Origin of the sequence: Alkalibacterium kapii (genome assembly GCF_007988865.1) — a bacterium.
Classification (GTDB): domain Bacteria; phylum Bacillota; class Bacilli; order Lactobacillales; family Carnobacteriaceae_A; genus Alkalibacterium; species Alkalibacterium kapii.
In genome coordinates this window covers 1-49987 of the sequence record NZ_BJUY01000012.1, presented here as the reverse complement: position 1 = coordinate 49987, position 49987 = coordinate 1, and the positions used below count along the sequence as shown (strand labels likewise).

Annotated in this window: 42 protein-coding genes, 1 tRNA gene and 1 other RNA gene; 7 read left to right on the top strand and 37 right to left on the bottom strand. The window is 37.9% G+C overall.

The features are described 5' to 3' along the window. Window positions 1-36: 36 nt before the first annotated feature. The 17 genes from pnp to pdhA form a co-directional block, all read right to left on the bottom strand. Window positions 37-2148: a polyribonucleotide nucleotidyltransferase gene (gene pnp, locus AKA01nite_RS05650; protein WP_146924346.1), complete on the bottom strand. Its 2112-nt coding sequence runs from the start codon at window positions 2146-2148 to the stop codon at window positions 37-39. Between the two features lie 211 nt (window positions 2149-2359). After that, entirely contained in the window at window positions 2360-2629 is a 270-nt protein-coding gene (gene rpsO / locus AKA01nite_RS05645; RefSeq protein WP_146924345.1) for a 30S ribosomal protein S15, read from the bottom strand. Window positions 2630-2793: 164 nt separating this feature from the next. Further along, entirely contained in the window at window positions 2794-4779 is a 1986-nt protein-coding gene (gene uvrB, locus AKA01nite_RS05640; protein ID WP_186805113.1) for an excinuclease ABC subunit UvrB, read from the bottom strand. 104 nt (window positions 4780-4883) lie between these two features. Further along, a complete protein-coding gene (gene rpsT, locus AKA01nite_RS05635; RefSeq protein WP_146924344.1) occupies window positions 4884-5138 on the bottom strand; it encodes a 30S ribosomal protein S20 in 255 nt (84 codons plus the stop codon). Window positions 5139-5297: 159 nt separating this feature from the next. Then, complete coding sequence (holA, locus tag AKA01nite_RS05630; protein WP_146924343.1) at window positions 5298-6329, bottom strand: DNA polymerase III subunit delta; 1032 nt, start codon at window positions 6327-6329, stop codon at window positions 5298-5300. Between the two features lies 1 nt (window position 6330). Further along, complete coding sequence (locus tag AKA01nite_RS05625; protein WP_146924342.1) at window positions 6331-8688, bottom strand: DNA internalization-related competence protein ComEC/Rec2; 2358 nt, start codon at window positions 8686-8688, stop codon at window positions 6331-6333. 115 nt (window positions 8689-8803) lie between these two features. Next, the gene (locus AKA01nite_RS05620; protein WP_146924341.1) at window positions 8804-9460 is read right to left on the bottom strand and encodes a helix-hairpin-helix domain-containing protein; all 657 of its coding nucleotides are present in this window, start codon (window positions 9458-9460) and stop codon (window positions 8804-8806) included. Between the two features lie 135 nt (window positions 9461-9595). Then, complete coding sequence (locus AKA01nite_RS05615; RefSeq protein ID WP_146924340.1) at window positions 9596-10633, bottom strand: SepM family pheromone-processing serine protease; 1038 nt, start codon at window positions 10631-10633, stop codon at window positions 9596-9598. Beyond that, window positions 10626-11129 carry a pantetheine-phosphate adenylyltransferase gene (coaD, locus tag AKA01nite_RS05610; protein ID WP_146924339.1) on the bottom strand — a complete coding sequence of 168 codons (504 nt, stop codon included), beginning with the start codon at window positions 11127-11129 and terminating at the stop codon, window positions 10626-10628. The genes AKA01nite_RS05615 and coaD overlap by 8 nt, the downstream gene beginning before the upstream one ends. Beyond that, entirely contained in the window at window positions 11126-11686 is a 561-nt protein-coding gene (gene rsmD / locus AKA01nite_RS05605; protein ID WP_146924338.1) for a 16S rRNA (guanine(966)-N(2))-methyltransferase RsmD, read from the bottom strand. The genes coaD and rsmD overlap by 4 nt, the downstream gene beginning before the upstream one ends. 19 nt (window positions 11687-11705) lie before the next feature. Continuing rightward, entirely contained in the window at window positions 11706-12017 is a 312-nt protein-coding gene (locus tag AKA01nite_RS05600; protein WP_186805112.1) for a YlbG family protein, read from the bottom strand. Between the two features lie 130 nt (window positions 12018-12147). After that, window positions 12148-13983 carry a translational GTPase TypA gene (typA, locus tag AKA01nite_RS05595; RefSeq protein WP_146924336.1) on the bottom strand — a complete coding sequence of 612 codons (1836 nt, stop codon included), beginning with the start codon at window positions 13981-13983 and terminating at the stop codon, window positions 12148-12150. Window positions 13984-14178: 195 nt separating this feature from the next. Then, on the bottom strand, window positions 14179-14961 hold the full coding sequence (locus tag AKA01nite_RS05590) for an inositol monophosphatase family protein (protein ID WP_186805111.1): 783 nt from the start codon (window positions 14959-14961) through the stop codon (window positions 14179-14181). A gap of 110 nt (window positions 14962-15071) precedes the next feature. Continuing rightward, window positions 15072-16478: a dihydrolipoyl dehydrogenase gene (gene lpdA, locus AKA01nite_RS05585; RefSeq protein ID WP_146924334.1), complete on the bottom strand. Its 1407-nt coding sequence runs from the start codon at window positions 16476-16478 to the stop codon at window positions 15072-15074. A 12-nt stretch (window positions 16479-16490) separates the two neighbouring features. Then, window positions 16491-18152 carry a 2-oxo acid dehydrogenase subunit E2 gene (locus AKA01nite_RS05580; protein WP_146924333.1) on the bottom strand — a complete coding sequence of 554 codons (1662 nt, stop codon included), beginning with the start codon at window positions 18150-18152 and terminating at the stop codon, window positions 16491-16493. A gap of 125 nt (window positions 18153-18277) precedes the next feature. After that, the gene (locus tag AKA01nite_RS05575; RefSeq protein ID WP_146924332.1) at window positions 18278-19255 is read right to left on the bottom strand and encodes an alpha-ketoacid dehydrogenase subunit beta; all 978 of its coding nucleotides are present in this window, start codon (window positions 19253-19255) and stop codon (window positions 18278-18280) included. 2 nt (window positions 19256-19257) lie between these two features. Further along, the gene (pdhA, locus tag AKA01nite_RS05570) at window positions 19258-20364 is read right to left on the bottom strand and encodes a pyruvate dehydrogenase (acetyl-transferring) E1 component subunit alpha (protein WP_146924331.1); all 1107 of its coding nucleotides are present in this window, start codon (window positions 20362-20364) and stop codon (window positions 19258-19260) included. A 448-nt stretch (window positions 20365-20812) separates the two neighbouring features. Between pdhA and def the strand changes: the two genes are divergently transcribed. Next, entirely contained in the window at window positions 20813-21388 is a 576-nt protein-coding gene (def, locus tag AKA01nite_RS05565) for a peptide deformylase (RefSeq protein WP_146924330.1), read from the top strand. A 167-nt stretch (window positions 21389-21555) separates the two neighbouring features. Here def and AKA01nite_RS05560 read toward each other — a convergent pair whose 3' ends face one another. The 4 genes from AKA01nite_RS05560 to AKA01nite_RS05550 all read right to left on the bottom strand — a co-directional run bounded on the left by AKA01nite_RS05560 (window position 21556) and on the right by AKA01nite_RS05550 (window position 24482). Continuing rightward, window positions 21556-22890, bottom strand: a complete 1335-nt coding sequence (locus AKA01nite_RS05560; RefSeq protein ID WP_146924329.1) for a DUF1576 domain-containing protein — start codon at window positions 22888-22890, stop codon at window positions 21556-21558. Between the two features lie 107 nt (window positions 22891-22997). After that, window positions 22998-23144: a hypothetical protein gene (locus AKA01nite_RS09300; protein WP_186805110.1), complete on the bottom strand. Its 147-nt coding sequence runs from the start codon at window positions 23142-23144 to the stop codon at window positions 22998-23000. 362 nt (window positions 23145-23506) lie between these two features. Next, window positions 23507-23579: transfer RNA gene (locus AKA01nite_RS05555), tRNA-Ala, on the bottom strand. Window positions 23580-23702: 123 nt separating this feature from the next. Next, complete coding sequence (locus AKA01nite_RS05550) at window positions 23703-24482, bottom strand: Cof-type HAD-IIB family hydrolase (protein ID WP_146924328.1); 780 nt, start codon at window positions 24480-24482, stop codon at window positions 23703-23705. 284 nt (window positions 24483-24766) lie between these two features. Here AKA01nite_RS05550 and rnjA point away from each other — a divergent pair, with 284 nt between their 5' ends. Further along, the gene (rnjA, locus tag AKA01nite_RS05545; RefSeq protein WP_146924327.1) at window positions 24767-26437 is read left to right on the top strand and encodes a ribonuclease J1; all 1671 of its coding nucleotides are present in this window, start codon (window positions 24767-24769) and stop codon (window positions 26435-26437) included. Window positions 26438-26500: 63 nt separating this feature from the next. Here rnjA and AKA01nite_RS05540 read toward each other — a convergent pair whose 3' ends face one another. From AKA01nite_RS05540 to AKA01nite_RS05490, 11 genes are all read right to left on the bottom strand, one after another. Beyond that, a complete protein-coding gene (locus tag AKA01nite_RS05540) occupies window positions 26501-27139 on the bottom strand; it encodes a response regulator transcription factor (protein WP_146924326.1) in 639 nt (212 codons plus the stop codon). A 4-nt stretch (window positions 27140-27143) separates the two neighbouring features. Then, window positions 27144-28196, bottom strand: coding sequence for a sensor histidine kinase (locus AKA01nite_RS05535; RefSeq protein ID WP_186805109.1), 1053 nt, complete (start codon window positions 28194-28196; stop codon window positions 27144-27146). Continuing rightward, window positions 28193-28927, bottom strand: a complete 735-nt coding sequence (gene liaF, locus AKA01nite_RS05530; RefSeq protein WP_146924325.1) for a cell wall-active antibiotics response protein LiaF — start codon at window positions 28925-28927, stop codon at window positions 28193-28195. The genes AKA01nite_RS05535 and liaF overlap by 4 nt, the downstream gene beginning before the upstream one ends. Before the next feature lie 237 nt (window positions 28928-29164). Then, complete coding sequence (gene greA / locus AKA01nite_RS05525) at window positions 29165-29638, bottom strand: transcription elongation factor GreA (RefSeq protein ID WP_146924348.1); 474 nt, start codon at window positions 29636-29638, stop codon at window positions 29165-29167. 142 nt (window positions 29639-29780) lie between these two features. Next, entirely contained in the window at window positions 29781-30425 is a 645-nt protein-coding gene (udk, locus tag AKA01nite_RS05520; protein WP_146924324.1) for a uridine kinase, read from the bottom strand. An 84-nt stretch (window positions 30426-30509) separates the two neighbouring features. Next, window positions 30510-31595 (bottom strand): endolytic transglycosylase MltG, encoded by a 1086-nt coding sequence (mltG, locus tag AKA01nite_RS05515; protein WP_146924323.1) that lies wholly within the window; start codon window positions 31593-31595, stop codon window positions 30510-30512. A gap of 235 nt (window positions 31596-31830) precedes the next feature. Continuing rightward, the gene (locus AKA01nite_RS05510) at window positions 31831-32133 is read right to left on the bottom strand and encodes a DUF1292 domain-containing protein (RefSeq protein ID WP_146924322.1); all 303 of its coding nucleotides are present in this window, start codon (window positions 32131-32133) and stop codon (window positions 31831-31833) included. Further along, window positions 32123-32572, bottom strand: a complete 450-nt coding sequence (ruvX, locus tag AKA01nite_RS05505; RefSeq protein WP_146924321.1) for a Holliday junction resolvase RuvX — start codon at window positions 32570-32572, stop codon at window positions 32123-32125. The genes AKA01nite_RS05510 and ruvX overlap by 11 nt, the downstream gene beginning before the upstream one ends. Before the next feature lies 1 nt (window position 32573). Continuing rightward, window positions 32574-32831 (bottom strand): IreB family regulatory phosphoprotein, encoded by a 258-nt coding sequence (locus AKA01nite_RS05500; protein ID WP_146924320.1) that lies wholly within the window; start codon window positions 32829-32831, stop codon window positions 32574-32576. 154 nt (window positions 32832-32985) lie between these two features. Next, complete coding sequence (gene alaS, locus AKA01nite_RS05495) at window positions 32986-35628, bottom strand: alanine--tRNA ligase (protein ID WP_146924319.1); 2643 nt, start codon at window positions 35626-35628, stop codon at window positions 32986-32988. Between the two features lie 349 nt (window positions 35629-35977). Continuing rightward, window positions 35978-36871: a YitT family protein gene (locus AKA01nite_RS05490; RefSeq protein ID WP_146924318.1), complete on the bottom strand. Its 894-nt coding sequence runs from the start codon at window positions 36869-36871 to the stop codon at window positions 35978-35980. 154 nt (window positions 36872-37025) lie between these two features. Between AKA01nite_RS05490 and AKA01nite_RS05485 the strand changes: the two genes are divergently transcribed. Then, window positions 37026-37940: a diacylglycerol/lipid kinase family protein gene (locus tag AKA01nite_RS05485; protein ID WP_146924317.1), complete on the top strand. Its 915-nt coding sequence runs from the start codon at window positions 37026-37028 to the stop codon at window positions 37938-37940. Window positions 37941-37974: 34 nt separating this feature from the next. Here the strand turns inward: AKA01nite_RS05485 and recD2 are convergent, their stop codons facing one another. The 3 genes from recD2 to AKA01nite_RS05470 all read right to left on the bottom strand — a co-directional run bounded on the left by recD2 (window position 37975) and on the right by AKA01nite_RS05470 (window position 42386). Next, the gene (recD2, locus tag AKA01nite_RS05480) at window positions 37975-40329 is read right to left on the bottom strand and encodes an SF1B family DNA helicase RecD2 (protein WP_146924347.1); all 2355 of its coding nucleotides are present in this window, start codon (window positions 40327-40329) and stop codon (window positions 37975-37977) included. Window positions 40330-40582: 253 nt separating this feature from the next. After that, window positions 40583-41704 (bottom strand): tRNA 2-thiouridine(34) synthase MnmA, encoded by a 1122-nt coding sequence (mnmA, locus tag AKA01nite_RS05475; RefSeq protein ID WP_146924316.1) that lies wholly within the window; start codon window positions 41702-41704, stop codon window positions 40583-40585. Window positions 41705-42044: 340 nt separating this feature from the next. Continuing rightward, a complete protein-coding gene (locus AKA01nite_RS05470) occupies window positions 42045-42386 on the bottom strand; it encodes a hypothetical protein (RefSeq protein ID WP_146924315.1) in 342 nt (113 codons plus the stop codon). A gap of 305 nt (window positions 42387-42691) precedes the next feature. Here AKA01nite_RS05470 and AKA01nite_RS05465 point away from each other — a divergent pair, with 305 nt between their 5' ends. Beyond that, on the top strand, window positions 42692-43900 hold the full coding sequence (locus AKA01nite_RS05465; RefSeq protein ID WP_146924314.1) for an IS110 family RNA-guided transposase: 1209 nt from the start codon (window positions 42692-42694) through the stop codon (window positions 43898-43900). Between the two features lie 155 nt (window positions 43901-44055). On the opposite strand, the gene AKA01nite_RS05460 is transcribed toward AKA01nite_RS05465, so the two are convergent. Both AKA01nite_RS05460 and gshAB read right to left on the bottom strand, forming a co-directional pair. Beyond that, window positions 44056-45210 carry a cysteine desulfurase family protein gene (locus tag AKA01nite_RS05460; RefSeq protein WP_146924313.1) on the bottom strand — a complete coding sequence of 385 codons (1155 nt, stop codon included), beginning with the start codon at window positions 45208-45210 and terminating at the stop codon, window positions 44056-44058. Between the two features lie 17 nt (window positions 45211-45227). Further along, the gene (gene gshAB / locus AKA01nite_RS05455; protein WP_146924312.1) at window positions 45228-47495 is read right to left on the bottom strand and encodes a bifunctional glutamate--cysteine ligase GshA/glutathione synthetase GshB; all 2268 of its coding nucleotides are present in this window, start codon (window positions 47493-47495) and stop codon (window positions 45228-45230) included. A gap of 182 nt (window positions 47496-47677) precedes the next feature. Here gshAB and AKA01nite_RS05450 point away from each other — a divergent pair, with 182 nt between their 5' ends. From AKA01nite_RS05450 to AKA01nite_RS05440, 3 genes are all read left to right on the top strand, one after another. Then, window positions 47678-48943 carry a replication-associated recombination protein A gene (locus AKA01nite_RS05450; protein WP_146924311.1) on the top strand — a complete coding sequence of 422 codons (1266 nt, stop codon included), beginning with the start codon at window positions 47678-47680 and terminating at the stop codon, window positions 48941-48943. Window positions 48944-49007: 64 nt separating this feature from the next. Continuing rightward, window positions 49008-49196: non-coding RNA, 6S RNA (ssrS, locus tag AKA01nite_RS05445), on the top strand. 115 nt (window positions 49197-49311) lie between these two features. Further along, entirely contained in the window at window positions 49312-49779 is a 468-nt protein-coding gene (locus AKA01nite_RS05440; protein ID WP_146924310.1) for a universal stress protein, read from the top strand. Window positions 49780-49987: the final 208 nt, after the last annotated feature.

Below are 49987 nucleotides of genomic sequence, written 5' to 3'. Positions count from 1 at the left end.
TTCAATAAGTGAGACATGCTTTTTTATATCTTTATTTTACTGCTCTTCTTTTTCTTTCAAAACAGCTTTACGTGACAAGTTAACTCGTCCACGGTTGTCGATCTCAGTTACTTTGACATCGATTTTATCACCGAGAGAGATAACATCTGAAACATTTTTGATGTATTTATCAGATAATTCAGATACATGTACTAACCCATCCGTACCCTTGATGATTTCAACAAAAGCACCAAAGTTTTCAATACGTTTAACGGTTCCTGTATAGACTTTTCCTACTTCGACCTCTTCTGTTAATTCTTCGATTATTTCAATTGCCCGTTTGATACCATCAGCATCCTGACCATAGATAGAAACATTGCCTTCTTCATCGATATCGATTTTAACACCTGTTTCATCGATAATGTTATTGATGGTCTCTCCACCTTTACCGATAACGACTTTGATTTGAGCCGGCTTGATTTTGATCGATTCTATTTTAGGTGCGTATTGGCTTAATTCAGCACGCGGCTGATCGATCGTCGCTTCCAGATTATCGAGAATTTCATGTCTGGCTTTTTTAGCTTGAACAAGAGCTTCTTCAAGAATTTCTTTTGTGATTCCTTCGATCTTGATGTCCATTTGCAAAGCAGTGATCCCTTGACGGGTACCCGCTACTTTAAAGTCCATGTCTCCCAAGTGATCTTCCAGTCCTTGAATGTCTGTTAGAACAGTATAGTTGTCATCTTCCATAACCAGACCCATAGCGATTCCACCGACCGGCGCTTTGATCGGCACCCCTGCATCCATTAAAGCGAGGGTCCCAGCACAAATACTTGCCTGAGATGAAGAACCATTTGATTCCAATACTTCTGCTACCAGACGTATGGTATATGGGAAGTCTTCCTCATTAGGAATGATTGGCAGCAAGGCACGTTCCCCCAGTGCTCCGTGACCGATCTCACGACGCCCCGGACCTCTTACCGGTCCAGTTTCACCGACCGAGTAATTAGGGAAATTATAGTGATGCATGAATCGTTTACTGTCTTCGCTGCTTAATCCGTCGATGTGCTGATGTTCATTAAGCGGACCAAGTGTTGCCACAGACAGTGCCTGAGTCTGTCCTCTCGTAAACAATCCTGACCCGTGAACTCGAGGCAGAAGCGTCACTTCTGAATCGAGTGATCTGATTTCATCCACTTTACGTCCGTCTGGCCGAGTATTCTCTTCAGTGATCAAACGACGTACTTCGTCTTTTTCCATTCCGTCAATGATCGTTTTTACATCTTTGATGATCGATTCATAATCTGGTGCATCGATATATTCACTTTCATAGTATTCTACGATTTCATTTTTAACTTCTTCTGTTCTTTCAGCACGTTCCTGCTTATCAAATGTTTGAATTGCTTTTTTCATCTTATCATTATGCTGACTGACGATTTCGTTTTTCAATTCTTGATCTGGTAAAAGTAACGTAACATCCATTTTCTCTTTTCCAGCAGCTTTCATAACTTCTTCCTGGAATGCAACGAGATCTTTGATTGCTTCATGACCAAACAGTAAAGCTTCAAGCATGTCTTCTTCAGCAACTTGATCTGCTCCACTTTCAACCATGTTGATAGCTTCTTTAGTTCCGGCAACAGTCAGCTCTATATCTGATTCTTTCATTTCTTCCTCAGTTGGATTTATAATAAATTTACCATCTATACGTCCAACATTCACTCCTGCAATTGGCCCGTTGAAAGGTATATCAGATACACATAGAGCCAGGGAAGATCCAAACATTGCTGTCATTTCAGGAGAATTGTCAGGATCAACAGACAATACCGTGTTCATAACCTGCACTTCATTTCGAAATCCTTCAGCAAACATCGGGCGGATCGGTCTATCGATAAGACGAGCCGTCAATGTCGCATTTTCAGAAGGTCTCCCTTCACGTTTAATGAACCCTCCAGGGATTTTCCCTACAGAATACATTTTTTCTTCATAATTGACCATCAACGGGAAGAATGGCAGGGTACTTGCTTTTTTACTTGCAACAGCAGCAGTCAGAACTGCTGTATCTTCATAGCGGACCAGTACAGCGCCGTTTGCCTGTTTTGCCATCTTGCCAATTTCAACTGTCAATTTACGTCCACCAATTTCAGTTGTGAAAACTTTTTTTTCAGTCATTCGTTTCTCTCCTTATGTCACAGGAAGCCATACCTACTAAACAAACGTCATTCTTCTGACTTATCAGACTCATCACGTTTGGTTAGTAAAAAAGGCATCCTGTTCTTTTTTATAAATAAAGCGAGATTCCAGGGAATCCCGCTTTTGTATTTATCGTGATCAATAAATATGTCTAGAATAATCAAGCATACAGACACATTTAAACTAATAATTAACGACGTAAACCTAATTTCTGGATCAATTCACGGTAACGTGTGATATCTTTGTTACGTAAATAAGCCAGCAAGTTACGACGGTGACCAATTTTCTTCATCAATCCACGCATTGAATGAAAATCTTTTTTATGTGTTTTAGCATGCTCATTCAATTCGTTGATTTCAGCAGTTAAAACTGCGATTTGTACTTCAGGAGAACCAGTATCACCTTCATGACGGGCATATTCATTGATGATTTCAGTTTTTCTTTCTTTTGAAACTGCCATTTTTTCCACCTCTTTCCTTGTTATGAATCCTGTTACTGAGTAAGCGCTGGTGATGCGGCAAACCAAGTAACGGTCTGTGCGGTTTGCACACTCTAAAGACTACACTATAATTGATTGAAAATCAAGAGGGATCACTACCAAGTTACAGACACTCTGGTTCGTTTTTATTTTTTATATTTTGTTTTCAGCTCCATTACTACATCCCGTAAATCTGCTGCTTTTTCAAAGTTCAAATCTTTAGCAGCTTCTTTCATTTCAAGTTCAATTGTTTCAATAAGCTCCATTCGTTCTCTTTGAGATAATTTTTTGATCGTTTCTTCAGATAAGTTCTTTTCCTCTTCGTCAACAGCTGTTGATATTTTGATCAGATCTCTTACTTCTTTCTTGATCGTTGTCGGTGTGATCCCATGCGCCTCATTGTATGCTTCTTGTATCGCTCGACGTCTTTCTGTTTCATCGATCGCGTTTCTCATAGAATCAGTAATGTGATCGGCGTACATAATCACTTTCCCATTTTCATTCCGGGCCGCACGTCCCATGGTTTGGATCAGTGCACGGGAACTTCTGAGAAAGCCTTCTTTATCAGCATCCAGAATGGTTACCAGTGACACTTCAGGCACATCGAGACCTTCACGCAGCAAGTTGATTCCGATTAAAACGTCAAATTTCCCCACACGAAGGTCTCGGATGATCTGTGTCCGTTCAAGTGTCTTAACATCACTGTGCAGGTACTGGACTTTGATCCCTACTTCTTTTAGATAATCAGTCAGATCCTCAGACATCTTTTTGGTCAATGTTGTAATAAATACCCGCTCATTTTTTTCAATGCGTTTATTTATCTCTTCAATAATATCGTCTATCTGTCCCTTGATAGGCCGGACTTCCACTATTGGATCTAATAAACCCGTCGGACGGATGATTTGTTCAACGATCTGACTCGAGCGGCTTGTTTCATATTCAGCTGGTGTAGCTGAAATATAAGTGATTTGAGGAACCCGTTCTTCAAATTCTTCTAAGCGTAAGGGACGATTGTCAAGTGCACTGGGTAATCTGAATCCATGTTCGATCAGACGTTCTTTACGCGCCCTGTCACCTTTATACATCCCACTGATCTGCGGCATCGTCATATGAGACTCATCAATAATGAAAAGTGAATCCTCCGGGAAAAAGTCAAGTAATGTATAAGGCGCTTCGCCTGGGGCACGTCCATCTAAATGCCGTGAATAATTCTCGATGCCTGAACAATAGCCCATCTCCATCATCATCTCAATGTCGTAATTGGTACGCTGCTCGAGCCGCTGAGCTTCCAGCAATTTGTTTTCTTTGTGCAACTCTTCAAGCCTTGCTTTTAGTTCCACCTGGATCGATTCAATAGCAGATCGGGTTTGCTCATCATTAGCCACAAAGTGAGTCGCGGGGAAGATCGCAGCGTGAGCCAGATCCGCTTTAACTTCTCCTGTTAAGACATCCACTTCTCTTATCCTGTCGATTTCATCACCGAAGAATTCAACACGGATCGCTTCACTTTCCCTTGAAGCCAGGAATATTTCCACGATGTCACCGCGTACTCTGAAGCGTCCACGCTGAAAATCGATATCATTTCTCTCGAATTGCATATCCACTAGTCGGCGCAGTAAATCTTCTCTGCTGATCTCCATACCTGAGCGTAGTGACAAGACATGTTCCGCGTAATCTTTTGGATTAACTAATCCATAGATACATGAGACCGATGATACAACGATGACATCTCGTCTTTCAAGCAAAGCACTTGTTGCCGAATGCCTCAGTTTATCGATTTCGTCATTGATGCTGGCATCTTTTTCAATAAAAGTATCTGTTGATGGGACATAGGCCTCTGGCTGATAGTAGTCATAATAGCTGACAAAATATTCCACTGCATTGTCAGGAAAAAATTCTTTGAATTCTGTATACAGTTGCCCTGCAAGTGTTTTGTTATGCGCCATCACAAGTGTTGGTTTGTTGACTTGCTGAATAACGTTGGACATCGTAAAAGTTTTACCAGTCCCTGTGGCTCCAAGAAGGACCTGTTCTTTTTGCCCCTCGCGTATGCCTTTCGTCAGTTCTTTGATTGCTTCTGGCTGATCCCCACTTGGCTTATACAGCGATTTTAGATCAAATTTCTGTTCCACTATTCTAACACTCCTCACTTAATCACTCACCACTATCAGTTTATCATAAAAAAAGTATTCTCAAAGACTTAGGTCTCTAGAGAATACTTTTCCATTTATTCTAATTATTTTGCTATTTTTTTACTTAAACGTGATTTGTCACGTGCTGCTTTGTTTTCGTGGATCAAACCTTTAGATACAGCTTTATCGATTGCTTTTACTGCATCTTCGTACAATTCTTTTTTGTTTTCAGCATCGGTATCCACTGCTGTCAAGAATTTTTTCTTAGCTGATCTCATTGATGTCAATTGACCGCGGTTGTTTTCTCTTTTTTTCTCATCTTGTCTTTGACGCTTAATTGTTTGATCTATATTTGGCATTGTAAAACACTCCTTATTTAATAAACACGTAGTTAAAATGAAATAATGACTGTGATTAAACAGTATGATTTGAAACTACTCTAAGTTGATTAGTTCAACATTCACCATTTTACACCACACCAGTCGCATTTTCAATGAAAACTTTTGTTTATTCTCTGTTTACTCTGGCATTGAGGAAAATTTCCATATAAACAGTTCGATCTGGAGTTTAGGATCCACTTTCCCGCTCTTGATTTTATAATCAGCATTAATTAAATACCTGTGAGCATTCGACAATGTTTCTTGTTTAAATAATCTCTCAGTCTGCAGCGCCAGTTTCACACGATACGGATGTATTTTCAAAATCCCCGCTATATCCGCTTGCTGGTACCCCTTTTTCTTCAAAATCTTAACTTGTAAAAGTAATCTGAACTGACCGATCATCAGTGCGAGCATCTTTATAGGATCTTCTTTTTGATGAAGGAGATCCTGATAAAGTTCTATCGACTGTTTAATATTTTTTTTCAATACTTTTTCGTTTAATTCAAAGATATTCTGCTCCAACGATTTAGAGACTAATTTATCAACAGATTCCAATGTTATCGTCTTATCCTCTGCATGATAGATCATCAGTTTATCCAATTCATTTTTAGCTTTTGATAAATTCCTGTCAGTAAGTTCTAATAGTCGTTGAAATGTTTCCTTAGACATCTTGTAGTCGTTATTTTGTAAATGATTCTTTAAATAAACAGAAGTATCTTTCTCAGAGGAAGGTGAAACATCTATGACTTCTGCTGATTTCAATAAAACTTTCGTTATTTTTTTTCGTTTATCCAGCTTATCGTATGAAACTAAAAAGACCAGTACTGTAAATGCCGACGGATCATTCAAGTATTTTTCCAGTAAAGCCGTGTTGTGCTTAATTTTAGTGGTAACTTTTTTACCAGTAAATATATAACTTGAATGCACAAATATAAGTTTCTGCTCTCCCAAAAATGGCAGACTTTCGGCTTCATAAATAACATCATCTATACTGGAGTCTTCAAGATCGAAATGAATCATATTCATTTCATCCTCTTTCCTGTCTTTAAAGACTTGAGTTAAAGAAGTAATGACTTCATCTACCAGTATTCTTTCAGTTCCATTGATGGCGTAAACAGGTGCAATGTCGCCATTTTTTATTTGATCGATTTGCTTTGATACATTCTTCATTCTATTCTCCTCTCTGTTTTCTATTATACTCAAAAGAAAACAGATAACTGTCTATATATTTGGCGTATGGCCAATCAGTAAATCTATATTTAATTGCCCCGTTGATATCTGTACGAAAAGTGGATATCCCCCGATCTGAGAGTTTTTGGATAACAGAATCATGAGGATGACCATATCGATTAGCCGTACCTGAAGAAATCAGTGCTGCTTCAGGCTCAAGTTGGTCTAAAAATACATTATGGGTTGATGTGTCGCTGCCATGGTGACCTACTTTCAGAATGTCGGCTTTTATATTGGGATATTTTAAAAGCAAGGATTTTTCACCGCTAATCTCCAGGTCGCCGGTAAAAAGCCATCTCTTCCCACCAATCAAACCATATAACGCGAGTGAATTATCGTTTTTCGACAGATCATTTATTGTTCTTTGTGACAGGAGAGCGAACGTCTTATCTGGAAGATTTAAGTTGCTTCCCTCAGTTACTTCTTTTATTATTGTGCCATAACTTTCAATGGAAGGAAACATTGCCTGAAAATTTTCTTGCCAGAAAGTGACTTTTGATGATACCACTTGTTTCGTTGGTAGATGGCCTATTATGCCTAAAAGCCCTCCATAATGATCGATATCAGGGTGAGAAATGATGATCGATTCAAGTTTATTTACTCCTTCAGATTTCAGTACTGGCAGTACGATGTTTTTGCCTACATCAAATTCACTTTCTCTTTCTTCCCATTTTTCAACTGGATAATTTATTTGTCCCCCAGTGTCAATAAGATAGTTCCCTTTCCCCCAGGGTTTTTTTATCAGAATCGATTCTCCCTGACCCACATCGATCATCAGCACTTGACCCACAGGTGAAAATCTTACAGAATATACACATAATAAAAAAACGATAAAAAGAATATAAAAATATTTTTTTGTTAAACGTTTTTCAATAAGGATAAATAAAAGCATTATAGTCACAACAAGCAGTAAGTATATTCCCGGGGAAAGTCTGCCTGTGATAATATTAAAATTCATTTTAAAAGCAACTTCCCCAGCAATCATTTCCAGTAATCGAATCAGTTGTTCTGCTATATATAAAACCATTTGGAACAGTAATGATCGGGGGACAATAAATGATAATAACAATGCGATCAATAGCAACGGGAGCAGTAAACCGGATACAACAGGTATGAAAAGACTGTTTAGCACTAAGACTCCCCATGAGAATTCATAGAAATGATAACTCAATACAGGTATTGAGGTGGTAAGCAGCAACATATTCAACACAATATAAGCTTTGACTTTAGTTAAACGTAGAAAGTATGACTGCCGGGATAAAACAATAATGACAAAACTGATGAGATAACTTAATTGTAAGCTGATCGTGTAAATACTGTACGGGGAGATGATAAGAGTAATCATCAGCATCAAAGACCAGCTGTCTAAAGTAGTTAATGAAAAAGCAAACTTCTCTCCAAAAAGTTTCAGCCATATTTGCCCCACAGCTCTCAACACACTAATTCCAAATCCGGTAACTATTCCATACACCGGCAATCCAAGCAGTAAAGAAGTCGCAGTCGACTCTCTGCTGACCTGCATTTTGAGTAACAAACGTTTGATGATGCTAACAAGCAAGGACACATGAAGACCTGAAATGCTCAGTAAATGAATGACTCCAAGTTCTTTATAAGCATCGATAACTTCATGTTTAAATGTACGTTTATCGGCAAACAAGAGCGTTTTAGTGTACACACTCGGTCGGGCACTCATCAATTGATCGATATGGGATAATAGCTTCTGTCTAAAAGAATCGAGCACATACCCCAGTGGTCTTTCTTTTAGGTTATCTTTTAATACAGTCAGATCTGAAGCTTTTAAAACACAGAATATATTTTTAGTTTTTAAATACGTCTGGTAATTGAACTGATTGAAATTAGACGGAGGTTCTGGTGTAGTCAGTGCACCTTTGACTTTGACAGTTAAAGGTATCTGTTCAATCAACTGCTGTTTTTCTTTTTCACTGCTGATATAATAGTTGATCATCAGTTTTTCATTCGTTTTATCGTTATTTGCTGATCCCTCAAATTCCAGTTTGTTTCCATCCACTTTCCAGCTCGTTTCTTTGACAGCTAAAATCATTTCTGCATCTTCTGTCAATTCCAGGGTTGTATCTTTTTGCAGAAAATAATTATATCTTATTCCAAATAACAGAATAGCAGTAATGGATATGAAGAATAATCGACAGTCTTTTTGGACGAGCAGTCTCCACCATGAAAATATCAAAGCGATGATCACTATGGGAGTAAAACCATGAACTATCCCAGCAACAGAGGTCAATAACGCAATGGCTGAAAAAATCAGCTTCCTTGAACTCATTTCACTGCAACTATCCAATTGTTCAAATAACCCCCATCATCTCTATTGTTTTCCTTATTGATCCAAAACATTGCAGTCCACCATTCTTATAAAATCCTATGGAATTTATTTAATTTCAATCGATCGTTACTGCTGTTTTTATTCTATCAAAAGTCTTTTTTCCTATCCCACTTACATTCAGTAAATCTTCGACTGTTTTAAATAAACCATGTTCATCTCTATAATTTATTATTGCCGCTGCTTTACTTGGTCCTATCCCATCTAAAACAAGGAAATCTGTTTCATCAGCCTGATTGATGTTGACCAGCGATGTTTTATCTTGTAATGATTCCTCAGTTTCTATGATTTCTGGTATATTTTCGCCATTTTCCGGGATGTAAATGTACATCTCATCGTTCAGGATTTGAGCAAAGTTTATATGTTTTGTATCAGCATTCTCTAAAACACCTCCTGCCGCATTAACAGCATCGATTATCCTGTCTGATGATTTCAATGAAAAAACGCCTGGAGTTTTCACAGCACCTTTTATATCTATGACAACTTCTACAATTTCATCCGCTGCCTCTTCAATTCGTAATTCTTTATCATCACTCCCACTTTTTTCTTCTGTGAGGTTTTGGGGATTCTCTTCGATCAAATTTTCCAGGGTTACTATGTTTTCATTGCTATCTGTATCATTAAAATCTTTGAAAATCATAAAATAAATAACAATCAGAAGTCCGGCAATCAATATTCCTGTAACTATTTTTTTTAAATACTTGAATTGGCTCATTCTCTACCCAGGCCTCCCCTCAATGTCTTACTTATTATATTACCTAAAAAAATTAAAAATCACTTTTATTGTTCTGTTTATGAGAGAATTAACATAAAAAAAGACAGGGAACGGCTCCCTGCCTTTTTCATTCAACTATTGTAACTCATCTAAATAGTTTATCGCATCATCAATATTTTTAACGGGTACGATCCGCATATCGGTCTCGATATCTTCTGCGGTTTCAAGAGCTGTTTTGTAGTTCGATTCAAGTTCAGGGTATTCTTCCAATACTTTGTCATCGATTTCGTCATCTGGCGCAAAAAATATATCGGCACCTTCTTCATCTGCAGCAATAATTTTTTTATCAATGCCTCCGATACGACCGACCTCACCATTTTCAGCAATGGTACCTGTCCCTGCAACAATTAAATCATCAGCAAGTTCTTCTTCAACAAGCATTCTATAAATCTGCAGGGAAAACATAAGTCCTGCAGAAGGTCCGCCGATACGTCCAGCATCTATTGAGACCTCAGGTGTTGTAGTAACAGAGGATTGAGTAGCTAAAGTGATCCCTATTCCAGGTTTTCCGGTTTCTTTGACCCGGATGAGTTCACCGCTGATTTTTTCTACCGTATCATTCCTGACAACTGTAAGTGTAACATTATCACCTACAGACTGATTGCTAACATAGTCAATAAATTCATCCGTGTTCTCAAATGCTTCCCCATTGATATGAGTAATACTATCGCCCATTTTCAATTTTCCATAAAAATCCGATTCCTGTGTGACCGACATGACATAGACACCCTCATAGTTAATATCGTAGGGTAAATCCGCCGCATTAAAAGCTGCAGCTTTAGCAGTATCAATAGAATAATCCATATAGTAATTCTGAAGTTCACGATACTGGCCATAATCATCATAATCACCTAACAGTTCAGATTCACTTACAATGGAATAATAGGGCAGGATCTGAAAAAGTGAAGAGAACGGCGTTGCTTTAAACATTTCAACAGTTGTCAGCATGAACGGACTCCCAGACTTATCAGTCTGTCCGCTGACCTCGACTTTATCATTGATTACTACTGCACTTCCGGGACGTTCAATATAATAAGGTATGGGCAGCAAGAATACTAGATAGGCAACTAATCCCACTAAAAATGATTTCAAAATAAACCGTTTTTTATTCACTTTTATGTTCACCTAATTTCATTATCCGTTTTATCTCAGCCGCGACGTTTTGAGGGACTAATGACTTTAAATCACCTTTATAAAAAGCAATTTCTTTAACCATAGTGGAGCTGATATGCTGATATTTTGGATCCGAAAACAGACACAGCGTTTCTATATTTTTATTTTGCGTCTTATTTAGATTGGCAATATCCCGTTCGTATTCAAAATCTTTAACTGAACGGATTGCACGAATCAAAATATCAGCGTCATTTTCTTCAGCCACTTCAACAGTCAAACCATCATAAACTATCACTCGACAATTCATCACATTATTAACATTTAAACTCTCTTTGACCATCTCACGACGCTCTTGTGCAGAAAATAAGTATTTTTTTGCCGTACTGGCACTCACTACAATGATCAATTCATCTACTAATCTTGCAGCTCTTTTAATAACATCTAAATGACCATACGTTAAAGGATCGAAACTCCCGGCATAAAGTGCCTTTCTCATTGGCTTGACTCCTTTTTGTAAATTGAAAGTCGTGTGGAGGCATATACTTTTTCTTTGACGAAAATCAAAGACTGCTCTTTTACAGGTAAAGCAACGTCTTTATCAGTTTCACACACTATTATTGACTGCTCGTTGAGCAAATTATAGTCTACAAGTTTTTTCAATATTTCGTTTAATTTTTGCTTGTCATAAGGTGGATCGAGGAAAACAAGATCGAAAGATATATCCAGCTGCTTTAATCTCTCCAGTGCCAGCATATCTTTTTCTTTCCACACCGTGAATTTCTCAGGTTTTTTCGTTATTTTGACATTTTCATTGATTACTTTTATTGCCTGATAATTATAATCTATAAGGAATGCATGATCCATTCCTCTGGAAACAGCTTCTATACCGAGTGCTCCACTCCCGGAATACAGGTCTAAAACGTTCCTTCCATCAAAATAAGGACCGATCATATGAAACAACGATTCTTTGACTTTATCAGATGTAGGACGTGTATTTTTCCCGGGAATCGTTTTAAGTCTTCGTCCTCCGTATTCTCCTGATATAATTCTCATACATTTTCACCCTTTACCGTTAGTTGAAGATGACTTTAACCAAATTGTCTTCATCGTCATCTTCATTGGAGAGCGCTCTTACTTCATCCAGAACACCATCGAATGTATCAGGCATGTCACAGCGATAAGAGTGTTCCACTTTTCTGACAAAATGTTGTTTGGAAATAGTACTGATCAAAGTATCTATTTGCTCGCGGTCAACATAAATAATCGCATAGTTCATATTTTTTGATACGAAATGAATCAGACCGTAGCGTTTCAATTTATTGATATATTTTGTAGTATAAAGCCAGACTACTAACCCCGCTCTAGAACTTTGTTTCTCTTCCAAAAAATTCACCTTCTTTTTGTTTTAATTATTATAACAAAAAAACCCCTCTAAACGAGAGGGATTTTTAATTAAGATAAAACTCTCCAAAAAAGCATCTATATAAAGCTATGAGAGTCATAACCTTTAAACTTTAGCTTTTATTTGAACGTTTTGCTGCTTTTTCACGTTCATTTTTATTTAAAATTTTCTTTCTTAATCGGATGGATTCCGGCGTTACTTCACAGTACTCATCATCAGCCAGAAATTCCAGCGATTCCTCAAGAGTCATTACACGTGGACGCTTGATTACATTCGTCTGATCCTTATTAGCTGAGCGCACATTAGTCTTTTGCTTTTCTTTAGTAACGTTGACAGCAATATCATTGTCTCTATTGTGCTGACCGACAATCATACCTTCATATATTTCTGTTCCCGGCTCAACAAAAATTGTCCCACGGTCTTCCAAGTTCATTATACTATATGTGGTTGCTGCGCCATTTTCCATAGAAACAAGCGCACCATAGCGACGTTCGCCTGTTTTACCTGGAAGTAATGGTAAATATTGATCGAAAGTATGGTTCATAATACCATAGCCATGAGTCAGAGATAAAAAGTCATTGGTAAACCCGATCAAACCACGAGCAGGCGCAAGGAATATCAGACGTACTTGGCCATTACCAGTATGGATCATATCCTGCATTTCACCTTTTCGCTGACTTAGATTCTCGATGACAGATCCCATGTATTCCTCAGGTGTATCGATCTGCACACGTTCAAACGGTTCACATTTCACTCCGTCTATTTCTTTTACAATAACTTCCGGCTTAGACACCTGCAATTCGAAACCTTCGCGACGCAAATTCTCAATCAAAATGGAAAGGTGTAACTCTCCTCTACCGGATACAGTCCATGCGTCTGGAGAATCTGTCTGCTCAACGCGAAGCGAGACGTCTGTCTGCAATTGCATCATAAGGCGTTCTTCGATTTTTCTGGATGTGATCCACTTCCCTTCCCTGCCTGCAAATGGAGAATTATTAACTAAAAATGTCATCTGTAAGGTAGGTTCATCGATGTGAAGGATAGGTAAAGGATCCACATGATCTGCTGGCGTCACTGTTTCGCCTACGAAGATATCTTCGAACCCTGAGACAGCGATCAGATCGCCAGCCTTAGCTTCTTCGATTTCCATTCGTTCAAGCCCAAAGAAGCCAAACAGTTTGGTTACGCGAAAGTTTTTAGTAGATCCATCAAGCTTACTTAACGTCACGTTGTCTCCAACTTTAATCTTACCTCTAAAGACGCGACCGATACCGATTCTTCCAACATAGTCATTGTAATCAAGCAAAGAAACTTGAAATTGTAACGGTTCATCACTGTTATCTATCGGAGCCGGAATTTCTCTTAGAATGCTTTCGAAAACTGGTTCCATTGTATCCTGCTGATCTTCTACATTATCAGACAGACTACTTGTTCCATTTATAGCAGAGGCATAGATGACCGGGAATTCCAGCTGGTCTTCATCAGCATCCAATTCAATAAGCAAATCGACAACTTCATCTACCACTTCTGCGGGTCTAGCTGTTTCTTTGTCTATTTTATTAACGACGACTATTGGGATCAATTTCATTTCAAGTGCTTTTTTCAGAACAAAGCGGGTTTGTGGCATCGTACCTTCGTAGGCATCGACGACAAGTATAACTCCATCCACCATTTTCATTATTCGTTCAACTTCTCCGCCGAAGTCCGCGTGACCAGGCGTATCGAGTATATTAATGTTATGATTTTTGTATTTTACAGCTGTATTTTTAGCAAGGATGGTAATGCCCCGCTCTTTTTCGATATCATTAGAATCCATCGCTCTTTCATTCAATTCGTTATGGGCGTCCAGAGTATCAGACTGCTTAAGCAACTCATCCACCAGCGTTGTTTTGCCGTGGTCAACGTGAGCGATGATGGCAATATTCCTTATATCTTCTCTTCTATTCATTTTTTTCCTCCAAATTCGTTACTCTAGAATCTAATTGTTCTGTCTATGCTTTCATAGGACTTTTCAAATATGTTCATAAAAAAAGCACTTATTCTTGATAGATTCACACTCAAGAATAAATGCTCTCCAATCATCCTAAAATGTTGCACAAGGTATTATAACAGTAATTCAAACTAGATTACAAGTTAAACCTGTTTATTCATGGATGAGATCCATTATTTCTTTATGTGCTTTGGGAACGGCAAATATAATGTTATTGTTTTTCATTAAATCAACAGGCTCATTATCGAACTGAGTAGCTTTTAATCCCAGTTCTTTCATAAAAAGGATCCCTGGAGCAATGTCCCAAGGCTTTAGATTGGTAGCAATATAAGCAACGATGCTTCCCTTGGCTACTTCAATTGTTTCAAGTCCCGCAGAGCCCACAAGTCTCAGACCTAAACTTTTCCTGGCAATTTTTCTGATTCCATCATATTTGTCTTTTGTCATTATACTAGAGTTTGTCGCTAAAAGTCCTTCATTTAAACAACGGTTAGCTGGGATTTCTACTGGTTGACCATTACAAGTAACTCCGCCATCTTTGATTGCTGCGTACAACTCGTTGGTTGTAACATTATATATATAGCTTTGAACCGGTATTCCTTCTTCATAGATGGCAAGCATTAAGGCAAAATTTTCATTCTGCAAGACAAAATTCAATGTCCCGTCGATAGGATCTAACAGCCAAACTGTTCCCTCCATATTTTTTACGGAATCCCCAAAACCTTCTTCTCCTAAAATGCGGTCTTTCGAATAAGCCGTGCGAATTCTTTCCACCAATTCTTTTTCTACCCACTTATCCATATTAGTCACTAAATCGTTAGCTGCTGTCTTTTGTTCAACCTCTAAATAACTATCTTTCTCTTTAATGATAACTTGGCCGATATCATGGATCCATTTTTTAATTGTTTTATCTCTGGCTTGTATGTGATCAGTCATATATTTTCTCCTCATTTCATACTCCTTTACTCCAGTTTAAATGAGTAGACACTTTTTTGCAAAAAAACTGGAGATTCTACATGTTCTAGAATCTCCAGCATCTTATTATTTTACATGTGAATAGGTAGTCCTAAAGCTGCTTCAGCTGCATCCATCACTACTTCACCGAGTGAAGGATGACCATGAATGGTTAAAGCAATATCTTCAGCATTCATACCACTCTCGATAGCCAAACCAAGCTCAGCAATAATATCTGAAGCGCTGACTCCAGCTACTTGAGCACCTACTATGACATTGTCTTCTTTCATTGTAACGAGTCGGACGAATCCTTCTGTCGCATTAAGTGAAAGAGCACGTCCATTACCACCTAAGAAGAATTTTGTAACTTTTACATCAAGTCCCTCTGCTTTTGCTTCACTTTCAGTATAACCAACAGATGCAATTTCTGGGTCTGTAAAGGCAACAGCAGGTAATGCTCGATAGTCCACTGCAACTTTTTTACCAGAAATAGCTTCGGCTGCTATCTTTGCTTCATAACTCGCTTTATGCGCTAATGCAGGTCCAGGAACAACGTCGCCAATAGCATAAATGCTTTCAGTGCTTGTTCGACCTTGTCTGTTGACTTTGATCAGGCCGCGCTCATCCATTTCTACTCCGGCTGATTCCAGACCTATATCATCAGTATTTGGTTTACGTCCAACAGTTACCAGTACGTAATCCACATCCAGAGATTTTTCTTCTCCTTTAGCTTCATACTTAACAGTTACACCACTATCTGTAACCTGGGATTCTTTAGCCATTGCATTAGTCACAATATTAACGCCACGGTTCTTAAAGTTTTTCTCAACCAGCTTGACCATATCTTTGTCAAAACCATTCAAGATAGAAGGCAAACCTTCTAAAATAGTTACTTCTGTACCTAAGTTGGCGTACACGCCAGCTAACTCAGAACCAATATAACCTCCGCCGACGATAGCCATCTTTTTAGGGATCTCTGTCAAGTTAAGCGCGCCTGTTGAATCTAATATACGCTCACTGAATTTGAATCCAGGGATTTCAATTGGACGGCTTCCTGTTGCAACGATTGCATTTTCGAAGGAATACGTTTGAGCACTGTCTTCAGTCATGACGCGCATGGTATTTTCATCATTAAAATATGCTTCACCGCGCAGTATTTCGACTTTATTCTTTTTAAGAAGGCCTTCAACGCCTTTTGTTAATTTACTTACAACCTGATTATTTTTCCATTCCTGTGTCTTTTTGAAATCTATTTTAACGTTTTCAGAAGTCACACCAAATGTAGATGAATCAAGGGATTCTTGATATTTATGCCCGGCAGTGATGAGTGCTTTAGAAGGAATACAACCAACGTTCAAGCACACCCCACCGATAAATTCTTTTTCTACAATAGCTACTTTCTGACCCATCTGAGCAGCACGAATGGCTGCTACATATCCACCTGGGCCAGCTCCAACAACTACTGTATCTAATTCAATTGCGAAATCTCCTACTACCATTTGTGTTTCACCTTATCCTTCCATTAATAACAATTCAGGATCTGCTAACAGACGTTTCAGTTCGTTCATTGCTTTTTGACCCGTTGCTCCGTCGATCACACGGTGATCAAATACTAATGACAAGGCAAGCATTGGAGCTGAAACGACTTCGCCTTCGTCATTTACGATTGCTTTTTTAGCGATGCGGCCAACACCTAGTATAGCCACTTCTGGGTGGTTGATGATCGGTGTGAACCAGCCGCCCCCTACAGAACCGATATTGGAAATCGAGATAGAGCCATCAGCCATATCACTTGATTTCAATTTGCCTTCATGCGCTTTAGCACCTAATTCTGAAATTTCGGAAGCGATATTGAACATTGATTTCTTGTCAGCATCTGAAACAACCGGAACGTAAAGTCCTTGTTCAGTATCTGCGGCGATACCAATGTTATAGTAATTTTTGTATACCACTTCATCAGTCGTATCATCGATAGATGAATTAAGTGCCGGGAATTTCTTCATTACAGAGATGATTGCTTTAACAATGTAAGGTAAGAATGTTAACTTAACATTCTGTTCAGCTGCAATCGTTTTGAATTTAGTACGATGTTCCATCAACTTCGTGACATCTACTTCGTCAAATAGTGAAACGGAAGGAATAGTCAAACTGCTGTTGACCATTGCTTTAGCGATAGCTTTACGTGTTGTAGTCATTTTCTCTCTGGTTTCTTCGTCAGAACGACCAGATTTAAATGGTTTGACGTCAGCAGATACAGAAGCCGTTTTGCCTTTAGATGAAGCTGATGTTTCCTTAACTGCGGATTTTATGCTTTCTTTAGATGATGTGTCTTTGGCTGATACTTCTTTTGCAGCAGCAGCTTTTCCGCCACCTTGAAGGAATGTATCGATATCCTCACGTGTTGTACGTCCACCTTTACCTGATGCTTCAACCAAACTGATGTCGACACCTTTTTCGCGTGCATATTGTCTGACAGATGGCATTGCGAGAACACGCTTATTAGGATCAGATGTTTTAACTACCTCATCAGAGACTTTTTCTACATCTTGAGCCGGATCAGTTTTTTCTGCCCCTGCTTGTGCTTCTTCAGAAGACATCTCAGTAGAAGCAGTTACTTCCTCTGTTTCACCTGCATGTCCTTCAGCATCAATCTCAACGATAGGGTCCCCTACTGACGCTACTGTTCCTGGTTCTACCAAGAATTGCTTGATCGTTCCATCAACGGGAGATGCCAGTTCCTCAACTGACTTGTCGTTTTGGATCTCAGCAATAGAATCGCCTTCTTCAATAGTGTCTCCTTCTGAAACTAACCAGCTGACGATTTCTCCTTCAGCCATACCTTCTCCTACATCAGGGAGTTTGAATGTAAAGAGACTTTTAGAAGCTGTTGCTTCAGTTGTACCTTCTGATGAATCTCCTCCAGCATCGGAGTGTCCTTCAGCATCGATCTCAACGATAGGATCCCCCACAGAAGCTACTGTGCCAGGTTCCACCAGGAATTTCTTGATTGTTCCATCTACTGGAGAGGCCAGTTCCTCAACTGACTTGTCGTTTTGGATTTCTGCGATCGAATCGCCTTCTTCTACGGTATCTCCTTCTGAAACTAACCAGCTGACGATTTCTCCTTCAGCCATACCTTCCCCTACATCAGGGAGTTTAAATGTAAAAGCCATAGTTATTTTCTTCCCTTCTATAAATGATTTCACTTTTATTGTTTTGAGTTATCATTTAATAATGAACAAACTCTAAACGGTATAAACCATATAGAGATTGTTCATTATCATCTATTAAGTTGTTACTAAAACTCTACTGCTTTTTTAGCAGCCGCTGTTATATCTTTTGCATTCGGCAACCATGTGTTTTCGATCTGTCCGAATGGGTAGACAGTGTCAGGTGCTGAAACAAAGCCGACAGGAGCTTCCAGTGAAAGGATCGCACGTTGAGAAACCTCAGAAATCACTACGTTACCCACACCAGCTTGACGCTGAGCCTCTTGAACCATGACCATATGTCCAGTTTTTTCTACAGATTTAACGATTGTTTCATAGTCAATAGGAGATACTGTTCGCAAGTCGATAACCTCAGCAGAGACATTATCTTTTTCTAACTGTTCTGCAGCTTTAAGTGCTTCTCTTACCATGTAACCATAAGCTACAATAGTAATATCGGAACCTTCTTTAGCAACCGCAGCTTTACCAAGCGGCACAGTGTACTGCTCTTCTGGTACTTCGTCACGGAACGAGCGATACAACTTCATGTGCTCAAGGAAAACAACAGGATCTTCATCACGAATAGCTGAAGTCAGTAGCCCTTTAGCATCATACGGGTTTGAAGGGATAACGACTTTGAGACCTGGTGACTGTGCCATTAAACCTTCCAAACTGTCAGCGTGCATTTCCGGAGTGTGCACTCCGCCGCCGAATGGTGAACGGATAACAGCCGGTAAGTTTAACTTCCCACCAGTACGGTAGCGTGTACGAGCCATCTGCCCAACAATAGAGTCCATTACTTCAAATACAAATCCAAAGAATTGGATTTCCATTACTGGACGAAAACCTTGAACAGCCAAACCAAATGCCATCCCACCGATCCCAGATTCAGCAAGTGGAGTATCATTCACACGGTTTTCTCCGTATTTATCAAAGAGACCTTGAGTTGCACGGAAAACACCACCATTTTTACCTACGTCTTCACCGAAAATCAAGACTTTTTCATCACGAGCCATTTCTTGATCAAGGGATTCAGTGATTGCTTGAATCATTGTAAGATTCGCCATGATTATTTACTCTCCTTTGCTTCATATTTCTCAATCTGCTCAATAATGTTCTGACCAGGCTCGCCATGCATGTTTTTCAGAAATTCTGAAACTTTCATTTTTGGAGCTTGATCCGCCTCTTTGGCAGCTTGTTTGATTTCTTCTTTCGTTTTTTCGATCAGTTCTTCTTCTTTCTCGTCATTCCACAAGCCTTTTTCTTTCAAATAATTGCGGAAGCGTACTAGAGGATCTCTCTGTGCCCAGTAGTCAAAAGATTCTTGTTCACGGTAACGTGTTGGGTCATCTCCAGAAGTTGAGTGTGGTCCGAAACGAGAGGTGATCGTCTCGATCAATACGGGTCCATTCCCTGCTGCTGCCCATTCACGCGCCTGTTTAGATACAGCGTATACTGCAAGTGGATCCATTCCATCAACCTGAACCCCAGGTATACCAGCTGCTGCAGCTTTTTGAGCTAAGGTATTAGCTGCTGACTGTTTGTGTCGAGGAGTAGAGATGGCATAGCCGTTGTTTTGAATATAGAACACAATAGGCGCTTTATATCGTCCTGCAAAGTTCATGCCCTCATAGACATCTCCCTGCGAAGATCCGCCGTCACCTGTATAAGTGAACGTCACTTCATCTTCTTTACCAGCAAATTTTTGTCCTACTGCATTACCCATCGCTTGGATGTACTGCGCACCGATGATGATTTGAGGTGCCATAGCGTGCAGATCCTCTGGGTAGTTATTACCTTCTACATGACCTCTAGACCATAAGAAAGCCTTAGGTACCGATAGTCCATGTTGAATCAGTTGTGGAATATCACGGTATCCCGGATAGAGCCAGTCCTGTTTTTTAAATGCAAAATGACTGGCTAGCTGTGACGCTTCCTGTCCCATAGTTGGTGCATAGAATCCTAATCTTCCCTGACGGGCCAGCGCCATTGAACGCTCATGGAGAACACGAGACCATACCATTCTTGTCATTAACTCTACTAATTCGTCATCCGATAAATCAGGCATAATGTCCTTATTCACAACATTACCGTCTTTATCTAAAATTTGAACCATCGGAAACGAAGCTTCAATTGAACTCAAAAGTGCCTCGTAATCAACTGGTTGCTTTGCCATAGATTACCCATTCCTCTCTGTTTGTATAATCGAATGTAACAGTGTATTTGAACTGTTATAATTTTATCTATTCCTTTTATAACTTATCATGGTTTCTAGTTTATTGCAAGCATAAACGTTTGAAGTAATCGTATTTAAAAGCCGGTATAAAAGGGATTCGGTCTAATTGTGATTAAAAATGCAATCAATCTGTTATACTCCTTTATCATCTTATTTTATTCATAAAAGAACAATGGAGTAACACAGACATTTAATCTGTTATATAAGAGAGCCTGAAAACGTAAGGTGTACCAGCGGATGGCTGAAAAAAAATAACATGTGAAACACATCACTTCAAAAATAAGAACTATCTCATCGCACACATCATATTCTAATTGAATCTAATGCAAAACTTTTGAAAAACTGTTAGAATACTAGAGAACCAGTATCTTGTACAAGGAGGAATTTGATGTTAACAATGACAGATGTCATCCGTGAAGGTCACCCTACTTTACGTAAAGTGGCGGACCCCCTGATCTTACCCTTAACTGATGACGAAAAGAAATTAGCTTATGATATGCTTGAATTTTTAAAAAATAGTCAAGACGCAGAAACAGCTGAAAAATATGACCTCAGACCAGGTGTTGGTATAGCCGCACCTCAACTGAATGTTTCTAAACGTATGATTGCAGTACACGTGCCTTCAGATTTACCTGATGAAACAGAGCCGCAATTCAGTGACATATTGATCAATCCTAAAATCATCAGTCACTCTGTTAAACAAACCTGCCTATCTGAAGGCGAAGGGTGTTTGTCTGTCGACCGTGAAGTAGAGGGGTATGTTCCCAGAAACAAACGTATTCGTATAGAGTATGTCGATACTGAAGGTAATAGACAAAGCAGACGTTTAAAAGATTTTCCTGCTATTGTCGTTCAGCATGAAATCGATCACTTGAATGGCATCATGTTTTTCGATCGTATCGATCCAGATAACCCAATGGCCCTTCCAAAAGATTTGGAAGTTCTAGGATATGAAGAGGATTAATACCCTAAATACTAAAGTAAGACGACTGTTCTTTTCGTTTTTTTTTTTTGATCTCAAGAAAGCAAAACAACCTGACCTAAATCTTAAGGTCAGGTTGTTTTGTATGTTAAAGTCCAGCGTAAGTATTAAATAAGAGACTGGGTCTGCCTGACGAATGATTTTTTTCCCTACTCATTACTTTTAACTTCTTTGGCAGGATCCACAGGTTCTCTAAGTTTTTTCCTTTTCTCCTTATGATAATGAAAAGCCTCCAGTAATGGAATCATTATTGCTGCTACAAAGCCTCCTGAAAAACCATTATTGTAAAGATTGATTCCCCCATGCAGATTGTCAGTATTACTCACTAAACTTAAGTGTAAGGCTCCAGCCAACATCCCCGCCCATTTTCCGTACCTTCCAGCAATCGGTGCAATCGTTGTCCCGAACAATCCGGCTGTCACTACTCCAGTGTCGCTCATATCATAATCATTGACGACACCCATCAAAGAAACTCCAAGCAATATAGGGATGACATTTCTGATATGTTTACCAAAGGCTCCAAAGCCTACTACTGTTAAAATTCCGCCAATCACTGGTCCATTAAGTTCTCCTCCGTGAAGGTGAACATAACCTAGTGAAAGAAAACCTAATAATGACATATTTATTAAAGTGACCTGGAATCCATTCGTTTTCAAAAAATCAGTTGATAGCTGCCCAGTATGCTTCAGCAAATCTTTGTACCCTTTAAAAGACCAGGAATTCAGATATAAGCCTGCACCCAGCATCACTGTATACAAAAATAAAAAAATAAGAGTAAAATACTCATTATTACCTGAAGATAATATTGAGACCGGTTCAACCTCTTTCCCTGTACTACGAATAACAGATATAAATAGGGTCCCTATTATCCCGCATGTAAATCCTACGTTGTATACGCTGAAGCCTTTTGTGAAATCAACTACGTGATTAGCAATAGGAGGGATGAAGAAGCCAGCAAAAAATCCGGCTGCATAACCATACAAGATCCCTTGTGCCAACGGCAAGCCAAGATTAAACGAAATCTCACTTACAAGTGGACCAAGAGCTGTTCCAAAAAGAGCAGCAAGTAACGATTTTTCCGCAGGCATTCGGGTCACCCATGCATAAGCAAATGCTCCTATGACGATCGGTGTAGAATTATACAAGTTTTTACCAAAAAAAGAAAAAGCAGCTACAGTTAATACACCAGCTATTACTGCTCCATTAATTTGAGCTTTAGAAATCTTAATGATCGCAATTGAATGGGCAGTCAATAAGGCCGAATTAAATAATGTGGCACCCACATTAGAAATCGCAAAATAATCGGTAACTAAATTAGACGGTGACAATAAAATTGAGATTTGTCCCATTAGGATTTCTTCAGGAGAATTAAATAAAAAAGCCAGAGAACCAAATACAATGACTATAATCCAAAAAAAGCTATAATTTAACTGTTGTGTATTTATTTTATATTTAAAGTAATTGTTTGTTTTTTCTAATATCATCCACTATCCTCCCCAGGTTGTCGTTTGAAATTTGTTTTCTCATATTAAAATACCATTTTATCATTAAAAAAAACAACATATTTATTGATTTTTTATCAGTAGTGTGTTTATTTTGTTTTCAATTTGCTCTGTTTTGTCTGACTGTCCACCGGATAAATCAGATTAGTGACTTGAGCGATTCCAGGTGACATATTGTTTTCTTTTGACTCTTTTAAAAGCTGTTTGAGCTCTTTTATTTGCTCGTCAGTCAACACTTCCTCGCCTCCAATAAAATATTAATTACAGTAAGTGTAGAGTATATATTAAAATTGTAAGCGTTTCAATAACATTACATGAAATTTTTGTTTTTTTTAATAAAAGTAAAAGTGTGAGGGGCAAAAAGCGTTTAAAGCTGTAACATAGGGGAGAATCGTCACAAAACTATCACATTTCATTAAACTTATTTATGAAGTGGTATGAAGTGGACGGCAGGTCTATTTTATGGAGCATATTTATAAAACATTCATTAATAACGCTAAACAGATTGATTTACCGTCCCAGCCTCAGGCGCTTACGAAAAAAACTACAGAACCTATCACATTGATCGTGATAAATTCTGTAGTTAAAAAGAATAGTATGGAGATAATCGGGCTCGAACCGATGACCTCTTCGCTGCCAGCGAAGCGCTCTCCCAACTGAGCTATACCCCCCAAAAATACGTCCTCCATTATTATTACTTATTTTCAGACATTTGTCTATAGTAAAATTCTTATTTATACGTATTTTTTTAAATTTTTTTTAAATATACAAAATTCATACAAATTCATTCAAATTTATTTAATATAATTCAATTCTCGCAGTGCATTTGAAATACCATTATTTTCATTAGAATCTGTTATCATATCGGCAACATTCTTAACTTCTGTTCTAGCGTTTCCCATCGCCACTCCTAAGCCCGCTTGTTTGATCATTTCGATATCATTCATTCCATCACCAAAAGCTATAACATTATTCAAATTGATTCCCATGTGATTCGCGAGTATTTTAATAGTCAAAAACTTTGATCCATCTACCGGGAGTACGTCAATACCTTCTTTATACCAGCGGACGAATCTGAAATGAGGAAACTTATCCGCGTAAATATCCATCTCTTCTTCTGAAACAAAAAGGAGACATTGAACCAATGCGTTTTCTTTATGGAATTCTTTATCATATTCTGGAACATCGAAGCCTACAAATTTCATACCATCACTCATTCTTGCATTTGGTATTTTATTTCTGCGTTTCAAATCATCAATCGTTTCATAGACGAGTTGATGGTTGTGATTATCGGCTGTTTTTAATAATCTTTCAAGATCTTCTTTATTTAAATGATTCGTGTAAATATTTTCGTTTTTGTAATAGGCCGCCGCTCCATTACATACGATGTAATGAGAGATACCAAGTTCTTTGATTACCTCTTTGGCCATCGATCGATTTCTACCCGTTGCAATAGCTACATCATGGGATTCACTTAGTTCTTTAATTGCCTCTTTAGTTTCTTTCGGTATCTCTTTATCATCATTCAACACTGTCCCATCGATATCAAAAATAAATAATTTTTTATTTTCCAATTCTGTTCGCCCTTTCCCGATTTATATGTCGTCATTTCCTACTATATATAAATTAATGCAAAACTACAAATAAATTTTAAAGTTTGCTGTTCTCATATCACTTGTCCCGCTTTCATTATTCTATACTTATTATTTTTAGTATGGTAGAATAGTTATATCAGTGGTTTCTTACACCACGCACCGAGCGGAGAATTTAAGTAATAGCACATTTGTTATACCATTATATACGACAGTTTTGCAAAGTAAGATTTTAATGATTAATACTAATACAAGGGAGTTTAACAATGAAATCAAATATAAAGAATAACGAGACCGCCATATTTGCTTTAGGTGGTTTAAACGAAATAGGTAAAAATACCTATGCAATACAATTTCAAGACGAAATCATCTTGATCGATGCTGGAATCAAATTTCCTGAGGACAATTTATTAGGTATTGATTACGTCATTCCTGACTACTCATATCTAGTGGAAAACAAGGATAAGATCCAGGGTCTGTTTATTACCCACGGCCACGAAGACCACGTTGGAGGAACACCTTATCTTTTGAGAGAACTTAACATCCCCATCTATGCAGGTAAACTTGCACTTGCATTGATCAGAAATAAATTAAATGAACATCATTTATTGCGTGATGCTACTTTAAACGAAATAAATGAAGAAACGGTCGTTAAGTTCAGAAAGACTCAAGTGTCATTTTTCAGAACGACACACAGTGTTCCAGAAGCATATGGTATTGTTGTGAAAACGCCTAACGGAAATATTGTGGAGACTGGAGATTTCAAATTTGATTTCACCCCAGTTGGAGACCCCGCTAATCTTCACAAGATGGCTCGTATTGGCGAAGAAGGTGTGTTGGCCTTGCTTTCAGACAGTACAAATGCTGAAATCCCTAATTTCACACAATCTGAAAGAATGGTCGGCGACTCGATAAGAAATTTATTCAACAATATTGATGGGCGCATTATTTTCGCTACTTTTGCTTCAAACATTACCAGAGTGCAACAAGCCATTGAAGCAGCCAATAGAACAGGACGAAAAGTCGCTGTTTTTGGTAGAAGCATGGTCAACAACTTGGAAACTGGTAAAGAGTTAGGGTATATCCAGGCTGATGAAGGAACATTTATTCATCCAAATGAAATAAAAAATTATAAAGCAAACGAAGTACTGATTCTATGTACAGGCTCTCAGGGTGAACCTATGGCTGCTTTAAGCAGGATCGCAAACAGCACACATAGACAAATTTCTATCCAGCCGGGAGATAACGTGATTTTCTCAAGTTCTCCGATACCCGGTAATACAATCAGCGTCAATCGAGTAATCAACCAGCTGCTCGAGGCCGGGGCAAATGTTGTTCATGGAAAAATAAACAATATCCATACTTCAGGACACGGTGGACAACAGGAACAGAAGTTAATGCTGCAGCTAATGAAACCAAAGTACTTTGTACCGATCCACGGAGAGCACCGCATGCAACGTATTCATGCAAAAATGGCTCAAGAAACTGGTGTTCCAAAAGAAAATTGTTTCATATTGGATAATGGAGAAGTTCTTGCTTTCACCGAAAACTCCGCCAGACGCGCAGGCGAAGTTGAAGCTGGTGATGTTTATGTCGATGGTAGTGGAATCGGAGATATTGGCAACGTGGTGCTTCGAGACCGAAAAATTCTTTCTGACAATGGACTCGTTGTTATAGTTGCTACAATCGATACAGACAAGAAACAGATCCTGGCTGGACCAGATATTATTTCCAGAGGGTTTATTTACATGAGAGAATCTGAGGCTCTCATTCAAGAAGCGCAAAAAGTCGCATATAGAAGTATTCAGCGATCATTTAAACATAAGCAGCTTAATGAATACAAGATGAGAAACGCATTGATCAATGACGTTAAAACATTCCTCTTTTCTGAAACAGAACGACAACCTATCATTCTTCCTGTAATATTGACAAATTAATAGAAATCAAAAGCCCCGGGGAACTAACAATGTTTCTCCCCCCGGGGCTTTTTTACTTTACTTTCATTGATTCTCTACGATATCATGCCTGAAAGCATAAATAGCTACTTGGGTGCGATCTTCTACTTCCAGCTTGGATAAAATATTGGATACATGCGTTTTTACAGTCTTTAAAGTGATAAAGAGTTCATCTGCAATATCCTGATTCGTATAGCCTTTAGCGATGAGCTGAACGACATCATTTTCACGGCTCGTGAGTCTATCATGTAAAAACACTGAGTTTTTTTCGATTCTTTTTTCTTCAAGTATATTCGATACTTCATCCTCTATATAATTATGACCATTGTATGTTTCTCTAACAGCTTCGGCTATTTCTGTTGCTGTAGATGTTTTCAGTATATAACCACAAGCTCCTGCTTCCATAGCTGGATATACTTTCTCATCATCGATAAAACTTGTCAAAATAATTATTTTGGCTTCAGGCCATTTTTTCATTATTTCAATCGTGGCTTCTGTGCCATCCATCACTTCCATGACCAGATCCATCAAAATAATATCCGGTTTTGTTTCTAGTGCTAATGTTACACTATCCTTTCCGTCTGCAGCTTCTGCTACAACCTGGAAATCTTTCTGAATTGAAAAAAAAGATGATAAACCTAAGCGCACCATTTCATGGTCATCCACCAGCATCAATCGTATCATGCAATCACTCTCCTAATATTAAAGGTACATTTATTTCTATACGGGTTCCAAAGTCTGGGAGTGACACAACATTGACACTTCCACCCATGCCTTCTATTCTCTCTTTTATGTTATGTAAGCCATAACTGCCTGACTTTTGATCATTGACATTAAAACCAACACCATCATCATTAACTCTCAATTGAATCATATTTTTATTTTGTGTTAAATATACTTCTAAAACTTTTGCTTTTGCATGTCTCAACACATTTGACAGCAACTCCTGTACTATACGGAAAAAATGATCCTCCATAATGATTGGCATTGTCGTTTTTTCAATCTCATAATGGATCTCCACATCAATTTTAGATGTTAATTCCTTAAGAAGGTTCTCTATCCCCTGTTTTAAAGATTTGCCATCCAATTGAACCGGTCTCAGGTGTAAAAGCAGCGCCCGCATTTCAGTTTGAGAAGCATTGATTGTTTCTTCTACCATCTTTAATTGGTTCGCTAAGGATTCTGGGATATCTTCGACTTGCTGATTAACAGCGGATAACATCATTGATGCAGCAAATAACTGCTGAGATACAGAATCATGTAACTCTCTTGCGATACGTTTACGTTCATTCTCAAGTATATCGTTTTTTGTTTCTTCATTAAGTATTTTATCTTCTTCAGCATTTTTCAATGCTTCATCAGCCATGAACATCAGTTTTTCATGCAGTTTCAAAAACTGACGATCAATATCTTCATTGATTTGAAGGGGTGTATCTAAAGAGTACATGTCAAGAAAAATAGAAGCTGAATAATGTCCTTGGCTCATCATTCTCAGGCCTTCTTCTACTTTTCTCAGTTTTTTTTTCTCAAAAGTCCTCAAATATGTCAGCGTTATTACAGCTAGAACAAAAGAGAACAAAATGAGAAAAAAGAGCAAAGGAATACCAATGATATCAGTCTCATATAAAGCAAAGAGCGCTTTTTCTGGAGATAAAGACAGTAAAATCAAAGCTGTAATGAATAAAAACATAAAAAGAAATAATAGAAAAAACTTGATTAATTGAGAAAAGGTATTTTTCATAAATAAACTACCTCAATTTCTCCTATAACTGTGCTGCAGACGACTTTTATTTTTCGCAAAGCAGTGTCATAGTTTTCTGTTTGCCATTTTACAGTCTCATTCTTCAAATCAAAGACTTCCCCATCAATAATAAGTTTTCCTAATATAATATTGACGTTGAGCGACAGTGCAACATCTTTAGGTATAAAGAGCTTGGTGTCTCCGAATCCTTTTCTAACCATGAGAATATTTTCTTTTATTGGTAGAATAGTATTTCCTAAATCGAAAAAGGTATCCCCTATTAATTTCTGATGATTATGATCTTCCCATTTGAAAATATCTTTTCCTACGGCGTCATCACCAAGCCATTTATTACGATACAACTTTAATTCAGTTTTTTCAACTTCGCTCCACTGTATTGAAATATATTCTTTATCACGCCAATATTGTTTTTTTCGAAAGAATGGGTCACGGACAGTATCAAGCAGCTTTTCATCTGAACTTAATTGAAAGAGCAGAAACAGTAAAAGCAATATCCAAAAAGCACTGGTAAAAATAAATGAACTAATAAAGAATACAAGACTTATCCAAAAGTATTTTATATGTTTTTGTTTATCTTTAGAAGTATTATATAAACTGAAGAATAACAGAGCTAACAAAAGAAATATGAAAAAAATCGGATTATGAACGATTTGATATAATAGCCATATGAATAGTACTGTTAGTACAGCTTTAAAAGCATAGTTACTCATTCTCTCTCTCCTTTACTCAACCTATCACAATTATATAGAAATCAAGACAAAATAGCATCACTTCTATTGAAAATAGGTCTTAAGTCTGATTAAAAATCATCTTTAAAAGTTAACACTTAAAAAAGAGTTAAAAAGGTTATAAAACTTACAACCTTTTTAACTCTTTTACACCACTTTAAAGATAGATCACAAGAAAATCCTTTATGTGCATATTACTGATTACTTTCAGCTTTTCATTTATACCACTTTAGTGATTTCCACTGACATTGTCCCACCAGGTGTTTCTATATCTACTTTATCTCCAACTTTTTTACCTAAAAGCGCTTGAGCTATCGGTGATTCATTTGAAATTTTACCTGAAAAAGGATCAGCTTCGGCTTTACCTACTATCGCGTATTCTTCAAGGATACCGTCAGGCAGCTCTTTAAATATAACCGTACGGCCTAAAGTGACCTCGCCCTCTTTTGATTTAGAACTGTCAATGATTTCAGCGTTCTGAAGCATATTTTCTAATGTACTTATACGTCCTTCGATAAAGGCCTGCTCATCTTTGGCTGACTCATATTCTGAGTTCTCTGATAAATCGCCAAATCCTCTCGCAATTTTAATGCGCTCAACAACTTCTTTTCTTTTTACAGTTTTTAATTCTTTCAATTCATTTTCCAATTTTTCTTTTCCTTGAATCGTCATTGGATAAACTTTTTCTGTCACCACTTCTACTCACCTCATAAAATTCTTTAGTAATGTAAAATTTTGTATATCATTAGATTTTTTACTCACTAATTATTCAATGCAATTAAGATACCACGAACATTAAAGCTTGTAAAGCGTTTTTATAAATTAAAGATTTACTTTACAAAGAGCGTTCCTGAAAGATGGTATGTATTTTCGTGGTCATTAAATCAATGGCTACTTGATTTCTTCCGCCTTCAGGAATAATAATATCAGCATATTTTTTTGTAGGTTCAATAAACTGAGTATGCATTGGTTTTACCACCGTCAGATATTGTTCAATGACATTATCTAGTGTTCTGCCACGTTCTTCAATGTCACGCTTGATGCGGCGTATAATTCTGATGTCATCATCCGTATCGACATAGACTTTGATATCCATCAAATCTCTCAACCTGGCATCTTCAAGAATTAAAATACCCTCCAGTATAATGACTTCTTTCGGTTCTTGTACAACTGTTTCTTCACTCCGTGTGTGACGGGTATAGTCATATACGGGCTTATTGATTTTTTTATAATTCAACAAGTCATGTAGATGTTCTATAATCAATTCTGTGTCAAAGGCAAAAGGATGGTCGTAGTTCGTCTTTAAACGTTCTTCAAAACTTAAATGATCCTGGTTTTTATAGTAAGAGTCCTGTTCGAGCATCATGATTGATTTCCCTGGAAAATAATTATAAATGGCCTGGCTGACGCTTGTTTTTCCGCTTCCCGAACCACCCGTTACTCCGATAACGATCGGCTTGTTTTTCTGATTTTTATTCATTACACTACTCCTTCTTTCTTTAACTACCGGCTTATTTATCTGAACAAAAGCACTGAGCCGATAAAGACTCAATGCTTTTATTTACTATTTCAAATATTTATTTTTATATTCCAGGTGCTGTTCGTAGGTTTCTGAAAAATAGACTTCTCTTGTTGATAGATCAGCGAGGAAGTACATATAATCAGTTTCAGCTGGATAAAGTGTAGCTAATATGGCATCCTCAGATGGATTATTAACTGGCCCCGGTCCAAGTCCTCTGTATTCATACAGGTTATAAGGAGAATCAACATCTAAATCATCATAAGTTATTCTTTCCTGGTGCTCGCCTAGAGCGTAAGTAACACTTACATCGGTTTGGAGCGGCATTCCCTCATTCAGCCGATTATAAAAGACACCTGCGATTTTCTCCCGGTCTTCATAGGTTATCCCTTCACGTTCCACAAAAGAAGCCAAGGTCAAAATATTGTGCACCGTTGTTTCTTTATTTTCTATTTCCGTATAATGTTCATTCAAGACCTGATCCATACGATCGATCATTTGAGTGATTAGTCCATCTAATGATGTGTCATCTAAGAATTCATAGGTAGCAGGATAAAGATATCCTTCCAGTGTGTACAAAGTGTCATCTTTGACTTCCATAGCCTTGTCAAGAAGTTCTGGATATTCTTCCGCCTTTGCTTCTAGAAAATCATCGCTTTCGATTAGCTCAAAGAAATCATCCACTGAATAATCGGTCTGCTGTTCAATAACGATTGCGACTTGCTCCACCGTGAATCCTTCAGGTATCGTCAGCTTTCCTGCTGACTCTTCCATGATCGGTGTGCCCCCCTCTTGAAGCTGGGTTACAATCTCCTCTGTAGACATTGAAGGGGAAAACAGATAATATCCTGCCTGAAACCCTTCTTCACCGGAAAATCTTAAATGGTAGTTGAAGACAAAGGCACTCTTTATAATGTCATTTTCTTCAAGAATACGTGCAATATCTGTGCGTGATGAGCCGATGGGGATTTCTATCGGAACATCAGTATTGCTTTCTGGATCCAAAGGTTCCAGTGACGAAGTATAATATTTATATCCCGATACAAAAAGTACGATAATCAGGATAATTAAAATTGAGACAATACTTAATACAATTTTTCTGACCGTTTTTGTTGAATTTTTATCAGGCACGAATGTTCCATCCTTTTTTATTTAGATCATTATCTTAGTCATTATACACAATATAATAAGTTTAGAAAAGCTAATTCTATTTTCAATTCACTTTTTCCGTTTCCTTTCACTCACTGAAAAAATAATAACTAAGATCGCTGCACGAAAAAAGATGGATAGTCGTGGGGCTTTCATATAAGACTCTTAATGAAAGTGACTCACCATATAATATCCATCTTTCTGACCGATGTTTTAGTTATTCTTCTTCTTCGCTGATAAAAGTATTCAACACTTCTTCGACCATTTCCCATTCTTCATCTGAATCAATGGAACTTAGGGTGCCTTCCAGGCCACCTTCTGACTCTTTATAGGAGAATGCAGACAATTCAACCTCATCGCCTTCGCCAGTTCCAGCTGGATATACCAGCACATATGATTTATCAAAATCTTCTGACTCAAATGTAAAAAGGATTTCGTATAATTCTTCATTGCCCTCTTCATCTATAATAGTAATGTGTTCGTGATCGTGGTCATGCTCGTGTGTGTGATCATTGGTCACAATTAATTCCTCCTTTATTATTCGCTTGCTGATCCAAATAATTTTGTAATATCATTACAGCAGCGAGTTTATCGATAACTTTTTTTCTTTTTCTTCGTGACGTGTTCCCCTCTTCGATCAACATTCGATTAGCCTGCATAGTAGTTAATCGCTCATCAACATACACTACAGGCAAATCAAAGCGTTCTTCGATTTTATTTCCATATTCCATTGAGATTTCCGCACGTTCCCCGATCGAGCCGTCCATATTCTTAGGTAAGCCCACAACGAAAGAATCGACTTCATATTCTTTGATAAGTTCATCTATGCGATCCAAACCAAATTCTTCTTTGGATTCATTTATTTTTATCGTTTCTATTCCCTGTGCGGTCCAGCCGAAGTAATCACTGACCGCTACGCCTACAGTTTTAGAACCGACATCCAGGCCCATTATCCGCATCTTATTTTTTTGTCTCGATATATCGTGTCACAAGTTCATCCAGCACTTCATCTCGTTCATGACGTTTGATTAAATTACGAGCATCGTTATGCCTTGGTATATAAGCTGGATCTCCTGATAAAAGGTAACCGACTATTTGATTGATGGGATTATATCCTTTTTCCTCCAACGCTTTATAGACAAGTCTCAATGTTTCTTCTACATCGTGTTCTTCCACATTATCTACACTAAATCGAACAGTATGATCATTTGAAGTCATCTGATTTTCCCTCCGTCTTTTAATATGAACAAATATATTACTTACTCTATTCATTATTAATTCCATTGTAACCATTTTACTAGAAATCAAATCAAAGTACAATGTGTCCAGGAAGACTTCCTAGAATAACTATATTTATTTGACAGGTTATCGTTTAAAGAGTTGCTTCTATCCATGTTGATACAGACTGCAGAGCTTTCTCAAGTCCTTCAGGATTCTTTCCTCCCGCTTGAGCAAAATCATCGCGACCGCCTCCGCCACCTTTTATATATGGTGAAATTGTTTTGATCAAATCTTTCGCTTTCAAATTATTCTGGGTTGCTTTTTCAGTCAATGCGGCAATCAGATTCACTTTACCTTCGTTTCTAAGACCAAGAACCAATATATCTGAGTAATCGTTCTGTTTCCATTTATCGGCCAGTTTTCGCAGTTGATTCATATCTTTGGCTTTAATTTCTTCAGCAATAACTGTGAAGCCTTCAACTGTTGAAATATTTTTGAAGGTATCTTCCGCTTGAGCTTCAGCTAGTTTGGCAGACAGTGACTCATTCATTTGATTGATATCTTTCAGTTCCTTCTGCAGACCTTCCACTTTGACCGGCAGCTCATTCAATGACTGCAGTTTCATTAATTTCGTCGTTTGGTTCAAAACGCTCAACTGTTCATCGATCCATTGATAAGCTCCTTGACTCGTCCGAGCAATGATGCGGCGCGTCCCTGCACCTATCCCTGATTCAGATAAAATCTTGAATAATCCGATCTCAGAAGTGGTTTTGACATGTGTCCCGCCACATAATTCTTTGGAATAATCATTTATTGAAATGACACGAACATGCTTGCCATATTTTTCCCCGAACAAAGCGATCGCACCCATCTCTTTAGCCTTGTCTATGGTGGTTTCCACCGTTTCTACGCTAATATTTTCCAGTATTTTCTGATTGACTTGCTTTTCCATTTCTTTCAGTTCTTTTTCAGTGACTTGATTGAAATGTGTAAAGTCAAACCTCAGCTGGCTGTCTTCTACTAATGAGCCTGCCTGATTGACATGACTGCCAAGAATATCTTTTAAAGCCTGATGCAACAAGTGAGTGGCTGTGTGATTACGCTCAATAAGTCTCCTCCTATGCTTATCTATGATAAGGTGGTATGTGTTGTTATTGTGTAATTTATTTCTGACTTTAACTTCATGTATGGGTTGCCCCTCTGGTCCTGACTTGACATTTAATACTTCAGCCATGACATTATTATCTTTATCCAGAACAAGGCCCGTATCCCCCACCTGTCCTCCTTTTTCAGCGTAGAAAGGACTTTCGTTGAATATAAGTCGAACAGCTTCTCCTGGCTCAGCTTCTTCGACGAACGCATCATTTTTAATCAATTTAATCAGTTCACTTGATGCCTCATCGTGATCATAACCGATAAACGCACTATCCACAGATACTTCACTCAACAATGAAGATTGAACCGCCATAGAATTTTCAGCTTGTCGTGCAGAACGGGCACGTTCCCGCTGTTTTTGCATTTCTACCTCAAACTCTGTGTAATTTATAGTAATGTCTTCTTCTTCAACGACTTCCTCTGTTAACTCTAAAGGAAAACCATAGGTATCATATAATTGAAAAACATCCTTACCTGAGATTTCTGATTGTCCATTTGCTTTTAACTCTTCTACGATCTCTTTCACCTTATTCAATCCGTCTGAGAGCGTTTCGTGGAATCTTTTTTCCTCACTCAAGATGACTTTTTCAATGAGGTTACTGTTTTCACTTACCTCTGGATAATAAACCCCCATGATTTCCACTACAACAGGAACTAATTGAGTCAAAAATGGTTTTTCAATTGATAATCTTCTGCCGTGCATAACACTTCTTCTAAGCAATCGTCTTAAAACATAGCCACGCCCTTCATTTGAAGGTAACGCACCATCACTGATAGCAAAAACCAGTGTCCGGATGTGATCAGCAATGACTTTGAAACTGACTTTATTCTTCTCTTTTTCATAATTTTTTCCGGATAATTTTTCTACTTTATGAATGATCGGCATGAAAAGGTCTGTTTCAAAATTCGTTGGAGCATTTTGCATAACTGAAACGATACGTTCAAGTCCCATCCCCGTATCAATATTTTTGTTAGGTAAAGGAGCGTACGTATCATCTGCTTTATGATTGAATTCTGAAAAAACCAGATTCCATATTTCAAGCCAGCGTTCATTCTCCCCGCCCGGATAATTTTCCTCATGGCCTTCCGGAAGATTACTGAATGCTTCTCCTCTATCAAAAAATATTTCCGTATCCGGGCCACATGGACCTTCTCCTATATCCCAGAAGTTTCCTTCTTCTTGAATAAGATGTGATTCAGCCACCCCAATTTTATCTCGCCAGATCGAATATGTTTCTACATCTTCAGGATAGACTGTGATATAAAGCTTTTTGGGATCCAGTGCCAGCCATTTTTCTCCTGTTAAAAATTCCCATGCCCATTCGATTGCTTCTTCTTTAAAATAATCTCCGATCGAAAAGTTACCCAGCATTTCAAATAATGTGTGATGTCTTGCTGTTACGCCGACGTTTTCAATATCATTCGTTCGAATACTCTTTTGAGAACTGGCAATTCTTGGGTTCTCTGGCTTAACAGATCCGTCAAAATATTTTTTCATTGTAGCTACCCCAGAGTTTATCCAAAGTAATGTCGGATCCTCAACTGGAACGAGCGAGGCGCTTTTTTCAATGTGATGACCTTTTTCTTTGAAAAAATCTAGAAATAGTTGCCTTAATTCTGAACTTGATAATTTTTTCATTTTTAATTTCTCCTTTTAAATAAACAGTAATACAAAAAAACTGAATAAATCACTACAGACAAGGACGAGTAGTCGCGGTACCACCTTGTTTGCAATAACTTATTCAGTCAGTCATTACCTCTTTAGACTTGTTAACGCCAAGTAACGTTATACTTTCGTATAAAGGTTTTAAAGGTAGCACTAAAGTGTAGGATATTCTTTCACCATGTGAATATCTCTCTTTATTCACGCTTTAGCATGTCCTTTTATGAATGATAAAATTATAGCGCAAACCAGTTGAATAGTCAATGTTTTATACACCCCACTGATCAGAACTGCTTAAAAAGCTTCAACGATAATCGATTTGATTTTACTTTTCATCTGTCCATTCTGTTTCATTTACTGGAAAATATTTGTGCAGTGAAAAGCCGCGCCCCAGTACTTCACTCGCTGGCATAGCAACAACAAAAGCATCTGCATCTGCTTTGAGTACCACTTCTTTGAGTAAAGTGAATTCTCTTTCTTGTATAACCGCCATAAGCATATCTTTATCCGAATTCCCATAACCTCCGCGGATACCTAAGTTCGTCACACCACGTTCCATTGAATGTAAAATTTCGTCTCTGATATCTCCGGGGTTGTCGGATATAATGAAAACATTTTTATTCCGGTTGAATCCAAGCTGTACTAAGTCGATGGTTCGAGAAACTATGTACAATGCGATCATTGAGAACATTACAGTTTCAGCATCAAATACAAGCAAAGCAACTAAAATGACGACTCCATCTACTAATAATGTACTGATCCCAAGAGGAAGGTGTAAATACTGATAGAGGACTTGTATAAGGATACTTGTTCCTCCTGTGGATGATTTAGCTCGAAAAACGATTCCGATACCTAATCCTGTCACTCCCCCACCAAATATTGCAGCCAGCAGCGGTTCTTTTGTAACTGGATCCCAGTCACCGATAAAACTCAGGAAAAAAGGCAGAAGCAGGCTGCTTAATATCGTTTTATACCCTGCTTCTTTTCCTAATGCCACAAAGCAAAAAATCAGCAGTGGAATATTCAGTCCATACTGAAAAAATGCAGGATCCCATCCAAAAACGGCATTGGCTGATACAGACAGACCTGTTACACCTCCTGATACGATATTATTGGGTAAGAGAAATACCTGGAATGAAACTGCCGCTAAAAATGAGCCAAAAATAATATAGACATAATCAACCAAACTCAGTGTGTACTTTTTTGCTATGCGTAACATTTAACTCCTCCTTTAAATCATTTAACTCGAGCTATTCTAACATTTTGAGTATCAAATTTACAAGCGCTCATTCAATATATTTAATTCTTCCATACTTTCTTTTGAAGCTGTATTTCAAGTATACTAATGTTATTAAAATAAGTTTGGTGATTATATGACTAATAGACACTTGATTTTTATCGTTAATGAATTTTCCGGAAGTGGAAAAAAAACAGTATCCACATTACATAAGTCGATGCAAAATTTTGATTGCACTTATGAGATACACCCAACCAGTCATTCGAAACATGCAATTCTATTGACAGAGGATTTAGCGAAAAACAAGAAGGCAGAAAGCCTCATTGTTGCTGTGGGAGGCGATGGAACTTTGAATGAAGTTTTGGAGGGATTATTAGAAACCGAAACCACACATCCGATCCCACTTGCTTATATACCGACTGGTTCAGGAAACGACTTCGCTCGCTCGTTGAAGTTGCCGCTCACATTCAAAGATTCTATCCATAATATATTGAAAACAAAAGAACCTACGCTACTTGATGTGATTACAGAGACAGCAAATCAAAAAACCATCGTAGCCGTAAACAGTATCGGTTTTGGACTAGATGGTATGGTGATGAATAAATTAGGAAAGAATAAAAATAAACAGATCATTGGAAAATCATCTTATCTTTTGTCTATTTTATCTGCTTATTTTTCTCAAAAAGCTTTCCCCCTTAAACTGAAAACACCTGATCAGACCTATGTCTATGGACAGACATTACTTGTTGTCTGTACGAATAACAAATTTTTCGGTGGTGGAATTTCAATTCATCCAGAGGCTGATCCGTCAGATGGGTTCATCGATTTGATCATAGCTGAAAAAGTAACCATCTGGGAATTATTTACTATTTTGTTCTCTTTGTTCACCACTAAAAAACATTTAGAACATAAAAAGCTGCACAGCCACCGAATAACAGCTTGTGATCTAGTGATCTATACTCCTCAGTATGGTCAATACGATGGCGAACTTATTGACAAGGATGTACATAAGCTTTCCTTCAAATTGACCACACATCCTTTTTGGATTTAATTTCTAAAATATATGCAGCTGTGTGTCCGCTTTTTCAAGGCTTAACACCTTTCATGCCGATCATAGGATCCACAGAGTGAGCATCAACGTCTGAAGGAGTCAAAATATATTTCGTCTTTGCTTTATTCTTTATGCTGACTTCTTTTTCTTCTGAGTGCGTTCCCAATCGTCTGGCCAAAGATGTTTGCCGCTCTGTCGTGTTTTCTGAAATACTCTTTGAAAATGCTTCTTGCTGCCCACACAGCAATAAGGTTTGACTGGCACGGGTAAGTGCTGTATAGATAATGTCTTTTTTCAGCATTCTTCCATATCCATATACTACAGGAAGGATCACCATGGGATATTCACTACCTTGAGATTTATGAATAGAACAGCAGTAAGAAAGCGTAATTTTATTCCATTCGTTTCTCAAATAATTGACTTCACTTCCATCAAAGTCAATGATGAGTTCCTCTGTATTATTCTCAGATTCTTTTTTGGAAACGATACCCCTTATAATACCTATATCCCCATTAAAGACATTTCTTTCAGGATCGTTGATAAGTTGTAAAACTTTATCTCCTATACGATAAACCTTATCCATAAATTCTACTTCTTTCGCCTCAGGCTTTTTAGGGTTAAACAACTCTTGAAGTTTTGTGTTGAGGCGATCGATTCCCGCTTCACCTTTGTAAATTGGAGCAAGCACCTGAATATCTTGAGCTGTATAGCCTTTTTCAATTGCTTTCCCTACGAGCAGTGAGACAACGTCCACAACCTGATTGGTGTGGCAGGGGAAAAAATTACGATCTTGTTTCTTTTCAGAAAAATTGTCAGGCAGCTTCCCTTTTTTAACTTCATGTGCCAGAGACACGATCGAGGATCCGTCGTCTTGGCGGTATATTTCAGTCAGTTCTTTTTTTTCTATTTCATCACTTGAGATTAAATCTCTGAGAACTTGTCCGGGACCTACTGATGGAAGCTGATCTTTGTCTCCTACCATGATGACTTTCATATGATCGGGAATAGATTTTAGTAATTGATAAGCCAGCCAGGTATCGACCATTGACATTTCATCAATAATCAGTAGTGAACCTTTTAACTTTCTATCTGATTCCTGCAATGGCTCATCATCTGATCCCGTCAAACCCAATAGTCGATGAATGGTACTTGATGGCAGTCCAGTCGTTTCTTTCATTCGTTTAGCTGCACGACCCGTTGGAGCAGCCAGCAAAACTGGAAAAGGTTCGTTTTGATAATCAGATGTCTCTAAACTGATTTCATTTAATTCAGCATAGATAGATACGATAACTTCCAATACCGTTGTTTTGCCTGTACCCGGTCCCCCTGTCAAGATGAAAACTGGGGAGGTCAACGCCCTTACTATTGCTTCTTTTTGAGAAACCCCAAACGTAATGCCGCGACTTTTTTCAAACTTTTTTATTTTTTTATTAATTATAGACGTTTTTATTTTTTCTTTATCATTGTTTATCTTTAAACGTTCCAGTCCGTTAGCTATCCCCCATTCAGAAGCATATAAAGACGGTAAGTAAAAGCGGTTTTCATCTTTGATGATAGCTTGTGAATCAAGGAGTTCAATGATGTTTTCAGCAACAAGATCTGGATCAATAATAAAGGACCGGCTTTTTTCAAGTATCGAAAGACTGCTTTTCATTAATAAATCTGCGGCTATAAAAGTATCGCCCGTTTTGAGTATGTGTTCCTCTATCGCATAGATAATGCCTGCTTTCACTCGTTCTGGTGCATCACCTGAAATCTCCATTTCTTCAGCAATAGCATCGGCACGATTGAATCCAATCCCTTCAATTTCTTCTATTAACCGGTAAGGATCAGACTGAATCACAGTTAACGTTTCTTCCCCAAATTGTTTATATATTTTATAAGCTAGTTTATTAGTTATACCGTAATTATTTAACGCAATAATTACTTTCTGCATCCCCTGCTCTTTTTCTAATACAGAAAGGATCATTTCTTTTTTTGCTTTATTCAAGCCCTGTATACTATCCAGCACGGTTTCATCAGCAAGTATTTTATCAATGCTTGAAAGCCCCAGATTGTCCACTATTTTTTGAGCCGTTTTTTTACCTATCCCTTTAAAGCGAGGACTGGACAAGTAAGTGATGATAGCTTCTTGAGTAGAGGGTTTTTCTTTTAAGTATCTGGTAGATTGAAATTGCAGACCATATTTGGGGTGATCAGTCCATTTCCCAAAAAACTTATAGCAGTCTCCCTCTTGTATTTGACCAAACTCACCAGTAACGACCGTTTGAGATTCTTTTATATCTGTATTGGTATCGCTTATTTCTACTAGCATGACTTTATAATAATTAGAAGGACTCTTAAAAAATATTGTCATTACTTCTCCACTAATATAATTTTCAGATGCCATAATGTTTGATGTTTCCTGGTATTGCACGTCAAGCCCCCCCTTTACTCATTTTTTATTTCTCTAATAAATTCCGTTCGGTGAACGTATCACTTCCTGATTTAGTTTATCATAACAGTGCACTGAAAATGAAGAGACAAAGCAAAACCTTTATCAAATCCTGAACTATCTTATTGGCGTTGGCTTTATATGACACAGTATGTCAGTCCATAACAAATAAGAGCTACCCATTTGATGAGCAACTCTTATTCATTATTTAAATATATTGAAGCTGTTTACTTTCTTTATATGCTCGATCTATCGTGCCGCCGCCCAGACATTCTTCGCCATCATAAAAAACGATCGCTTGTCCTGGTGTGATAGCACGGGCCGGTTCATCAAATTCCACTACAGCACTATTTTCTTCTCTGTCGTAAAAAACAGTAACAGCTGCATCTTGTTGTCTGTATCGAAACTTGGCGGTACACCTGAATGAGTCAGGATACGTTTTGTTAGTTGTGAAAGAAAAGTCACTCGCCTCTAGATGCGTTGCATAAAGATGTGGATGAGTGAACCCTTGTCCGACGATCAGCTCATTATTTTCCATATTTTTACCAATAGCGAACCAGGGTTCATTTGACTGACCTGTACCGCCAATACCTAAACCTTTTCTCTGACCGATCGTATAATACATTAACCCGTCATGACGACCCATGACTTTTCCTTCTTCAGTGACCATGTTACCCGGTTGCGCCGGCAAGTAATTCATCAGAAACTCTTTGAAATCTTTTTCTCCAATAAAACAAATACCGGTGGAATCTTTTTTATTCGCTGTTGAAAGTCCCGCTTCTTCAGCTATTTTTCTTACTTCGCTTTTATCCATTTCACCTAATGGGAACATCACCTTAGATAACTGTTCTTGAGACAGCTGGTTAAGGAAATATGTCTGATCTTTATTATTATCTACACCTCGAAGCATATGTGTCACACCAGACTCATCTCTTTTAACCCGAGCATAATGACCTGTGGCTACATAATCGGCCCCAAGACTCATTGCATACTCCAGAAATGCTTTGAATTTGATTTCTTTATTACACATGACATCCGGATTTGGTGTTCGTCCTTTTTTATATTCATCTAAAAAATACTGAAATACCTTATCCCAATATTCTTCCTCAAAATTGATCGAATAATAAGGGATACCAATTTTATTTGCCACAAGGCCGACATCTTTATAATCCTCTGTTGCTGTACAGACGCCATTTTCATCAGTGTCATCCCAGTTTTTCATAAAAACCCCGATGACATCATATCCTTGTTCTTTAAGCAGTAAAGCAGTAAGAGAAGAATCTACGCCACCACTCATACCTACGACTACTCTTGTCTCTGCATTCGACATTTTTTCACCATCGTTTCTTTAAAAATTCTGTACTTGAACGAATTGAAGGTTCGTATGTTTCCAGTCTGTACTATTATACTTCCTATAACTTATAAATCAAGGGCTATTTTCATCAGTCACCATAAACAAGGTATCTTTAATTTTTGCCTGAGACGTCTTTTGGAATCAAACTCGTACATCATTTTATATATCCTGGATCACTCCAAAGACATTTTTGGAGGAGGGAGTTTCAAAGAAAATCAAAAAAAGATCCAGAGAAAAAAGGTCAGGACTTATTATCGTCCCAACCTTTGAGTTAGTTATAGATTATTGACTCAAGAGAGATTGTATCAATAATACTTTAAACCTTTTCGAGTACTTTAGCGTCAACTAAGGACTTGATAATGCCTTCAGCAAATTCACGTTCTTCTTTTAACTGATCTGATTTATATAAATCCACTTTTTTCAAGCCATTTGAGGTGACCGCAGATAACTTCAACTCATCGATACCTTTAGAGACTACAATTTTCAATTTAGGTATACTTTTATTCTGAGTATGCAAAGAAAGTGTTCTTTCATATTGAAACGACCCATTCTTACTCTCCACAAAACCATTATCCCTCAGTGTGTATCTTTTCGCCTCTTCATGCACCTTATAATAGTCACTGCTGCCCAATAATTGATCTTTTTTATATGTCGCCAAAATTTTCTTCCTCCCTCGTATAATAAGATTAGTCTTAAATGGCTAATCTTTTTTATTATATTTGTCATTTAAGGCTGACTTAAACCTATAACTCGAATGAGTTATACTTGTTTCGTATAGATAGAGGTCGTAGGTTCCCTCCTTGAAGCTATGTCTTCCAAAAAAAGACTGACGCCTCTTCTCTACGGACAGTATATGTATGAGCTGGATAGAACAATGTTTCTGAATCTCACACGAGGATATATCGTCCCTAGAGTATAAGAGGATAACCCCTATCTAAATATTTATTAGAAAGGTTGATTCTTATGTTTTTTGTAGGTATTGACATCGGTAAACGAAATCACGAAGCAGCGATTATTGACGAACAAGGAAAGCCCATAGGTAAACCTATACGGTTTAGTAACACGAAAGCCGGCAGTGAAACGTTATTACAATTCATCAATGGCCATGATTTATTACCTGATAACGCTATGATTGGGTTAGAGGCGACTGGTCATTATTGGCTTTCTGTATTCTCTTTTCTAACCGCTTTAGAGTTTAATGTGGTTCCTTTTAATCCCATTCAATCTGATACTCTCCGTAACTTCTATATCCGCAAAACAAAAACGGATACAATTGATGCCGTGTTAATCGCACAAGTGGTTCGAATGGATCTACCCGAACAACCGTATTTGCCTTCTGAAGATATTGTTCGCTTAAAGCAATTATCCCGTTTTCGTTATAGTATCGTTGACCAAACTTCTGATCTCAAAAGAAAAGTAATTGCCTCTTTAGACCAAGTGTTTCCTGAATATGAAAAACTTTTTTCAGATATGTTTGGAAAGTCGTCGACTCAACTCTTACTTCAATCTCCTTTGCCTGAAGATTTACTAGAGATTGACGCTCAGAAGTTGATTGTCCTTCTGAACGAAACCAGCAGTGGTCGTTTAACCATAAAAAAATCAACCGAGAAAGTCCATCGTCTCAGAGAATTGGCTCAAGAATCCTTTGGAATCCGTGTCGCAACCGACGTCTACAAACTTCAAATTCAATTACTGCTTCAACAGATTCTTCTTTTAGAAGAACAATTAAAAACGATTGAAAACGAAATGGCTGAACTGGTTAACGCTCAAAACCAATATCTCACCACCATTACAGGCATTGGGCCCGTCACAGCCGCGGTAATTCTCTCCGAAGTCGGAGACATTCACCGCTTTGAACGTCCTAATCAGCTGCTTGCCTTTGCGGGATTAGATGCGTCTGTTCATCAATCCGGTGATTTCACCGGCACCAGGAACAAACTCTCAAAGCGAGGATCCCCATATCTTCGTAGAGCTATTTGGCAAGCGGCCTTCATCGCTTCTAATCGTGATCCAGCGCTATCTCTGTATTACCAAAACTTACGAAAACGCGGAAAGCATCATGGAACAGCTATTGGAGCTGTGTGTCGGAAGCTTGTCAATATCATCTTCGCGGTTTGGACAAAAGAAAAGCCCTATGAAATCCATATCAATCCTGACTTAAAAGATAATTAATTTTTTAAAACAGCCTTTTAAAGGCTTCTTTGGGTTGCCCTTTTTTAAAAATTAAATTTCTCTGTACTATCTGAATATTTATTTGGAATATTCACCTACTTATCTAACTTATTCCTTGACATCTTTATAGCTGGCTTTTATCCTTATTTATTTTATTATACTTTTTTGTTTTTCAAAAAAACAACTGCCTGTTTGATTTTATCCACTGTTTTCATTATATCTTCTTCCTTGACACCTATGCCAAAGCTTATACGTAAGGTCTCTCCTATCGCCGGATCGTCTTCACCATGCAAAGCGGTTAAAACATGACTTGGACCCACAGTCCCGGCTGAACAAGCTGATCCGGTAGAGACTGCTATATTTGCTAAATCCAAGTGAATGAGCAGCTTACTGGATGGGACACCTGTTAAATGCAGGCTTATTATATGTGCCAGACTTCCTTCGATAGAACCATTGATACTGAAGTCTACATGGTTTTCTTTCAGTTTGCTGAGCAATAATTTTTTAAAATAAAGATTTGTCGCTTTTAATTCTTCTTTATTGTCTTTTCTCAATTCAACGGCCTTTTTAAATCCAGCGATTGCCGGCAAGTTCTCTGTTCCAGCTCGCATATTTTTTTCCTGCTCTCCTCCTCTTATCAGGGGGTTCAAAGTAATGTTGTCACTTTTGTATAAAAATCCTATACCCTTAGGTCCATTGATTTTATGCGCTGATACTGACAGCAAATCGATTTCAGACGCTTTAACATCGATATCTTCAGTTCCATAGGCTTGCACGGCGTCCGTATGAAATATAATTTTGGGATCAACTTCTTTTAGATACTGGCCTATTTCTTGTATTGGCATAAGGCTGCCTATTTCATTATTTCCATACATAATAGAGACAAGAACAGTCTCTTGCCGGACGGCATTTTTTATTTGTTCAAGAGTCACTTGACCCTTTTCATTAACAGGCAGATAAGTGATATCATAACCTTGTTCACTTAAATATTTTAAAGGCTCCAGTACAGCCGGGTGTTCTATTGCTGTTGTAATGATATGATTCCCTTTAAGCTTTTCCACAGACTTCAAAATGGCTATATTGTCACTTTCTGTTCCTCCACTAGTGATAATGATTTCTTGAGATCGAGCGTGGATGCTTTCAGCAAATGTTCTGCGCGCTTCTTCTATGATTCCTCTGCTTTCACGTCCCAGCTGATGGATGCTTGACGCATTTCCAAAATGCTTCTTCATCGTTTCATACATAACTTCTATCACTTCAGGGTGCATGGGTGTTGTGGCCGCATGATCTAAATAAATCGTTTCACTCATCATTTATCCTTTCTAAATTAAGAGAGTTCGACATTGGGATATAACATTTCCAGCACTTTCATTGATAAACGCCTGCCTTTTCCTTTCTCCACATAAGCATGCATATTCATCGCTGGATTAAAGTTTGCTTCGATAACACTATAACCTTTGTTGTTTTTTGAACTGGGTCTAAAAAGTTCCGGAATGATCAGATCCAATCCGGTTACTTTAACATCCAATGTACGTGCGATTTCTTCAGCTACAACTTTGTAACTTGCGTGCATGTCATCAGTTACATCAATCGGATCTCCGCCTGTTGAAATATTTGAATTTTCCCGCAGGTACACTTTTTTATCCTTGTCTATAATACTATCAAAAGTATATCCTTGCTCTTTAAGCATCATAGCTTCCAATTCACCTATATTGATTTTAGCTAATGGTGCCCGATGCTTTTCTCCTCGGTAAGGGTGCTGATTTTTAATGTTTATTAATTCTTCAACACTGTGCTTCCCGTCACCTACAATATTAGCTGGCTCACGAAACAATACTGCTTCGACTTTTCCATTCAATACAAAAAAGCGATATTCTGACCCTTCAATGTACTCTTCAATAAGAATGCTGTCGTCTTCTTTGAAAGCAAAGTTTAACGCTTCTAAATAGTCGGCTTTTTTTGGCTTCTGTTTGAAAATAGTGATGCCTACACCGTAATTTGTTGATTTAGGTTTTATAACGAAAGCTTTCTCAGTTGCTATGTCATAATAATTTTCTGCCTCTTCCAAATCAGAAAACTCACTGCCATCAGGAACAGAAAAGTTGTTTTTTCTCAGCAGTTTTTTTGTCACTGTTTTGTTTGCCATTATCCAGTGTGAGATATAAGAATCTTTAGAAGTCATATTTCCATTTCTGACATATTCTTTTTTCCCTTTATAATCAAAAGCTAAGAACTGATCATTTGCGTCAAGGACTTCTGTTTTTATACCTAACTGTAAAGCATCAAACATCAAAAGTTGCGTACTCATTTCCATCGATTCAAAACCACTTAGTAGAAATGGTTTTTCCATAGAGAGCTGCTTGTGTTTTTTACCTAGTTCGTTTCCAAGTTCAATATACGAATAATTACTTTTCAACTTATCCATAACCTTTGCTGACAATGTTTCTTCTGGGTGATGAAATAAGTGTGTCGCTTTATCAATAGCAGGAGTGTATTCCTCATTTAAAGCTAGTTCTTGACTCGTTTCTCTTACTTTTTCAATAATCGACAGGCCTTCTTCTTTAAACTTAGAGTAACTATAAGGATTCTCAAGAGACGTTTCTGCATTCATTTCTAAGCCTCTTTTTATATCTTCGTCTCTATTATCCTCATCCATCCACACCATTGTCAGTAAAAATGCATGCACGAATAACGATTGTTCATAGGAAAAACCCATTGGATTAAATGGATTGAGGTCAAAAGACCGGAGTTCAACGTAACGTGTGCCATTATTCAACAAATGTCGAACATTTTTTCCTGTTCCTCTTAAACGAGACGATCCATAATATTCTCTTTCCTCATATAAGATCTCTTTTTCAACTAATTCTTCAATATCACGTATATAATTTTCAATGGATTCATAAGACACATTTTTACTGAATGTATTATGATAGCCGTATTTACTGTTTCTAAGGCTTCTGACCGGTCCTATTCCACTACTATCCAGTAAGGAAGGATGACTGACTGGGGAAGCCCCAAATAAATACGTCAGGATCCACTGATATCTGAAAAAGTTTCGGGACATTTTTAGATAGATATCATTTACCCATTCGCTCCTGGTCGTATCTGAGTCACTGTGTTTATTTATCAAATCAAGCAGTTCAGTTGTAAATGAAAAATTAAAGTGGACACCACTTATCATCTGTTTCTTTTTACCATATTTTTCCGCAAGTTTTTCCCGGTATCTCATTTCACTCTGATCATTTACTTTTATTATAGGTATCCAAGCTTCTTCCGGCAGAATGTTTGCCATGCTGAACGGCCACAAAAATTCATCTTCAGCAATCGTTTGATTGACCACATCATGTAATGCTTTCAACCACTCATACTGGTGCGCTAGGGTTTCTTGAGGGGGTGTGACCAGTTCGAGCTGTGCTTCACTAAAATCTGTCTGCACATAAGGATGATGGCTGCGACTCCCAAAAGCTTTCGGATGGTCAGTCATAGCCAGATTACCTTTTTCATCTGTTCTGAGGCCTTCTTTCTCGATGCCAAAATACCCTTTTTTAAAATGAGCTTCAAGATGGTTGTTTGTAATTATATTTTTTAGATTCATTTTATACTTCCTCTTATCTATTAAGCTTTCACATTAAATTATAGCATATCACAAAACACCTTTACCAACACAAATATATCTCTGTTGACCACCGATCATCGTCATCTTACATTTTATTGTCCGAAAAAGAATGCTATAATAATGTCACTCGAAATCAAGCAATTTTTATAAGGAGAATACGATTGAACAAACCATTAGCCTATCGCATGAGGCCAAAATCAATTGATACCATCGTTGGACAGGCACATCTTGTCGGAGAAAATAAAATTATCTGGAGAATGGTAAAGGCAAGACAACTTTCTTCTATGATTTTATATGGTCCACCAGGAATAGGAAAGACGAGCATAGCCAGTGCTATAGCCGGTTCCACTAAATATGCCTTCCGAACACTGAACGCAGCCACTGATAAGAAAAAAGATTTAGAAATCGTTGTGGAAGAAGCAAAAATGAGTGGGACCGTTATCTTACTGCTTGATGAGGTGCACCGACTGGATAAACCAAAACAGGACTTTTTACTCCCCCATCTTGAAAATGGACGAATCGTGCTGATTGGTGCGACGACTGAAAATCCATATATATCGATCCATCCGGCAATAAGAAGTCGGGCACAAATATTTGAATTAAAGCCTTTAACGCACAGTGATATTCAGACTGCTTTGCGTAGAGCTATAAATGATGAGGAAAATGGACTTGGTAATTTCTCTCTAACCGTAGAAGAAAATGTACTGGAATACTTTGCCAGTGCAACTCAGGGAGATTTGAGAAGCGCTTTGAATGCATTAGAATTAGCAGTAAAATCAACAGCACCTAACGAAGATGGCTCTATCGTTATTACAAAAGAAATCGCTGAAGAATGCCTACAAAAAAAATCTTTGACCCATGATAAAGATGGGGATGCCCATTACAACGCTATTTCAGCATTTCAAAAATCCATACGTGGGAGCGACGTCCACGCCGCTCTTCATTACCTGGCTCGTTTGATTGAAGCAGGAGAATTAAAAGTAATTATTCGCCGATTAATCGTCACTGCTTACGAAGACATCGGTCTAGCCAATCCAGCTGGCGTCGCCCGCGTTGTGACTGCTGCTGAAGCTGCCGAGAAAATAGGATTTCCTGAAGCGCGCATCCCTTTAGCTAATGCAGTGATCGAAATGTGCTTATCACCTAAGTCCAACAGTGCTATCAGTGCTGTAGATAGCGCATTGCAGGATGTCAGAAATGGTCTTTCCGGAGATATTCCAGCTCATCTTAAAGATGCCCACTATCAAGGAGCAAAAGAGTTGGGCAGCGGCGTCAATTATAAATATCCTCATAATCATGAAGACCATTGGATCAAGCAACAGTACCTTCCAGACAGCATAAAAAGTAAAAAGTATTACGAACCTTCAGAAACTTCTAAATTTGAAAATGCTTTAAAGAACCAACTGGCTAGATATGACAATAAATAAAATATTTGTGTTTATTGAGCACTCATCATTGACTAAATAACGGCTGAGTGATAATATAAGGATAAGAATTCTGAGGTGTACGCGATGCCTACAAACTGTGTTGACCGAACATTTTATTAAAACATTGGGATTCTAAAGGAAAAATTGCTGACATGCCTTATCACTTGGAAGTCAAATATTTTTCTGGTGAAGCCCACCTGCCAATAGCGGGTTCAACCTAACATGGCATTCAACCGGCACCATCGGATTTCTTATACTTAGATAAGTAAAGAGAGTCAGGACTTTTATGTCCCGGCTCTTTTTTATTAGGTTATTTTTCTCTTTTTCAGTATAATAGAAGTAAGATAAAAGGAAGGGTTGTGTTTGATATGTTACAAGAATATAATAAAATATTAGTAGCTATAGATGGTTCATCGCAGGCGGAAAAAGCTTTCAAGAAGGCTGTGGAAGTAGCTAAAAGAAACGATGCTGTGCTTGTTCTTGCTCATGTCATTGATACGCGGGCTTATCAGTCATTCAGTACGTTTGATGGATCGATTGCTGACAATGCTCGAGAAGAAGCAAAAAATACTTTGAACGATTACAAGGAATACGCCGAAAAAGAAGGCTTGACGCATATAAAAAAAGTCCTGGAATACGGTTCTCCTAAAATAATGATCGCAAAACAAATTCCTGAAGCAGAAGATATCGATTTGATTATGCTTGGCGCTACAGGTCTGAATGCTGTTGAACGTATATTTGTCGGCTCCGTTTCTGAATACGTTATTCGTCAAGCTGAGTGTGATGTATTGATTGTGCGCACTGATTTGACTAATAAATACACCAAAGATTCATGATAATGTAATGGTTGGGACCAGTAATTGATATGATAACTTTTTCAAGTTTGTACACCTGTATTGACAACTAAGAAAACGATAATTGTTTGTTTTACTTGAGTAACTATCATGCTCAATAGTTAACTTCGTGGTGAGTCTGCACTTTCTTGTACGAAATGTCGAACTCACCGGCCACTTGTCGTCTGAGTCTGCATTTTCCCGAGCGAAA

What these genes read in the sequence shown, in the direction of transcription:
- AKA01nite_RS05620 (WP_146924341.1), bottom strand. Translation starts at nt 9,460, where the DNA reads ATGAGCCAATTCAAGTATTTAAAAAAAATAGTTACAGGAATATTGATT.
- holA (WP_146924343.1), bottom strand. Translation starts at nt 6,329, where the DNA reads ATGAAGAATGTATCAAAGCAAATCGATCAAATAAAAAATGGCGACATT.
- rsmD (WP_146924338.1), bottom strand. Translation starts at nt 11,686, where the DNA reads ATGAGAATTATATCAGGAGAATACGGAGGACGAAGACTTAAAACGATT.
- AKA01nite_RS05575 (WP_146924332.1), bottom strand. Translation starts at nt 19,255, where the DNA reads ATGGCGAATCTTACAATGATTCAAGCAATCACTGAATCCCTTGATCAA.
- udk (WP_146924324.1), bottom strand. Translation starts at nt 30,425, where the DNA reads ATGAATAAAAATCAGAAAAACAAGCCGATCGTTATCGGAGTAACGGGT.
- AKA01nite_RS05540 (WP_146924326.1), bottom strand. Translation starts at nt 27,139, where the DNA reads ATGATACGATTGATGCTGGTGGATGACCATGAAATGGTGCGCTTAGGT.
- AKA01nite_RS05560 (WP_146924329.1), bottom strand. Translation starts at nt 22,890, where the DNA reads ATGATATTAGAAAAAACAAACAATTACTTTAAATATAAAATAAATACA.
- pnp (WP_146924346.1), bottom strand. Translation starts at nt 2,148, where the DNA reads ATGACTGAAAAAAAAGTTTTCACAACTGAAATTGGTGGACGTAAATTG.
- rpsO (WP_146924345.1), bottom strand. Translation starts at nt 2,629, where the DNA reads ATGGCAGTTTCAAAAGAAAGAAAAACTGAAATCATCAATGAATATGCC.
- AKA01nite_RS05440 (WP_146924310.1), top strand. Translation starts at nt 49,312, where the DNA reads ATGTTACAAGAATATAATAAAATATTAGTAGCTATAGATGGTTCATCG.
- def (WP_146924330.1), top strand. Translation starts at nt 20,813, where the DNA reads ATGTTAACAATGACAGATGTCATCCGTGAAGGTCACCCTACTTTACGT.
- alaS (WP_146924319.1), bottom strand. Translation starts at nt 35,628, where the DNA reads ATGAAAAAATTATCAAGTTCAGAATTAAGGCAACTATTTCTAGATTTT.
- ruvX (WP_146924321.1), bottom strand. Translation starts at nt 32,572, where the DNA reads ATGCGGATAATGGGCCTGGATGTCGGTTCTAAAACTGTAGGCGTAGCG.
- AKA01nite_RS05465 (WP_146924314.1), top strand. Translation starts at nt 42,692, where the DNA reads ATGTTTTTTGTAGGTATTGACATCGGTAAACGAAATCACGAAGCAGCG.
- gshAB (WP_146924312.1), bottom strand. Translation starts at nt 47,495, where the DNA reads ATGAATCTAAAAAATATAATTACAAACAACCATCTTGAAGCTCATTTT.
- AKA01nite_RS05460 (WP_146924313.1), bottom strand. Translation starts at nt 45,210, where the DNA reads ATGAGTGAAACGATTTATTTAGATCATGCGGCCACAACACCCATGCAC.
- AKA01nite_RS05625 (WP_146924342.1), bottom strand. Translation starts at nt 8,688, where the DNA reads ATGAGTTCAAGGAAGCTGATTTTTTCAGCCATTGCGTTATTGACCTCT.
- AKA01nite_RS05535 (WP_186805109.1), bottom strand. Translation starts at nt 28,196, where the DNA reads ATGAAAAATACCTTTTCTCAATTAATCAAGTTTTTTCTATTATTTCTT.
- rnjA (WP_146924327.1), top strand. Translation starts at nt 24,767, where the DNA reads ATGAAATCAAATATAAAGAATAACGAGACCGCCATATTTGCTTTAGGT.
- liaF (WP_146924325.1), bottom strand. Translation starts at nt 28,927, where the DNA reads ATGAGTAACTATGCTTTTAAAGCTGTACTAACAGTACTATTCATATGG.
- AKA01nite_RS05500 (WP_146924320.1), bottom strand. Translation starts at nt 32,831, where the DNA reads ATGACTTCAAATGATCATACTGTTCGATTTAGTGTAGATAATGTGGAA.
- lpdA (WP_146924334.1), bottom strand. Translation starts at nt 16,478, where the DNA reads ATGGTAGTAGGAGATTTCGCAATTGAATTAGATACAGTAGTTGTTGGA.
- pdhA (WP_146924331.1), bottom strand. Translation starts at nt 20,364, where the DNA reads ATGGCAAAGCAACCAGTTGATTACGAGGCACTTTTGAGTTCAATTGAA.
- typA (WP_146924336.1), bottom strand. Translation starts at nt 13,983, where the DNA reads ATGAATAGAAGAGAAGATATAAGGAATATTGCCATCATCGCTCACGTT.
- AKA01nite_RS05490 (WP_146924318.1), bottom strand. Translation starts at nt 36,871, where the DNA reads ATGTTACGCATAGCAAAAAAGTACACACTGAGTTTGGTTGATTATGTC.
- coaD (WP_146924339.1), bottom strand. Translation starts at nt 11,129, where the DNA reads ATGAGAAAGGCACTTTATGCCGGGAGTTTCGATCCTTTAACGTATGGT.
- recD2 (WP_146924347.1), bottom strand. Translation starts at nt 40,329, where the DNA reads ATGGCATCTGAAAATTATATTAGTGGAGAAGTAATGACAATATTTTTT.
- rpsT (WP_146924344.1), bottom strand. Translation starts at nt 5,138, where the DNA reads ATGCCAAATATAGATCAAACAATTAAGCGTCAAAGACAAGATGAGAAA.
- AKA01nite_RS05580 (WP_146924333.1), bottom strand. Translation starts at nt 18,152, where the DNA reads ATGGCTTTTACATTTAAACTCCCTGATGTAGGGGAAGGTATGGCTGAA.
- AKA01nite_RS05485 (WP_146924317.1), top strand. Translation starts at nt 37,026, where the DNA reads ATGACTAATAGACACTTGATTTTTATCGTTAATGAATTTTCCGGAAGT.
- mnmA (WP_146924316.1), bottom strand. Translation starts at nt 41,704, where the DNA reads ATGTCGAATGCAGAGACAAGAGTAGTCGTAGGTATGAGTGGTGGCGTA.
- AKA01nite_RS05590 (WP_186805111.1), bottom strand. Translation starts at nt 14,961, where the DNA reads ATGACTGATCACATACAAGCCAGAGATAAAACAATTAAAAAATGGATC.